This window comes from Bacillus cereus group sp. Bce019 (assembly GCF_051781745.1).
GTDB classification, from domain to species: domain Bacteria; phylum Bacillota; class Bacilli; order Bacillales; family Bacillaceae_G; genus Bacillus_A; species Bacillus_A cereus.
Genome location: NZ_JBPWJX010000011.1, coordinates 114,628 through 155,331, shown reverse-complemented (window position 1 = coordinate 155,331; position 40,704 = coordinate 114,628). Strand labels below are relative to the sequence as shown.

The window sequence follows — 40,704 nt, the reverse complement described above, 5'->3', positions numbered from 1 at the left end:
TATCATAGTCTTTTGACTTTAAGTATTCAGCAATCCCACTTGTATGATTCAATATCTGCCGAATCGTAATCTGGTTAGCATCATATCCGTTTCCTTGAATGACGCCAGGCAACCATTTTTCGATGGAGTCATCTAGATTCAAGCGGTTCTCTCCAGCCAATTGAAGTAGAACTGTTGCAATGAATGTCTTCGTCGTACTGCCAATGCGAAAACGAAAATCTGTTTTCATCGGCTTCTTGGTTCTCAGATCCGCTATCCCGGCGGCATAGCTCCAATTTTTGCCACCCTTAGAAATTTGAGCGAGTATTCCAGGGTATCCAAGTTGGAGTGAATCCCGTATTGCTTTCTTAACGGAAGTACGATCGCTTTGATTACTTGTTTGTAACGAACTAGATACATTTTGCGTGGGTTCTGCTTTTACAATTGAGGCTGGTGTTATGTATAACAGGGAACTTCCAGCTATTAAAAGTGATAGACTTGCACATGTAATTTTACTGCATGTTTTCATAAAGCATCCTCTCCTTTATTTAAATTGTAAAGTTAGTTGCTTGCTGTTTCGTATTAATCACACAGCTATCATCTCCAACAATGACAAAAAAGTCAGAATTAAATTCGTAATTATATTCATAATTATTATTTTTCCAAAGGCTATTCTGTCTTAACAAACGGTAAATCCCTTTTCTTCCACATGTATGTTAACCCCAGAAATTACTTCTTTTCTTTGAAATACTCTTATTACTGGTTTGTTTTTTCATATATAAGTCATATCTGTTCCGCCTTTCACACCGCCTTATATTTTTATCCTACACAATGAAAATCTCTTTTTTCTTACCTATTCCTTACAAATTACTTACGTTCAAAATAGCTTCTATAATAGGATAGAAGGAGCATCTGTACCCGAAAGTTCAAAGTATTTTCCAATAAATATATTTATCAAAAAGAAAAACAGATTTTTTTCGCTCCTATGTTTCTTTTTTTCGTTTTGGGGAACAATTAATTCTTAAGTTGATAGCGATGGGGCGGGACCCCAAACAGTACGATTTTATTCCAAAGACACAACGAATTTACTACACACTTTTTATTTATCCCACACTCTCATCTGCTAGTATTACTATTTTTTATTACTAATGTTGCCGTTTCACTCGGATGGCTAAGAGGAAAATGATGTCCATATGGAACAAAATCAACCTTACCAAGATGCGATGGAGCAGAATAGGCTCTGTCATAATCCCCCCAAATAATGTGAAGATTATACTTTGTTACTTCATTGAAATCACCTTGATCGTTTTTCAGGAGTAAACTGTTAAGCTGAACCGTAGTATTTAAAATTCTAGGAGAAGTAAAACTGTTACTTATTTTTTCAATATAATGCTCAGGGATGCTCTCCGTACTTTCAAACAAACCATTACTTAATAAATAACGCCCTATCAAATTAGTAGTTGCTAGTTTTAATGTCCATTTGTTCATAAATTGAGGAACATTTAGCGATTTAGCATTTTTTTTAGCAACAGGTGGCTGAAGTAAAGTGATTGAATACTTCTTATCTATGTACTCTTGTACCAATGCTTCCAGAAGAATAAACGCACCGAATGAATGGCCAATTAGATGTGCACCATTCGTAGCTTTCTCCAATAACTTTTTCACTACATTCAAATAGATATCTAGAAGATTTTTCTCTCGTTTAAAAGGAGAACGTCCCAAACCTGGAAGATCCAAAATCCATACAGGTTGACCAGTTTTTTCATGAAGCTCTTGTGCTAAAGGAAATAAATCTTCTCCATCACTCAATAAACCATGTAATAAAATAAACGGTTTACCCTCTCCTTGTAATTGGTAAAGGGTAGTGTTATCGCATAATGTTCGTTTAAATAAATGATTATGCTGGCCATTTTGATACATCATTCGATAATCCAGATCAGCTACTACGGCAGGCAAAAATTTCATTACACTCGTCTTCTTAAACCAATCTCCTCCCATAATTTTTTTCGCTGAAACATTTAGGAAATTTTGTTTTGTAATAAAATTCAATCCATCAGAAGGAATTTTTGTTATTTTACTTACTCCACTATTCATAATTGCTTTCATAAGTGGCATTGGAACAGAGATTTTTGGTGCCCTCATATTCATACTTTCCGACATAATACTTAATAATTCAGCAATGTTCTGATCGTACTGTTTGTCTTCAACAAGTGTATATGTTTGAATAGTCGGTTGCTCCAATCTGAAAACCTGCACAATAAACTTCGCAAGCTCATCGTTTGAAATAAGTGGTAACCTATATCCCTTACCTCCAGGAATCACTGGCATGAGCCCTCTTCGTATACTCATCACAAGCAAACCTAATCCTGCTATCTGCTCTGTACTCCCTGTTTTACTACTACCGACTACAGTTGGCGGATTAATTACAGAAAGCGGATAACCTACTGCTGATGCCTGCTGACGGATATAGAGATCTGCTAAAAATTTTGTTCTCTCATACGGATTTTTTATTTTTAAATAATTGTTTCCTTCTTTAAACACATCAATTGCAACCTTGCTATTTTTATCATCAAAGGGACTCATATAACCTACAACATGAATAAATTGTTGCAAGCCCTTCAATTGATGAATACTTTTAGCTAATTCACTAATATGTTTGGCGCCATTTAAAAATACGGAAGTTGCCTCTTTACTTGTCGCTTGAATATCCATGGGGCCTCCTGCGTGAATAATCACATCCGTTTTCAATACCCTCTCCTTATCTTCAGCACTTAGACCTAAATCTATTTTCGTCAAATCACCTTCAATAAAGTGCATAACTTCCTTTTTTAAGATGCCTCTTTCTTGAAAAAGGCGTATTGCTTTACTTTTCGACCTTACTAAAAGAAGCATTTTAACATCCTCTTTGACTAATTCTTTCACTAATTGCTTTCCAATAAAGCCTGTTCCACCAGTTAAAAATACTGTTCTCATATAAAATCCCCTTTGTAGTACTACTCAGTACTAATTTGATGTAAAAAAAATGCTTCTTTTATCGAAGCAATTTTAAAAAATGATCTGCTGTTTTCGTGATTACAGTTGCATCTTTCAATGTTTCTGAAATAAATAACGCTCCCTCAAGATTTGTAATAAAAAGTGATGCAACCTCATCAATATTAATCGTATTTCTGAATTCTCCATTCTCTATCCCTTGTTTAAGTAATAGAGAAACTTTCTCTTGTAATCCTGTAAAAAAAAGACCTATTTTTTCTTTTATTTGCGTGGCCTGTGTAGGACTTTGAATATAAAGAGTAATAAATGGACAGCTCCCCTTATACTCTCTCGACTGAACTCCTTGTGATAATTGCTTTAAAAACAGTTGGATACGATCTTCAACTAAAAATTGGTTCTGAGAAAGTACGTCATCAATTGCAGATTGATACATTTCAATCCAATAATCAACGACCCCTTCTAATAATTGTTCCTTATTAGAAAAGTGATAATACACATTAGACTTTGAAACTTTGCTTACACGTACTAATTCATCCATACTTGTATAAGCAAACCCTTTTTCTAAAAATAATGTTGCAGCTACTTCAATCACACGTTTTTGATTCATTAATTTTACCTTTGTCATAACTAGAACTATATAGTACTAATTTAAATATTGCAAGTATTTATGTTAATTTAGAAAAAAGTTGAACTGAACCCCGAAATTGTTCATTCACTATCGTCTAATAGGGGGCACCATACATGCCCATCAACTTAAGAAAAAGAAATGCCCCCTTATTCAAATTGCCTAGCTAAAAAATCACGTTTTAATAGACTTCTTTATCATCCCTACCTTTCTATAAATTACTAGTTATGAAGTAGTGCCCCTATAAACAAAACCCGCCAGAAACATCTAAAATCTGCCCCGTTACCCAGCGGCTATCAGAAGAAGCAAGGAATGCTACTGCATCTGCAATATCTTCAACTTGCCCTATTCGCCCGAACACAGATGAGTTTGTAGCAAAATTTCGTATTTCCGGATCATCTAGCAATTTTGCATTGATATCTGTCTTCGTATATCCAGGCATAATTGTATTCACTGTTATACCTCTTTCTCCAAGATGTTTAGCTAGAGGCAGTGTCATCGTATTGAGTGCACCTTTACTTAAACCGTATGCAATGGATCCTGTAAAACCAAGTCTTACTTCAGCTGATGAAATGTTAATAACGCGCCCCTCTGCTCGTAGTAACGGTAATGTTTGCTGAATTAAGAAGAACGGCGCCTTAATATTTACGGACATAATTTCATCAAAAACTTCTTCTGTTGTATTTTCAATCGTCCCTTGTATACCTATCCCTGCATTGTTTACTAAAATATCAATCTCTGATGTACCAACTCTTATTTGTAATTCATTCTTTAATTGTTCTACTAGCTTTTTAACACCATCGATTGAATTAAGATCAGCTTCAATTAAAAATGCCTTTCCTTCATTAGATTCAATCTCCCTAATTGTTTCATCTGCAGCTTGCTTATTTCGGCCGTAATGAATCGCAACTAATGCACCGTCGTTTGCCAATCTCATCGCAATCGCACGACCAATACCGCGACTCGCCCCTGTTACTAACGCTACTTTCCCATCAAGATTCTTCATTTTTTCCATCCTTCCTAAATTTCTGTTTGATAAAAACCTATACTTATATTTTCATATAAACACCAATCATTTTAAATATAGATTTATAGGTAATTGAGTTCGTTCACTTATGATATTATAGTTATAATTCGTAATTCACTTTAGAAAACACAATAAGGAGGCTACACAATGCAAAACGCAGTAAAATTAGATGAAATCGATCATAAAATTATGAACTTGTTGTATGAAAATGCGAGAATTTCTGTTTCAGAAATAGGACGGATTATATCCATGACGCAGCCTGCTGTAAAAGAGCGTATGAATAAACTTGAGGATCAAGGCGTTATAGCGGCTTACCGAACGAAATTTGAGCTTTCCAAAATTAATAAAAACATTCAAGCATTCATCATGTTTAAAACAAGCCAATGCTCTGATTTTATCCAATATTGTAATGCCGCTCCTGAAGTAACTGATTTATATCGAATTAGTGGGGAGTTTAATTATATGATGAAGGTCATGAGCGATTCGATGGATTCCCTCGCTGCATTTTTAGACTCTTTAATGCAATTCGGATTATCATCTCCTTTAATTGTTTTAAAGAGTGAGTTTGAGGAGAAATTGTCGTTCTAATAAAGTGATAGGCACCAGCTTTCCAAAAAAGAAAAAGGAGTGGATTATCCACTCCCTTTAACCACCTACCCCTGATTTCTCTGCGCCTCTCTAAACTCTTCCTTCACCTTCTCTAACAACCCTTCTTCCGTAATTAATCGATACGCGGTATTTGCTAGTGCTTTTGCTGATGTAATTAGAGCTTTGTCTCCTAATTCTGAACGTGCTGCTTCTCTAAATTCATTCGTATGTGCAATTAAATCATCTGGGCCGATTTTAATGTACGGGTGGATTGTCGGTACAACTTGGCTAACGTTTCCTGCATCGGTTGAACCAATACCAAATCTTTCTTTACGATTTACGTCTTCCCCGAGTAATTCTAGTTCTTCAGCTACGACGTCGTTATATGTTTTTGTTACGAGCAGTTCATCGATTTCATTTTGGAATTGATGGATTTTTACTTTTGCACCTGTTGCTAGCGCTGCTCCCTGTGCAATATTTTTTACTTTTTCTGTTACTTCCGCACATCTTTTTCGCGTTGCTGCGCGGATGAAGAATCTTGCTGCGGCGTAGTCAGGAATAATGTTAGGTGCTTTTCCGCCTTCTGTAATAACGCCATGAATTTTCACGTCTGACGGAAGTTGTTGGCGAAGTGCGTTAATGCTGTTGTACAGCTGAATCACCGCATCTAATGCATTAATTCCTTCTTCAGGTGACGCTGCCGCGTGAGCTGTTTTTCCGTAAAAATGAAAATCAAGTGGATCGACTGCTAGTGAAGGGCTCGTTGTCGCTGTTTTTCCGCTCGGATGAATCATAAGCGCCGCATCAATATTTTTAAATAAACCTGCTTTTACATAACTCGATTTTGCGCTACCATTTGGCCCGCCTTCTTCTGCTGGTGTACCAAATACGACAACTTCTCCGCCGATTTCTTCGAGCGCTTCTGATAAAGCGATTGCTGCTGCAACGCTAATGGTGCCAATTAAATTGTGACCACACGCATGACCGAGTCCTGGTAAAGCGTCATACTCAGCTAAAAATGCGATTGCTGGTCCTTGTTTTCCTGAACTTTTTCGCGCGATAAATCCTGTTTCGTGTCCAGCTATATTGTGCTGCAACTGAAATCCTGCACTACCTAGTAATAAACTTAACGTTCTAGATGCATAAAACTCTTGATTACCAATCTCCGGATTCGCATGAATATCATGACTTGTTTCTATGTACTTTTCCTTATTTCTTTCGATACTCTCTTCAATTGTTTTTCTTTGTGACGCTACTCCTGTCGCTCCCATTTTTCTTCCTCCTTTTATTTTCACGTAAAAAAGCCTCTTTCTAAAAGATAGAAAGAGGCTTCTGTATATACAGTCAAAATGAGCTTCTTTCTTATCTTTCAAGTTACCTTGCTGGAATTGGCACAGTATTCATAACGAATCCGCTGCCGAGGTATCATAGGGCCAGTCCCTCCACCTCTCGTGATAAGAATTTTCATAAAATTATATTAAATTACATTCATTCTAAGTTCATTCCAAATAAAAGTCAAGGAATTCCTATCCGAATTTACCGAATATCTAAAAATCCTTTTAATACACCAATTGTTTCTGGTGCTTGCAGTCTTGCACATACGTACGGAAATTCTGTACTACCTTCAAATATCATTTGAGACGTGAGCGGTGCGCCTGCCCAGAAGATTTCATCATCAATTACGATAAACGGGAAAGCTTTATTTTGTCTTTGTAACTTTACATTTTTTAACGGAACTGGTCCATCACTATACACCGTTATTTGCGCATTTGTACGCATTAACGCTTGCCATACTCGCTTATCCACTTGTTTTGTACTTGGAAGTGAAATAATAATTTTTCGTTTTGCGGCTAAAATATCTTTTAATAGCCCTTTCGTTTCCTCAAGATTCATTTCCATAAACCAGCGTAATCGTTTCGATATTTTTCGTTCCCACAATTGTCTTGATGTCGTGCGATCATACACATCTCCGTGGCGTTCTATATGAGCCGTTAATTGTGACAACGCTTGTTTTCTAGAAAGGTTTTTACGCATATAATGACAATCTGATAATTGAATGAACTTCCCTCTCGCCCTTGTCACAGCAACGTTGACGAGACGATGATTTTTATGGTCAAAAAATAAAACGCCAGGTCGTTCTTGTGGATAACTGTCAACCGTATCAAAGATCATCATATCTCTTTCAGATCCTTGGAATTTATGAACTGTCGCCGCTAAAACTGGTATGTTTTGATATTTCGTTCTCTGTAACATCTCTCTAATACACGTTGATAAAAAGCGAGACTGCGCTCTGTAAGGCGTCACAACACCAATTGATTGCACACCATCTAACAGTCCGATTAACATCATTTGCATTGCTACTAAACCAGACATAATGTTAAAACGAGATCCTGAAGCAGCATCTTTTAACGAAAAGGCCCCCATTTGGCTCGTATCAAATAAAACACTAGCTTCATTTGCGAATGGCTGCAATTGCGCAAGTTCTTTCCGTTCTGAAACTGATGGATGATCATATACCCTATTTTTATAAATAAATGAGTTTGTAAATTTCGATATATCCGCATGCATACGTCTTTGTTCCTGCAGCATAAATAGGTTCGGATGTGCTTCTGATTTATTGACCGACTCAACAATTCCGGCATGGTAAAACATATCTTCGCCGAGCCATTTTCGAACGAGTTCATGGTTGGCCATCGCAATTGGAGGTAACTGTAAAAAGTCACCACAAACGACGATACGTTTTCCAAGTGAAGCAGCTAATGCGATTTGCGGAACGAACGCCATACTCACTTCATCTACGACAACTAAATCAAATGTACGCTCATAAATAAGTGAATCAATGGCGCATTTTGATAAAGTTGCGCCGATTACTTTCGCATTTTCAATGTATTCTTTTTCTACTTCTTTAATTTTCGCTCTCTGTTTTCGAAGATCACTTTCAATCTCCTGCATACGCTTCTTATCAGCAGATGTTGCTTTATACGATAAGATTTTTTCACGAAGCTCTTGGCGTGTTTCTTCTAAATAGAGTCTTTCCTCGCCCCAAGATCCGTTCGTCGTTTCAACTAACTTCGACGCAAGTAACGTTTCATGATTTCGTATATGTTCATGTTGACTATAACCGTAACGAACAATTTCGCCAGGTGTCCATTTCTTTTTCTTTTCAATTTGCTTCGTTACTTCACTCATTAATACGTCCACTGCGGCGTTACTATGAGCTAACACAAGTACCGACTTTCCTTTTTGATAATGAGCCGAAATAATGCGTGATAAATTGTAAGACTTCCCTGTTCCAGGTGGTCCCCATACGTACGTTGTCGGATTATAAAACGCGCGATACGCCAATTCATTTTTCGGGTTTTTCATCTTCTCGATATGTTTCGGACTGCTCGTCCCATCAACAAGACGCTTTATACGATTACGTTTTAGCTTATCTTTACGCGCTTCCTTCAACCTCTCTTGTAGTTGCTCTAAAAGCTGCCACGGTTCACTGTATAAAACAGCTTCTCGTATTTCACCTTGTATATAATCATTTAATTTCAGTTCTATTTCTAATCCATGTACAGATAAGACTTCTCCTGTCGCTTCCTCACCATCGAACTCAATTCGAATCGGTGAACCTTCAGGTAAGCTTACTTCCGAAATAAGCTGAAATACATATACTGTGTTTTCATAATCTGTATATAAAAAACGACCGTTCATGATAGAAATTTTACTACCACCTATCGTTTTCCAATGTTTAATTTCATATGCTAATGCATAATGCCACTCTTTCATCGTTTCCGATAATGAAGGAGTTTGAGTAGGTGTATTCATCGTATAATCTCCTTCCTTCTCCCCAAACATACTTTCTCACTATACCATATAATACGCTAAAATTTGTAAGGTTTTTATCTTGCTTATTTTCTTAATTTTCAATATTATATTGTATATAATTTTCAGAAAGAAGGAATCTACATGCCTGTTAGAAGAATTGAACACGTTGGACTTATGGTTGCAAACTTAGAAACATCTATTACTTTTTATGAAAAAGTAGTTGGCTTACAGCTCATTAAACGTATGGGGCACCCGAATCCAAACTTAAAACTCGCTTTTTTAGGTGTGGAAGAATCGAAGGAAACGATACTGGAACTCATTGAAGGTTACAACTCCTCTCTTCCGGCAGAAGGAAAAGTACATCACATTTGCTTTAAAGTGGATTTATTAGAGGATGAAATCGAAAGACTAAAGAAACACGCAGTAACCTTTTTACTAGGAGAAGAAATCGAAACATTACCAGATGGAACACGTTACATATTCTTCGCTGGTCCTGATGGGGAGTGGATTGAGTTTTTTGAGACGGAGAGATAAAGCAAACCTTTATTTTGCGGATAGAAAAGGAGCCGGAATTCCGCCCCTTGTTTTTAACCAGTAACAATGAAACATACCTCCAACCTAAGAATTTACCAAGATTAAAAACACAATCATTTTGTTAGGAGGAGAGAATGGGAAATACAGTCTTTATTATTGTTTTTTGGATACTGATACTATTTCCAATCCTTTATGTAATCAAGATAAAGGATTGGAATATAAAAACAGCTGCCTTATTTGTTGGAAGGGTTCTATTAAGCATTGTCTATTTCATAAATGGAATGATGTTAGGACTGCAACGAAATTGGGTAGAACCTCCCTATGAAACAGAATGGGATTTCTTTGTAAAGTCTTTACTAAACGGAAGAACTGATGCACTTATACACTTGTTACTTCTAATTATTATCATTACTTTGGATCTATTCTTTACATTTTATTATATCAATAAAAAGAAATAGGATATTCTATCCTATTTCTTTTTTTATGAGTAGCGCCATATCGCTATCAAACTAATGTTTTACGCTGCCCCTAAACAATAATTTTTTACATTTTTACTCTGAGAATGTCAATTTTACTATTTTTGGGGTATTTATTTTTACTAGCTTGATGGACATGGGTTTGATTTATTTTCTTAGGTTAGTAGACATGTGGTGCTATCCCATTGCTATTAAACTAAAAATTTAAGTGTAATATCATTTAAGGAAATACTTAAGATACAAATAAAATATCTTTTCCATGTCGCATTGTTTTATTGAAGTCTATCCCGAGTTGTAGCTAGTTCAATGATACGGTAAATTCGGAGTTCGGTGCACCAGCAAATACAACCGTTCCGTTCTCTGGTAGTTTCACTTTGTTATTGTCACTAACGACGGTAAAATTGACGCATACTCCATTCTCATCATACACCGCGAATGAACTTCCTGATGGCAACTCCACATTCATTGTTTTCCCTGCTGCCTCTTGTGGGATCGTAAACCATTTCGCATGCCCATTTTTTTGCAGTGTAACTTTCGATAATTGACCTGTATCAAGGGATTTTACGTTAGATTCACTGACATATAAAAAGCTGGCCATCTCCATATATTCAGTACCATCCTCTGTATAGAAATGGGCTTCCTTTGTATCCCGCCCATTCATCACGGGAATCTGAATTTGATGCGTCGCCGTATTCGGACCTGTAATTTTTTTGCCGTCCCAATACCCATCCTTGATCGTAATTTGTGTGTTAAGAGGCATTAGTTGTCCTAGATAGTTCATAGAATTAAATTTTTCGTTAACGAGGTAGAATTTGCCACCCTCGCGCTTCGCCCATGCAGCAGCTGTTTTCTTCGGTAACACATTGTTTTCTAATTTCTGGGCTAAATAGTGAGTCAGCACATTTTGCCCCAATCCCGGTGATAATTCATATGTGCTCTCTCTCAAATAAACTTTTCCATTCTTCTCAGTGACGAAGTTAAGCTTGGAAGTACCCTTCTCATTTATAAAGCTTCCATCCGCCGTATATACATATTTTTCTTCTGGTTTAGTTGGTAAAAACAGTTCTCCCTTCTTCGTAATTTCTATTTTGAAATCGCTGTAGCTATTTCCATACAATCCTGCTTTTTTTACCACGTCTTGGGGCACTTTAGCCTTGACTGGCTTGCCGAAGGATTTATCTGGTTTTATATCCTTAATTGCCCCTTTCTCTTTAAGCCTAGCTAGCAGTAATTTATTTGCCAACAGTTGATTTGTCATGCTGCTCCCGCCGGAGGACAATACAGCTGCTGCCATCTTCTGTTCTGGAAGCACGACCAATGTAGCATGTTGCAGTATCGTATCCCCACCCTTAGTCAACGCTTTTATCCCATATTCACTGAATGGGTATAGTTTCACACTATCCCAGCCAAGTCCATAGTTGAACATATTTCCGCTATCTCCCGGCCACATTCCTTTTTTATATTCTTCTTGTTCCATCGCCTTGACTGCTTTATTAGAGAGAATTTCTTTTCCCTGTCCCATAAATATTTGTGAGAATCGCACCACATCTTCTGCAGTAGAAGAGATTCCTCCCGTACCAATTAGATTCACCATTTCACTTGGTAGCTGTCCCTGGTATGTCGGAGTATACAGTCCAGCCCGCTTTTCGTCTTCCCATTTGTCTTGCGATGTTATCGTATGATTCAGTTTTAATGGCTCTGTAAACTTTTGATGTAGAAATTCAGTAAAACTCATACCGCTGACTCTTTCTACCAAGATCTCAGCCAGTGTAAAACCGTCATTACAGTATACTGAGAACGCACCAGGGTCTGCCTTCAAGTTTTGGTTGGACAATTGTTGCAACAAGATATCATGGGCATAAGCATCATTATCTTTAAATAAAAATGCATTATTGAACGTCGAACCTTGCAAACCCGAGGAGTGATTCAACAGCATACGCGGTGTAATGCGCTTATATCGTTTATCTTTCATTTTGAAATCAGGAATATAGCGGGCAACAGGAGCATCCAAATCAACTTTTCCTTCGTCTACTAGTTTCATAACAGCCGCAGCCGTATATACTTTACTGGTTGAACCAATTCCGTATAGAGTATCTTTAGTTAGTGGTTCTTTCCCTTCTATGTCGTTCTTACCTGTCTGCCCCGACAAAATAAGTTTACCATTATCAATCAGCGCATACTGTACGCTAGCCGTCTCATAGGACTTCGTGAGTAGTTCAGCGTTCTCTGCAGCAATCTTCTCCAAATCTTTGCTAGCAACTTCTTGGCTAGATACAACCGGAGCCTTACTGCTAGAAGACGCTATCGCTCCTGTTGGTAGGCTCATCGTTAGAGCCAAAGTAGCGGCTAACACCCCAGATAATTTATTTTCCATAAAAAAATGCCTCCTTAGATAAATGATGAATTTCATCTTTTATTTGTTCAATTACAAACATCACATAAACTACTATTCTGGCTTTATCCCTACTGTCGTAACAAACGGTAAAACCTCTCTTTTTCGCATGTATATTAGTACCATAAATGATTTTTTTATTTAGAATGTGCTTATTACTAGTTTGGTTTTCCTATAAATAAATCCTGTTTATCCTCCCTCTTTTGTGCTTCTCTATATTTGTATCATACATAATAAAAATTTCTTTTTTCTTATGCATTTCTTACAATTTCCTTACGTTCAAATCAATTCTATAATTAGGTAGATTTTATTTTAAAATCTCCAGGATAATAAATGCTTATATAATCCGACAATTTCATAGAAGATGGATTCATAACCCTGCGCCAAATCATCATACACATCTCTGCTATTTCCTTGGATGCCCCCCTCAACCTTTACAATAGTTCCAACTGGCATCAACACTTCTTCACGTTCTTATAACCAGTAATAACTAATCAACTCCTTACCTGAAAATAAATGAATATAGAAAAAGAGAGATAAGGTTAAAATACCTTTATCTCTCCTTTTCTCTCACAAATTTTGCGAAGGATTTTTTTGTTTTTGGGTTCATCTGTTTTCTTAGCTTGATGGGCATGAGACGTTAAGAAAAAGCAAACTGAAAGAATTAAAGGAGAAGAATTTATTTCAATAAAATTTCTTTAAAGTACTTTTACGTCACTTTCACAAATGTAAGAACTCTCATATATTACACTTCATACATCCTTTTTCAAGGAACAATATACCGATACACAAATCCCCTCACCATCAATTTAAGAATTAAAAAAAGAAGGGGATTATCCCCCTCCTTTTTACGCTTGCTCCGACTGTCGGAATTATTTAATAAAACCACGATTCAACTTAGTTAACTTTTCATTGATGTTAAAAATTCTTACTCTAATATCTTTAACACCAGCTGTTTCAAGTCTGTTCTTGTGCATTTCCGCGTATTTTTCAGCATCTTGTTTTTCTTCAAATACATAAATGCCTCCAGCTTCTTTTGTTTCTTCATTCTCAGTCCATATTTTCCAGTGGAATCCTTCTTCTTCGTTAATACTATTTGCTAAATCCCAAAATCCTTTTTCCATTTCTTCACCAAAAGGACCTTCAAACGGAAAATCAACTTGTAATAAATATGCCATTTTCAATCACTCCTATTTTTAATATAAAATTCTTGCCATTCTTTTACTGATTATGATCCGAATGATCGTAATGTCTAAATTCGTATTGCTATTATTATTCAAGCACTAATTGGAGAATCCCCCTATTTGTAACATAATCACAAAACGATAGTAACTTGAACGCATAAAGTGAAAGTTTAATAGTTTTCAGTTATGTTTAAAAAATATGATACAAACTTACCCCTAAACTAAGGACAAACAAAACAAGCGCAGGTATTGCTTTCTTAAAAGGATCTCTCGCTAATACAATTAGAGTTAATGCGGCTGCAAGCATCGTACCGCCTAATAACAATCCTGCCCATAAAGCTACTGTTGGAATCCAAATTCCTATCAACATTCCAATCGCTCCTACAATCTCAAAAGCTCCAGTTAAGAAATTAAAAAACGAAGGTAAACCAAATCGTTTGAATTCATCTGCCATTTTCCCCGATATAATTTTCGTTCCTGTCATTAAAAAGAACAGAAACAACACTACTTCTACAATATTGATGAAAATTAAAATAGTAATCACACCTTTCTTATTATTTGATAAAAACTCAGTATTGTTCAGGTAGTAGTCACTACCTTTACCCTATTTCCTGAGATTCCCCGTATGGAAGTCACTTCCATTTACATTACCCTTCTCAATATTAAAGGGCCAAAAATTATATATGCTATAGCATATATAATTTGAAAATTTGACTGGCACTAAGCAAAAAAATGAACCTGAATCAGATATGATACAAAATAAAGTTATCTTCCCATTCGTCCAAACAAAATTACATGCTATAGCACATATAATATCTAAAACAAAGTTTGTTCCTTATGAATAGCATAGCATCAATAAGGAACAAATATTAATAGTGTGTATCATACAATTTGTTTAATAACGATTGTAATACTTTAATTTCTTCCTCGCTCAAATTACTCGTAACGAAATGGTGAGCGTCTTTCACTACAGGCAAGATTGTTTTCTTTAACTCGTCACCTTTTTCAGTTAAAAAAAGGTTATGTGAACGCCTATCTTGGTCATTCAAAGCCTTCCTTACAATCCCTTTTCTCTCCATTGACTGTATCATTCTAACAACAGTAGTTTGATCTTTATCAATAGCTTCCGCCAACTCTTTTTGAGTAGTGCTCCTTTGGCTACAAAGAACACTAATAATCCCCCACTGCTCTGGCGTCACTCCATACGGCTTTAATTTCTTCGTAAAATAATTGGTCATTTTCACATCAGTACGATGAACAAGATAGCCTATTAAATCATGTAAGTTCATATATCACCTCTATAAATTAAGATATAAAAGGATACAGCATACCAGTCAATCATTCACAATGAATGTATTTGTTTCACCACATATATGCTATGGCACATATATTAAAGTAGATTATTTTAATTGTCAAATGATTTACCTATTATTTTGCAAAAACAAAATCGCCTCCTTAGATTATAGAAGGAATGACTAATTTGACGTATTTCTCTGACGATTTCTCCCTTATCGTTTTATGATATTCTAATAACATTTGATAAAATATGGTATCGATAAATAGTCAAACACCTTTAAAGATACCTCGTCCAGTTCTTGCTGTTGCAAGATAAACAGCATATAATCCGTTAACCACCCACATTAGCAACGAAAACATAAAGAAAAGGCATTCCAAATATGAAACACCTTCTTTCGTTTTATAAAACCATCCACTTAAATCTATTTTACAAATATAACATTCAACACGCTGAAATCTTCTATTTAACGTAATCACTCATTTAACTAAAAAACTTAGTTAATTGCACAATGCTCTTCTCACTTTTCTTGCAAAATTTAGTGGATCATCAACGTCTTCGATATTAACGTAAATCAAATTTGGATCATCACATAACCACTCATTGTGTATAGACGAAACAATTATTCCTTGTTTAATAATTGTCGCCACAAATTCAGTGACTTCTTTTTGTAAGAGTGCTACTCGGCCTAGGCATAATGCTCGTCCAGTTTTATTGTCTCGTGATTCGAATGAAAAGGAAGTTGTTACTCTAAAACGTTTTCCCAAGATTGTTGCTCGTATTTCATCCCTGTTTATTGTTGCCACGCATTTCCCACCGGCGAATCCTTCTTGTCCACCTATGATTCTTGCAAACTGTTGACAAATTAATTCATCATTAAACGCCATACCTTTAATCATTCCCCCTTTTACTGTTAGGTTATGAATGAATACATAGGTCTGAAACGGTAATGAATCTAATGTATTATAAAAAAATGATGACAATCTACCGAGAGCTATTAGCTCAATTATTCTTGATCGTATGAATTGTTATCAGAGTTTAAATGGTGCAGAATTTTCATTTTATGTTTAATGGGCATCGGAGACTGAAAGCAAAACTCAGCTATTATATGATAAGACATTTTTAAAAAGCATAAAAAAGACACCCTAAGGCGCTATCCTCCGACTTGAGAATCGTATCTATGTATGGAGAAATTTAGAAAAGACAAATACAAAAGAGAAGATTCTAACTATAATTTATAGAGATCTTATGCCATGAATTACTTACTTATTTCCTTATTTACCAGGAGAAGAATCTCAGTTACATTATTTTCTGAACAGTCTCGTTAAAGCCATCCCAAGAAATCCAATGCCTATTCCTATTAGCCATCCAGTTTGGGCATTACCTAACATAGATCCCACTCCTCCACCAAGAAACATACAGCCAACGAATACTAATCCTCCAATTCCCAATTTGGCCGTTCCATAATTCAATCACATCCTTTCAATAAAACATATGCGATTAGCTCCCTCAACTTTCTTCCATAGGATAGTTCATTATTTTGCTTAGGTTTAGCACTATCAGGGAATTCGAAAATTTCTCTTTTTTATATAGACCATTCATTTGCCACATTTCTGTTTACTTATATTTTTTAAAAGAAGGTTTCCATTCTGTTAAATCCTGATAAACAAACGTTATATTGTTACATATTTCCTCTACAACTTCGTACATACGTTTCATATCACTAGTCGTAAATAATATAGATCCTTTGCGTTGAGTGCTATCTACAATAGGTGGTATGATGTCTCCCTCTTTTAGTAATAGATCAATTAATACGACCTCGGATATGTTACTTAACTCCTTATACTTGATTTCTTTTAAGCAACCTGGTTTTGGAATCAAGCTTAAAGACATAGCATGACATTTTGAAGATACACATCTAAATTCATCTATAGTCTCAGTAGCTAATGCATCATAATAGTATCCAAATTGGGATATGCCGGTTGTTAGTTCCACCATATCCCAGATATTACCACCACCTATTCTAACTTGAGATTCTATAATTATCGGCTTATTTTTTTTGTCTATCTTTACTTCTGTATGAGTAATGCCGTTTTCCATTTGCATGTCGTCCAAAAATAGCATTACTTTTTCCATAATTAATTGTTTTTGAGATTCATCTATAGGTGCTGGCATAATAGTATAGTTTATTATAAACGTACCTTCTTTAAATACTTCAGCTGATATCGCTAGTATAGAATGTTTTTTGTTATAAGAAACGGCTTCGACCGTATAAACTACATCACCTTCAATGTACTCTTCCACTAAAACAGGTAGTTGAATACCATTTTCTTCAAAAAATACCTCTACGTCATCTCCCGTGTCTAGCTTAGATACACCTTTACCACCTGCGCCAATCGGGGGCTTTATTATAATACTATCTTTTTTGTTCAAAAATTCATTAATATCTTTAATGTTATTGCAAACTGTCGAATCTATCGAAAAGTCTTTACCTGCTAGCATTTCACGCATCATGTCTTTATTGCGGGTTATCATATTAGCATTGTAAGAAGGCCCTTTAACATTAAAAATCTTTGCAATTATGCAAGCCGTATCTAATGCTGTTTCGTTGAAAGATACAACCACATCAAATGGTTTCTCTTTGAATAATTCTTCAGCATAGTATATAGACAAGGGTATATTTGTCGTGTCTAATTCTTTTTTATAGAAACATTTTTCTAAGATAGTCCCATCAAAATATATGTGTTTAGCGTACGATCCTATGTACGAAACAATATAGCCACTGTCTAATGCATCTTGTATAGGCTTTGTCCATCCCCCTATAAATAAAATGTGGGGTTTATTTTCTATGTCAGTTCCTTTTAATACCTTATGCATCACAATCATCTCCTCTAAAATGAACTCGTATATTCAATATCATTTCCTTTTGATACGCCACGTCTTAACAACGCCACTAAACACAATGTTGTTCCGAATCCCCCTATGAATAACGTAGTTTGAAGCCCAAATATAGAAACTAAAAATGCACTAGCAAAACTTCCTAATGCCCAAGCCCCCCAATTCAGCGTACGTTGTACAGCATTTACTCGGCCTAGCATGTGACTTGGTGAGGCAAGTTGTCGTATGGTTGCAGCGTAAGGGCCAAATACACCTTCTCCCATACCATGTATGATACTTGCAGCTACTATACCGATAATGGTTCCCATATATCCCATTATCGGTATAAAGGCCAAACCAGTAACTGATACAGTAGCGCTATAAATAAGCATTTTTGTATTATTAATTTGTTGACTTTTTTTCATGAGTATCGTGTTACCTATTAAAAATCCCACCGCTGCTGAGCCTACAACAAACCCTATTTCAAGTTCAGATAGACCCATTACCTTATACAGGAATATTACTAAAATACTATTTAGTATGTATTTAAAAAAACCGTAAACAGCGCCACAGGTTACAATTGGTTCTAATACAGGGTGTTTTTTAAAATATACCAAGCCTTCATATATGTTTTGGTATATGGATTTTATATTTACGTCTTTTAAAGAGCCCTCTGTATGCGGTTTAAACTTGGAAATAAATAATACAAATGCAAAACAAACAAAATACGTTACTGCGTCAATAGTAAAAGAGCCTGTTAATCCAAATAGAGTAATGATGATTCCTGCTAGCATAGGACCAATTACTACAGAAAGAGACTCCGAAAGTGCTAGTTGAGCATTTCCTTTTTTTAAATAGTCTTTATCTGTTACTATTTCAGGTAAGAAAGAAGGAATGGCAATGTTGTAAAACGTGGTGAATATCCCATTTAAAAACATGATAAATACCAGTAAAGGGAACGTTATAATATTTGTTACAGTCAGTATGAATACTGATAAAAACAATACTCCTTGACATAAACTACAAATTAGCAAGACATTTTTCCTATGAAAAATGTCTATTAAAGCACCGGCTACTAACCCGAAAATTAGGTAGGGTACAAATATAATCCCACGAAGCATGGCAGCATTTGCCTCGCTTGTTTGTAGCACCTCTAATGCAAAAAGAGGCAAAGCTACCATTGTAAGCTGGGTACCTAACAAACTTATAGACTGTCCTAGCCAAAGCTTGTGAAAATTAAAACGTTTGCTATCTTTCATAATATCCCCCCACTAAATTCATATTTATAAATTATCAAGTTAACGATATAAATAAGAACAGGAAAAGCCTATCTTTCAACTAATGTCTGTACCACATAAAAATTCGAAGCCTAATATAAAAGCGATTTTAGTTTCAAAATGAAGACTTGATCTTTAAAGCTCTCTTGGCTATTAAAAAGCTCATTTTCCGATTTTATGTCACTTTGAATCACCTCCAGCATCAGTATAACCTTGAAGGCACGCTGTTGTACGCATTTTGGAATGTAACAGCAAGATATCAAAGTTACGATGACAAGTTTTTATGTAATTATACGTAATCAAATCTGCACGATTTGAGAAAAAGAACAATCTGTGAATCTAAGGTATCAAGTTTGAATTCAACTCGTCACAAATATACACTTGGATTGGAACGATACTTTTATAGCGGTGATATATCAAGTTACCCTTTCCTAGGATTCTTCAGAAAGAACAGCGTATTTTTTCATATTAGGTGTTATTTTGTTTTGTTAGTTTAATAGCGATGTAGCACTCCCCTTTCAAAATAGTAAAGTATAAACATGAAAAAACTCCTAACAAATTTTGTTCGGAGTTTTTTCAAATACGCGATATTTATTTAATCTTCATTATTGAGTTCTATTATACCTGTTCTAGCACTAACTTTTAAAATATTTAACAGATTATCAGGTGTCTTGATTTCCACTTCATATTCAAATTTTGATTGTGCTAAGTTGTCATCTTCTAATTCGAATTCTTTTTTCACATTAATAATTTCTCCATTTGTATGAGCTAAAGAAATTTCACGAACTTGTTTCTCTGTGTAGTTTTCATTCTTCTTTGCATAATTGTAACCCATACCATAATATCCACCAACAATAGCAATACCACTTACTAAAATAGCAATTACACTTATCATTATTTTCTTTTTATGTTTTAACATTTTCATCCACTCCTTAATTATTAATCATCTATTCCAAATCTTGCTTCAAGTGCATTTTCTGCTTGCTCTAATTGATCTTCCAGTATATCGTGTTCTTTTTCTTGCGTTTGATATTGCTCAACAGTTATCGTTCCAGCGTGATAATCTGCTTCTAGCTGATTATCAGATAGATCTATCTTGTCATCCAATTGGTCAATTTCTTTTTTGGCTGCTAAGTACGTATTTAAGTTATCTTCTTTTGCTCCAACTGGTTTCGTGTTATTTGCCTTTTCTACAATAGATGAGACTTCGTTTTTGAAATCTTGTATTTGTTTCTTATCATTTGTAGCAGCTTGTGTTTTGTTTGGTTCTTGTTGTAGTTGAGCGACTTCTTTTTGTAATTTATCATTTTCCACTTTCAGTTGTTGTACTTCTGTATTGTTATCAACTTGAGTAGAACAAGCTGTTAAGAATAAACAGGACATTGCTCCAATCAGCATCCATTTTCCCATTCTGTTTTCCTCCCTTTACATATGCACCTTATCCTTGCCTTTATATTACTGAACAAACATTAAAGGAAGATTAATGTACAAAAAATAAAGTGAAGGCTTTTACAGGCAGTTAATCTCTACCTAACTCCCTCGCATTCGCCAAATTTTTAGTGTGAAGTCTTACTGCCCGTTAATGCGGGATAAAATGATATAATTAACTAGTTTCTAATCTTTCTTTAATATTTTTGAATTATAGTGATACATACTAATAAGAAGAAAAGGAGAATGTTAATGCGAGTTCTTATCGTCGAAGATGAACAAGACTTACAAAATATATTGGTGAAACGATTAAATGCAGAACATTATAGTGTCGATGCATGTGGGAATGGAGAAGATGCCCTGGATTATATAAACATGGCTACCTACGATTTGATTGTCCTTGACATTATGATTCCCGGAATAGATGGTTTACGCGTATTACAAAGATTACGCGCGGACAATAATGCAACTCCTGTCTTGCTTCTTACAGCTAAAGATACAATTGATGATCGTGTAACAGGACTCGACTTAGGTGCAGATGATTATTTAGTAAAGCCTTTTGCTTTTGATGAACTGTTAGCAAGAATTCGAGTGTTAATGCGAAGAAAAACAGGAAATACATCTAATGTGTTTGAAATCGCTGACCTAGTGGTAGATTGCAATATGCATAAAGTAACAAGAGGAGACCAAGTTATCACTCTTTCCAGTAAAGAATTTGCTATTTTAGAATATATGATTCGTAATAAAGAAGTTGTGTTGACACGAGATAAAATTGAGCAACATGTGTGGAATTACGATTATGAAGGTGGCTCGAATATTATTGATGTTTACGTCCGCTATCTTCGCAAAAAAATTGATAGCCAGTTTGAAACGAAGTTAATTCATACAGTACGAGGAACTGGTTACGTATTGCGAGTAGAATCATGAAAAGACTATCAATAAAAATGAGAGTAACTCTGTGGTATACGGGGCTAATTGTAATTATTATGGCACTCGTGTTAGCTTTTATTTTAACTTCTTCAGATAAAGTTTTGCTTTTTAATATGAAAGATCAATTGAAGAACACAGTAAAAGAAAGCATGGAAGATATCGAATATAAGCATGGACAATTAAAGATGGACGATGATTTTGAAGCCTTAGAAGATGGAGTAAATATTAGTATTTATAGTAAACAAGGTGAGCTGCTAGCAGGAAATAGTCCAACAAGCTTTAATAAACAGATATCGCTTAAATCTGATGAAATACAAACTATTAAAGACGGTAATAAAGAATGGATAGTATATGATTTTCTCCATAATACAGGCGGCGATCAGCAAGTCTGGGTTCGTGGAATAATGACTATGAACCAATTATCCTCAACGATGAATACGCTTATTGTGGTAACAATCATCTCATTCCCATTACTTATTCTCATTGCGGCAGTCGGGGGATATTTTATTACGCAAAGAGCGTTTCGACCTGTGCAACAAATGAGTGATTCAGCTAGTAAAATTGGTGATGGTAAAGACCTTTCGAAGAGAATTAATTTACAAGGTTCACCGAAAGACGAAATGTATCATTTAGCACAAACCTTTGACAAAATGTTTGAGCGATTGGAGACATCATTTGAAAGTGAAAAACAATTTACATCTGACGCATCTCATGAATTAAGAACACCAACATCTGTTATTATTTCACAATGCGAATACGCTTTATCGCAGAGGAATAACCCGAAAGAAATGGAAGAATCGTTAGAAGTAATTTTAAAACAATCACGTAAAATGTCCGCTCTAATCTCACAACTCTTATTATTAGCAAGAGCTGACCAAGGAAATCATAATACTTTCCAATTTGAATGTATCAATATGAGTGAATTAACGGAAATCGTTGTAGAAGAACTTTCATTAATGGTTCAAGAAAATTCGATTGAAATAACAACTAATATAGAGGAAGACCTGTTTATTAAAGCAGATCAAACATTGATGATGCGTTTATTAATGAATTTACTAACGAATGCGATTGCTTATAGTAAAGCGAGCGGAACTGTGAATATGCAACTATTCCGTGATGAAACCAACATAATAGGTAAAGTCTCCGATAATGGCATCGGCATCAGCGAGCAACATATTACTAAAATATGGGACCGCTTCTATCGAGTTGACGCAGCACGCACGTCTTCAAACAACGGAAACACAGGTTTAGGATTGTCTATGGTAAAATGGATTGTCGAACTACACGGAGGAGAAATTGCAGTTGAAAGTGAATTAGGAGAAGGCAGTACTTTTACATTTAAACTACCAATTGAAAAAAGAGCATAATTTATGCGCGTCTGTCGCTTCAAAATAAAGATTGATATTCAAAGGCTCTCTACAATCCTTATGTAAAAATAACTGACGCATTTTAAACATCATCGATTTTATCATTTTGGACAAACTATTCTGTTAAATTGATATACATGCGAAAAAACTATCAAAATAAAACCCCAGAAATCCAATGGTCTCTGGGGCTTCATTATATATTTAGCTCTTTTTGCTTTTTGTTTTGTTTATGTCTATAGAGCAATTTACGACTTATTAGAGAAATCACTAATAAGGTCAGAATTAATAAGATAAGTTGCATAAATGATAAATCAAAATATTTAGCACCTGTAACGATTAAAAGTGTAGAAATCGTGCCTTTTACAACGAAAAAAATAATAACCCATAACCCGCCTTTTTTCCAGTTCATTTTATATTACCCTTTCCTACGTTTAAATTCTTAAAATATTTAATGATAGTTCGTAAATATGACAACTTAATAGAAATCTATTATATTAACAAAAAATTCATGTCTAATTAAATGCGACGATTCTATATTAAGTGAAAATGATATTCATTGTCAATTTTATTGATTATTTGAATACTTATTCTTAATCTCTTTCTACTTTGTTTCTTATTAACAATACACTTTTGTATTCAAACAAAAACACCTCCATTACATTTGCACACTTAGTATGCGAATGCAAGAGGTGTTTTTTCATATACCATCAGGTAAGATTTCCAGTTTTGTTTATTTCTTGATACGTAGCTATTTTTTAGTACACGATAACTGGATCATACGTGTTCAAACTATCATAGACAGTTTTTGCAACATTAGGAAGAAGGTTCACACACCCACCTGATCCTCCTGTTAAATAAGCGTTATTTCCCCAGTCTTTTCGCCAGCCGGCATCGTGGAATCCTTGACCACTATTTGTGAATGGAACCCAGTAATCTACTTTAACCGCATAATCAGCTTTCCCTACTGCGCTACCTCTTAGCGTGTATGGTGTTCGTTTATATAGAACGTACCACACACCTGGTGATGTATCTTCACCAGTACTATGTTTACCAGTTACTACATTTGTTGTAACAACTAATTTTCCATCTTTGTAAATCCAAATTTGTTGCTCTGCAATTGAAACTTCCGCATACGTGTCTCCGATGCCATTATTCGCTGTTGTTTTATAACCGATACCTTCCTTCTCCCAACCATTTCCGTGAATATTAGAAGCAGAAAGCGATTTTTCGCCTTTCTCAAAGGCTTGTTGAACTTGTTTAGTTTCTTTTTCAACATCTAGTGCCCAGCCGTAGCCTTGCCCTTTTACTGATATGACTGAACCAGAATGCGTTTTAAATGAGAAATCTTTATTTAATGTTGATTTGGCATTATTAATTTCAGTAATTTTTTTCTTAATGTCGCTCGCGTCAATTGTAACTTTCATATCCTTTGACATAGAAGCATTTTGAATTAAATCTTTCGCTTTTAAAGTATAAACTTCATTCTGCACTTTATACTCAACAGACTGCCCAAGAAGATTCTGTAGTGCTTTCTCCTCTTTTTTGACAATCGGATCGTCTTCTTTAATAGGTTTTATGTATGCAGACTTCAGATGAATTTCGCTTTTATATTTTTGCTTATCGTAATCTTTCAGTAGACTAGTAACGTCATACTGTTTTCCTTCAACACTTTTCGAAATAACAATTTTTCCTTGTTCTAGCTTCGCCATAGCATCTTGAGGCGCTTTTAATTTTTCATTCATAGAGATGAGCGTTTCTTCTACAAGTTTTTTCATCGTTTCACTACGATACTGATCTGCCTTCTCTGGTAGTAATGAATAATTTTCTCCCTTTGAGGAAGGGAAAAATGTCCACTGACTTTTTAATAGTTTCTTAACTTGAGGCAAATCTTTTTCCGTAAGTTCCGTTTTTGTATCTTTTTCATCTAAAATTTGTTGTTGATCAACATAGACTTTGTTTGCTAGTCCAGATGTCTTTAATTTCTGTATTGCCTGATCAGCGCTCAGACCACCAACTTTTGTGTCATTAATTGTAACATTCGAATTGAAGTGAGTTGCCTGATAATAACTCATTCCCCCAATAAGAAGTGCAATTACACCAATACCCGCTGCGATAAACTTCCAATTTGTATAACGTTTTTTTGATCTTACTCGTTTTTGATCAATTTCTTCAACTGATTCATTTGTTGTATTGTTGTTCATCAATCTTTCCCCCGTATGCATTAACGTCAAACGATTTTCAACTAAAATCATAGACTAGTGTACCTTATTTTTCCTAAAATTTCATTATTTCCGACCACATTTTATCGCAATTTAATGATTTAATTTAGATTTTTTAATAGTACGATGCATTGAACAGTCACTTACAAGTAATAAATCATTCAAAAGTGTTGCTTCCTTATATCTATCAATCTAACAGAATAAGTTGCTCCCAAAACGCTGCAAACGAACTAAATTCTCATGAATAACAGTTTGTATTCATATTTGGATACTTCAACATATTTAATTGATAAACATGAAAATTCCTCTTTAAGAAAAATATAAAAAATCAGACAGTATACTTGAATTGCTCTCCGCAAGAGAATATACTAATAAAGCAGGCTATGACGTTCCTTCCTTCTAACTTCTTTGGCGAAATAGGGATGTTACTTTCCTGCTAAACACATAGGCTATGACAATTCTTCCTTCTTTGTAGAAATTTCAAATTGTTTTAGAGTTGTCAATTTCCTATGAAAATAATTAGACTATAAAACCTCTTTCTTCTTTGGGTTTGAATAAACTTTAGTTTATCAACCATTGATGTAGAGGTTTTCTTTTCTTAATTAACAAATTACCACTTAACAACTAAATGTTATACCCCTAATTTTTCACTAAAAAATAGCTTTATACCCTCAGTGCATTTCTCTACAATTAGTGTGTTTATGCATGTAAAAATAAAAATCTACCACTGAAAGGAGGACAGTCAGACTATTCCCCTCTTTTATAAGGAGTGAATAGCTGGCGTTCTCATGAAAAATTCTATTTACATAAGAAGAAGTTTAAAAGTAATTATAAAAAGAGAAGAAAATAAACTACCGAACATGTATTTAGCCACTGCTTTAAAAAACTTGGAAAGTTTAGGATTTACTTTTTCTGAGCCTTTAATAGAAGAGTTGCAAACACTTTCGGTTGATACATTCACATCGTTTTACAAAGAGTTGGTAAAACATTTAAAAGAAATGGTTGGTGCACATATTCAGTTTACTCCTATGTATCCAAACTTTCCGCAACAAATGATGGATTTAAGTGACGCTGATTTATACATCAATGCCGTTATTCATTATGTGACGTTGCGCCTACCTGTATCAAAAGTAGAAGAACGACTTCCTCTTTTAGATAGCGTTGATTTGAAAGTTATTGACTTAGGAAGTGAAGAAGATTTCAATCAAATGATTTCTCAATTGATTCGTGCAAACAGCTCTATTTCCTCAACTGATAAGACAGATGTAGAATGGGCTATTACACACACTGAAGATGTTTCCTGTTTTCTACCTAATGTAATTCCTCATAAGGAAAATATGTCTTTTATAATTGGGGTTTTATTAATAAACAGAAAAATATCAGCCGATGCTGCTGCAAAGTATTTTAAAACGGCAACTGATGTTCTTCGCCTTGCAGTTGCTTTATCTGAAGGCGATGTGAGTTTAGCATCCTCCGGTCGATTCAAGAAGTTTAACCGAGCAGAAAGACGCTTCCTTTTAGGATTGTTAGAGCAATGCGGAAACATTACAGAAGATATGCTTCGATACAAAAAACGTTGGATTCGTTTAGGTGAAATTCTTCATCCAGCAGAATATCATACTCGTTTCCCAAAAACCCACCGAGCGTTTGAGATTCTTCGCAACAACATTAAAGTTGAAACATTTAATGGAAAAATAGAAGCAGCTTTGTTGAATCGTGATATCATGACAGCAAAAAACCTTTTAAAAACTCGCCCTGGGGAATTTGCCAGACGCTTGGATCATTTAATCCGTTTATGTAGTAATAAGTCAACAGATATTTTCAATATTCTCGAAGAGTTTCTAAGTATAATCGGAAACGTTTCTACTCCTGTATTACTTCAACTCACGGCTCATTTTAAGCATCGAAATGATAAAAATGAATTTCGTACATTTTTTCCAAAGGGAAATGTAGCAAAAGCTATAGGTATTGAAAATACACTTCCATTTATCTCAGAGGATATTTGTTTAATGATTGTAAAAATGTGTGAAGATACTTTAAAAAATCGCTTCGCAGAACTTCCAAGTCTCGGAAAAGTATTTTTGGATGAACAGTTAAAAAATCACTTAGTTCCCTTCTCTCAACGTTCAGCCAGCAAAGCGCTTCGCACATTATCTCGAGGAAGTAAAGTAGATTTGCCAGAAGGAGATACGATTCGTTTTTTCCTATGGTGGAAAGAAGGCTATGTGAATGGACAACATACAGGACGTGTTGACATTGATTTGTCTGCTGCAATGTACGACGAAGATTGGCAATACAAAGAACATGTATCCTTCACGAACTTACGTTCAAAAAATTTCAAAGCCTACCATAGCGGAGATATTACTTCTGCACCAAAGGGAGCATCTGAATTCATTGATTTCGATATTCCGTCTGTGCTGAAATATGGTGGACGCTATGTAGTTATGACTTTGCTTTCTTACACAGACCAACCATATAAAGATTTACCAGAATGCTTTACTGGTTGGATGGTTCGTCAATATCCTGGTTCAGGTGAAATATTTGAACCTTCTACTGTTCAAGATAAAGTGGATATTACTGCCGACACCCAAATCTCTATTCCAGTTATTTTAGACTTAAAGGAACGAAAATTGATTTGGACAGATTTGTCTCTTACAAGAGATCTAACTTATGATAATACCATCGAAGCTAATCAAAAAGGTATGATACTAGTTGGAAAGGCTTTAACTAATTTAGTTAAACCGAATTTATATGACTTGTTCCGATTACATATTGAAGCTAGAGGTGAACTCGTTCAAGACATCGAAGAAGCAGAAACTATTTTCTCTTTGAATAAAGGGATTACTCCTTTCGATATCGAAAAAATAATATCTGATTTTATAGCTGACTCAAAAGGCTAACTACATTACAAACATTGATAATGTGTGGAAAATATCGATGTATAATGTCTATGTGAAACAGGACCTGATAGATGTATATCAGGTCCTGTTTTTTATTTAGTAGATACTAAATAATCTGGTTAATCACTATTCATCTAAATACACTATACTAATAAAGTGAAATTTATTCGAAAGAAGTTCATTAGTTAATATGTATCTAATTAAGAAACATTCATATACCAGCCCAAACATCTTTTCCATATCGCCCTTCATCTTGCACACGATCCAACCAATTTCTTGCTTCTTGTTCACTGACTTCATGAATTTCTTGATATGCTTGACAAAGGGTATCTTCTACATCCGGAGCCATTTTACTTCCATCACCACATATATAAAGATGAGCTCCAGTATCTAATAACGAAATTAAATTGATTCTATCTTGTTTTATTAAATGCTGTACATATGTTTTTGGATGTCCCTCTAGACGAGAAAAAGCTGTGTGTAAAGAGATTAATCCATCTCTTTCATCATTTTCTAGTTCTGTACGATAGAGATAATCTTTTTCAGGATGACGACAACCAAAATATAGATGCGCTTGTCCTAAGTTCATACCTTGTTGCTTTTGAACACGACGCGCTTGCAAGAATCCACGGAATGGTGCAATTCCAGTACCTGGCCCAACCATAATAATTGGTGTTTCTGGATCTTTAGGTAATTCAAAGTTTGATTGTGGCGTTCGAATGAAACAGATAATCTCATCTTTATTATGACGCTGAGCTAAGTAATTAGAAGCGACTCCTTCATATGTCCCTTCCCCACTCCATGCAGGCGCATTAACAACACCGACCGTAATGCTCAGACGATTGTGTGCAACGAGTGGAGAGCTTGAAATAGAATAGTAACGCGGTTTGAGCGCAGGAAGAAGTTCTAAAAAGCGTTCAAATCGGATTTCACAAGCCTCATACTTTTCAAGAAGGTCCAACATTGAAATCCGTTTCTTTAGTATTTGTTCATGGTAAACTCCTTCTTCTAATAATGCTTCCAATTCTTTTTTATGAGGAGGACATGCTGTGAATGTTACCATTTCTCGTATTTGTGCTCGAGTGGCAGCTTCTTGAACTTCAACACTATAACTAAGAAGGTCCAATAAACTAACAGGACTGTCTAAAGGTATGTGATTTATACTTCGTCCACTTGCACTCAGTATAACTTGATCCTTCCCATTTAACCCAAAACGTTTTAAAATTCGGTTGATATTTTTCTCGCTATTAACTGGCAACACTCCAAGGTGGTCTCCTTCTTTATATGTAGCGCCTTCTGGCAAAGATACCTCGATATGTCGTGTACTTCTATCACTGCTGGGTGATTGGAGTTCACGATTTTCTAGTATAGATGCATAAACTGCTTCATATGTTCGTGCAAGAGGAGATCCTCCAAGACGACTGACAAATTGTAGACTCAAAGTACTGCGCTCTTTTTCCATATTTTTGTTGAGTTCCAATCCAAATGCCTTCATCGCATCAGACCACATACTTTGTTTCCATTGCTCAAGCTGTTCCTCGAAATCACCACTTGCATCTGCTTCTCCGCGTTTAGAAAATCTTGTTGCTCCTTTTTGAGCCATCTGCTCATCAATGTATCTTGGAATCCGTTGATAGGTACTAGCCCAATTATGATCTCCACAACCAAAAACTGCGTATTGAACACCTTTTAGCTCATCTGGTTTTAGTTCCTCCAACCATTGCACAAACTGCCCTGCATTACTTGGCGGTTTTCCATTATAAGAAGAAGTCACAATAAGTACCGCTCCTTCTTTTGGCAAACTTCCAATTCGATCGTTAAGAGCTACCACTTCCGTTTGAACCCCTTCTAAACTAGCTGTATCTGCTAATTCTCTTGCAATACCTTCTGCCACACCTGTATCCGAGCCGTACAGAACAAGAAGTGAAAGATTATCGGCCCCAATAATAGAAGGTGTCTTCTGAACGTGCTGCTTAATTTCATCGTTTTTCAGCTTGTCCTCTGTAGGTGCAAGAACAGTAGGATGACTAATAGTTTGTTTTCGGGGTAGAATCCTAATCTTAAAATCACCGGGCTTTAGCGTTAATGTTTGTTTTACATCCAGCTGATAGTTTTGATAATCGATTAATTCAAAATGTTGAAGAAGCATTCCCATTACAAGAGTGGCTTCATGAAGTGCAAATTGCATACCGATACATGCTCTCTGGCCATTTCCAAATGGCTTATAAGCATGATGAGGAACCTTATCTAGCTCTTCAAATCGTTCAGGTTGGAATTCTTCCACATTGTCTCCCCATGCATCTTTATCCCTATGCAGCTGTGGAATAAGAACAGAAATACGATCTTCTCCTTTCTTAATTGGGTATTTCCCACCAATCACTGTATCTTCTTTTGCATAGAGACTGAATGCTGGAGCGGTAGGCCATAGACGTAGCGATTCATTTAAAATCATCCGTATATACTTCAGTTTCATAACTTGTTGATATGTTGGAGTAGGATCTGTCAAAACACGGTCTACTTCTTCATAGGCTTTTTTCAATTTATCCGGATTCTTTAATAAAAAGTAAATTGCAAAAGATAACAATCCACTTGTTGTCTCATGACCAGCTATTAAAAAGGTAATAATTTGGAAACGAATGTTTTCATCATCTAATTTTTCACCAGTTTCCGGATCCTGCACATTTAACATACGGGAAAGTAAATCATTTTCTTCCTGATCTCCACTACTTTTACGTTCAGCAATAATATTATCTACTAAAGAAAACATAGATTGGATATCATGCTGAAATTGACGTTTCGTTCTCCACATGAGTTTGTCTTCTATATCCAGCCGCTGCAATTGGTGCATTGCCTCATCTAGAGCACGGGTCATACTAGTGATAAAAGGATGAGGGGTCTCACGATAAAAGCTATTAAATCGGTAATTAAAACCACATAGACCAATTGTATCTAACGTAAGGCGAGTCATATCCTCCGGAACATCTACGTTTTCATTCGGATTAAGCCGTGCCCATTTTTGAACGAGTTGTACAGCAAGATCGACCATCATGGCATGGTAATCTTTCATTGCCCGTTGGCTAAATGTAGGCATCAAAATATTATGAGCTTTTTTCCAGTTAGGCTCGTGAGTCTCGCTAGTAAATAATCCGTCTCCAGCAAAGGCACGAACTTTTGCTAAAGCACCCTCTATACTTTTATCGAACCGTGTTTCGTCACAGACTTCTGCTACCAATTCATGTCCAGAAACGACAATGATGGTATCACTTAAAGTTTGAATTTGAAAAATGGGACCATACTCTTCCGCTATCTTGATAAAGGATAGGGTCGGTTTATCTTTATCGATTAATGGGAGATTACCCAGCGGTCCATATGTTTTCGGCTGAGGAATATCAGATACTTTTTTTTCCATTTAAAACACCCTTTCAAAAAAGCATGAAATAAAGATATGTAATTGATTACCTTATTTTATCTTTTCCCTAACTATTCATGATTATGATATTGCGTATAAGCTTGGCAATTAGATTTATAACTTGTAGAAAAATACTAAATTAAAATGAAGCGAATAAATATAGTTGGAGCCTTTTAATGTTGGTATTAAAAGATAATCTAAACTTGTAATGTTTATAAGAAATTGCAAACGGATCTCATCTCTTGTATTTGTTCATAAAAATGATTATTTTGATTCATTTTCTTCTAAAACACCCCAAAATAGAGAAGTTGACGAGCTTAAGATTGTAGTATTCGAAAAATCAGTAGTTTAGTTAAACCAATACGATAAGCAAGTATACCGTGCTACTAATGAAAGAGGACCTGATATGAACATCAGGTCCTCTTTCACTATATAATTATGTCACTGCTTCTTTCAGTTCTTTTCCAGCTTTAAATACCGGCGCCTTAGCAGTAAAAATTTGCATTTCTTTATAGTCTATCTAATCAGCAAACAACTTGTAGGAATCATTATCTAGCGTTTTATTCTTCTCTACCGATTTAACTTCTCGACGGCTTCCGCACTTGTATCTACACGTTTAACGAAAAAAACTAATAGTAGTGCAACAACATTCATGCCAAGCGCTACATAGAATGAATATTGAATTCCGGATAATAAAGCCTTCTGCGTTAACATTGCCTTCGTAGCTTCTGTGAAGTTTGCTGGATCTACATTAGCCATTAAACTTTCAGCTTTTGTTTTTGTTACAGAATTCATAATCGTAACAAGAATAGCAGTACCAATCGAACCGGACACTTGTTGAGCTGTATTATTAACAGCTGTACCGTGCGGATTTAAGCGAGTTGGCAATTGATTAAGACCATTTGTCATAAGTGGCATCATCACCATCGCCATCCCAAACATCCGCAGTGTATAAATAAGAATAATATGTGTATGACTAGAGTCAATTTGCAGACTTGCCAACATATAAGTTGAAACAGCTGTAATGGAAAGCCCTACTATGCCAAGAATCCGAGGACCATATTTATCAAATAGTTTACCTGTAATTGGTGACATAATCCCCATTATTACCGCACCTGGAAGCATCATCAACCCAGAGCTCAGCGGCGAAATACCACGGACGTTTTGTACATAAGCTGGTGTTAAAATCATACCCGAAAACATGGCCACCGCGTTGACAATTGCAATTACAGACGCAAGTGCAAACATTGGGTACTTGTAAACACGTAAATCCAATAACGGCTCATCCATTTTTAATTGACGGATAATGAAAGCAATTAAGGCAATAGCGCCTATGATTAAGGCTGTTAAGACAACTTTATTCGTCCAGCCATCGGAGCTTGCAGTACTGAATCCATATAACAAACCGCCAAAACCGACAGAAGATAATAGTAATGAGAGATAATCAAGTTTTGCATTTTTGTTTTGTTTCATGACATTCTCAGATTTCCAAATCCCTAACAGTAAGCTAATGATTGCTAAAGGTAAAATCATTTCAAAAAGCAAACGCCAGTCATAATACTCTACAATATAACCTGATAGTGTCGGCCCAATTGCTGGAGCTGTAATCATAACTAGTCCAAAAATCCCCATTGCTGTTCCCCTTTTTTCTCTCGGAAAGCTTACTAGCATAATATTCATTAACAAAGGTCCCATAACTGAAGAGCCTGCCGCTTGAACCATCCGACCAGTAAGTAATAAACCAAAATTCGGCGCTACAGCCGCTAAGGCAGTACCAAGAATAAAAATCACCATAGATGTAATAAATAGGCTCCTATTTGAAAAACGCGTTATTAAAAATGCTGATGCCGGAATTAATATACCACTTACAAGCATATACCCTGTAGAAAGCCACTGGATCGTTGAATAATCTTGAATGTTTAAATCTTTCATTATTGATGGCAAGGCTACATTTAAAAGGGAGTTATTTAGAAATGAAACAAATGCCCCAATAAAAAGGATTACAAGCATTACATATGGTGGTTTTCTTTTATGTAATGTTTCACTCATATATTTAATTGCCCCTTCATTATAAATTTCATTGATTCGTTTAAATCGTTTACATATTTGCACAAGAAAACATTACCCTTGCAGTATTTTGCCAAACTCTTCGAATGGATATTCTCTTTTTAGCAATTCCACTTGCCCAACATAACATTTTAAAATCTTTTTCTTGATGAAACCTTTATAAAAACGTTTGTTAACGGAATTTAAATTAGGCTGAAATACACAAAATAAGCAACTGAAAATCCCCTTCTAAAATAAAGTGAAACTTTAAATCAATGGGAATTTTACAGGCAGCGAGAAAAATCAAAAAGACCACGCACCCATTCCTTTAAATACAGGCTTGTAGATCTAGTTATGTAACCATCCATAAAAAGGAATATTACATAGGCTAAGTCTAACATTACATTTTTAAAGTGAGGAGAATAAGCGTATGGACCAATATTGGTATTTGAATTCAAAGGGAAACGGGGAACAATATACTAACCAAATTTCATTATATTCACAGCCCGAAATAACTAAATCTGAGGTAATGAATGATTTGAAGATTCCTGAGAATTGGAGTTATCGAGTCTATCCAGTTAGTTGGGATTCATCAGCCAATTATACGGGATTCAATCCCCAACCCCCTCCCTTCTCTTGGGGGCAGCAGCCAATCAATTATGCAGGGATAATACCACAAGGTCACCCTACTAATTGGACTCCATTACCAAGTCATGCAGGTTTTAATTTTCAAAAACCTCCCTTCCCCTGGGCCCAACCATTCAATCATACAGGGATGTTCGCACAAGGTCATCTTGCCGCTTTACTATCGCCGCCAGCCAAGCCTTTTCATTTCAATACCAATAACTCGGGTGTTTTTGGAAACCCTCCAGGATGGGGTAGTCCGTGGGCCCCAATGGGATGGGGAAATAACGGAGGTAACGGTCAGCTAGGAATGCTTGGAAACTTACTTACAGCAGGAAAAGGCACCATGAGTGGAATAGGAATGATCAGTAGTTTAATCGGGATGGGGAAGTTCTTCTTTTAGTTAATTAGAACAGGAGAATGTGGCTGTAGCTTTAATCAGCCACATTTAAGGACAGTAATCTCCCACCTAACTTCCTAGCATAGCATTCGCGGAAATTTTAGGTGGATATGTATTGTTACAAGTTACTGTTTTACTTTGAGTGCTCCTTTACTTTCTTATCAAGTGCCTTACTATAAGCATCTTTGTTTTCCTGTGATAACTCATAAACTGCTTTTTTCCAATGCTCTCCGTCTACACCTGATAAAAATTCAGTACCTTTCATTGCAGCTTCTTGAATCTTCTGTTTATCTTCTTTACCAGCATCCTTAATTAACTTCGTTGCTTTTCTTGCCTCTGTTACCCCTTCTTGTATGGATTTGTGAATGTCTTTGTATGTATCAGGTACTTTTATGTGTTCCATATTATCTAAAATTTTATCTATCTCGTTTGATGTTTTTAAAACAGCTTTTGCTTTTGCTTTTTCTTTATCCTTTAAGGATTCTCCTAAGTTTAGTAATAGTTCATCCTTCTTAAATTGGAACTCTACCACTTGCTCACATATGTAGTACGGATACTGTTGTTCGGAAAGTATTGTTATTGCTTTACTAGTTTGCTCAGTCTTATGAGTAGAATCTTTATCTCCTACCTCGCATCCGACTAACAGCATAAATGGAACTGCTAACGTTACTAGTTTCTTTGCTCTCATTATGTATTCTCCTTGTGGAAAGTATTGTAAGTAATTAACATATCAAACTATAACATACATTACATTATGGTTCACTTCCATTACGCTTTTAAAATGTAAAATAAGAATACACCCCATAAGCCACAAATAAGATTAATAGAATAGAAATGCCGAGTACCGTATATATAATCCATTTTAAATTTGAATTCATATCATCCTCCTACCTCTCAATAATTCCAGTATATAACAAAAAAGCATTGGTTACCCAATGCTTTTTACACTTACGCAAATAGAGACGTATTCGCATATAAAGCTGGTGAACCACCTGAATGTACGAATAAAATATTGTCTTCCTTATTAAATTTACCTTTTCTAATTAAGTCGATTAATCCCGCTACCGCCTTACCTGTATACACTGGATCAAGTAAAATACCTTCTGTTTTCGCAAGTAACTGAACTGCCTCTACCATTTCTGGCGTTGGTAACGCATAGCCTGGCCCTACATATTCATCAAAGCACGTAACAGCGTCGCCCGGGATAAAGTTTGGAATACCAACGTGTGCTGAAGTTTCATCTACAAGTTTTGCTACTTTCTCTTCTTGCTCAGCTTTTCCTCTACTTACATTAATTCCAATTACAGGAATATGACTTTGCGTTCCAGAAAAACCAGTAATTAAACCAGCATGCATACCGCCGCTACCACTTACACAAACAACTGAACTGAAATCAATTCCTTGCTCAAATGATTGCGCCATAATTTCTTGGGCACAAGCAACGTATCCCATTGCGCCCGTAGGGTTTGATCCACCAACTGGAATTACATATGGTGTACTACCTTTTTCACTTACTTCTTTTGCTACTTTATGCATTTCTTCCATCAGGTCTGCTCCGTTCGGTACAACAATGACATTCTCAGCACCTAATAAGTGATATAAGAAATAGTTTCCGTTAAAGTCTCTCTTCTCTTCTGGCTCAAGCCCTTCCTCTAATACAAGAATACATTTCATTTTTTCTTTTACCGCAGCTGCCAGTGTCAGGCGGCAATGATTTGACTGAATACCACCAGCTGTAATTAACGTATCTGCACCCTTTTCCTGTGCATCTGCAACTAGAAATTCTAATTTTCTCGTCTTATTGCCACCGGCTGTTAAACCAAGTAAATCATCTCGTTTAAAATAAATAGTCGGACCACCAAGTGCTTCAGAAAAATTGTTTAACTTTTCAATTGGTGTATATGATTCTGTATATTTTTTTCTCGGGAATTTAGCTAAATTCATTGTAACGCTCCTTTTGTACTTCTTTCACAATATATGTAACGTTACTATTATTACACGTAAAAATGGTGAAGTCATCTTTCTGGGTTAAAAATGTATTAGAATTTCATTTTGATAAGTAAAACCGTATTAATGATTTTAACTCAATTACGGTACATGAAATTTATATCAACGATTTTTTAAATATATCGTTCATTACTTACAATATATCAACGATTTTTCAAATATATCGATCGTAACTTGCAGTATATCAACGATTTTCTTAATATATCGATCTATCGACAAAAAACGACAGACAGGCAACCCCTTTCTCATCAACAAAAAAAAGAGCCCACACATTCAAATGCAGACTCCCTCCAATCACTTATTTACCGAAAAACGAAGTAACTGCGTTAATCCCGGCTCTAAATTCATTTCACCTTTATGGCGTACGTATACGACTTTATCTCCATCAAATTTCGGAGGATTTGCTTTACTATACGTATGCCACTCATTCGTTCCTTCTATAGTGTACTCCATATATTCAGTTGCACCGACAATTATATTTTTACTATCATCTGCCGTTACATTTGGTGCCATCTGCGCAATTTTTGAATCACTAATTAATAACTTCTTTATATCCTTATCACGTTTGTAATCGTAAGCTGTCACAATTACATCGTTACCATATGCTTTCACTTGTAACCCTTGTTTAAATGAATAGCCATCTGGAGCAGTTTTCTCTCCTCCATTTGGTCCTGCTGACATCCAGCCTGTTTCAATCCCGCCCGTATTTACAACAGTGAAACCTTTTTCATCTCCGCCTTTAATTTTCTTTTTACCAGCCCAGTCCGGTAAGTTTAAATCCCAATGCGTATGACTCGTAAAGAAAACAACTTGCGGATAGTCTTTTAATATATCGTACAATTTATCCACGTTTAAATAATCTTGTAAATATGGTGATTGTCTTGATCCAGATACTGTATCAGGTAAAACGTGATGAGAGAAAATAAAGATTGGCTTATTTTTATCTTTTTGACTGTACTCTTCTAAATTTTGTTTTAACCAACCTAATTGCTCATCACTCATATATACTTCGTCCCACATTTTTGAATCGTGGTATTTCATATATTTTTCCGTTCCTAAAAATAAAAGTGGATACCCATCTAATTCTTTTTTATGATATACCTTTTCTTGTCCACTAAATTTCAGATAGCGGTTAAATAAAGTTTCCTCATTTACACCATTTGGCCATGTACTTTGAGAGAGTTTTCCATCTGCTGTCCATTTACCAGCATAAAACTCATGATTCCCAACAGTAGACCATACATTTTCTGGATGCTTATTTTTATTTAACACACGCTTTACATCATCATATTGTGACTGTTGTCCAGTCGGCGTTATATCCCCATTCATAATAAGCGCTCTAGAAAGTGGCGTCACTTTGTTCATATCTTTTAGCACATGATCAAAATCCCCTAAATCACCTTGAATATCACTAATAACATTAAAAGTTGTAGCTGATTTTCGGGCTTGCTCTTTCCCTTCCGCATGCACTGAAAACGTCGGTAATAATGCCGCCATAACTGCTAACGAAGCAACTGTCTTTTTCATACAAATTCTCCCCCTAATAATAGAATGTACAAACTGACATGTTCTGCTTTCTCTTAGGTGCTTGTCCAATTCACATTATAAGGAGGGATTGTAAAGATAGATGGAGTTAAAAGTTAAGTGTTTTTTAAGAGATTTTGTCGTTTTTTGCACTCCACAATTCGCGATTCACGCCAATCTAACTTTCTAGTCTTTTACATTACATACATGTAAATTTTGATGTTAAATCTTTTCGTTTCATACGTTGTTTTTATTACTTTTAATTTTCGGGAAAAATCCACTAATTAATAATGTTATAATCCATACCATTATTAGAATGAAATTTATTTTATTACCGGAATTCAAGCTAAACACTCTCCACAAATCGGCAGCACAAAAAACGAGAACAGCAGTAATAATAAGTAAAAATGTCCTAACTACTAATCCGATGTAAGATTTCTTCTCTTGCTTAAAAATGAACGTTCTTCTACCTTTGTACAAACTAATCACAAACAGTAGCAAATATATACTAAATGTGGCGCCAATAACAATTGATGTAATGAAGTTAGTTTTTCTCTGCTCAGCTAGAGCGAAGTAACTTTCAGGTAATTTTCCAGTTTCATATTCAATCCATGCGTGGTAAATATCCTGTCGTAAGTCTATACCACCTTCACCATTTGTAAGGATTACCAATCCATCCTTTGTATTAGGAATGAAACCATAAAAAGAATGCCAGCCACGATTGTCACCAGAATGATAAAGTAATTTCCATTGATTAGATAGTTTTTTTTCAAATATACCTAAACCATTCTCCCCTAATATCGGCTTTTGCATTTCCTCAACACGTTCACTTTTGATGACACCATTCCCTTTATTATTTGCATCCATGCTTGCAAGTATCAATGCCATCATATCGGTAACATTTGTCTTAAGACCTGCAGCAGCCTGTTCGGTAAATTGGTAACTAGGGAGCTCCTCTCCAAAATAACCATAAGCTTTTGAAAGGTTATGGTTTTCAGGACGTTGTAAAAATGAACTAGATTTCATTCCTAAAGGTTTCATAATTTGTTCTTCCATATAACGATCAAACGGTATTCCGGTAACTTCTTCAATTACAAGTTGTAAAATTGTATATCCGCCACCAGAGTAAATTGTTTCTGAACCTGGTTTATTGGTAACTTCCACTGGTTCATTAAGCCATCCTTTTCCAGACAGAGACTCCTCAATAGAGTCAAGATGTTTCCCTGGTGCAACCCCGAGATATCCTTTATGTGGAGACAGCCCTGCTGTATGACTTAACAATCTTCTTATCGTAACTTCATTATTATTAAACTCTGAATTAGATAATTTCCATTTGGTCAGATATTTTCCAACGGGATCATCTAGTAATAAACGCCCTTCATCTACAAGGTGCAAGATTCCCCACGCTGTAAGACTTTTAGATATGGAACCAGCCTGAAACAAAGTATCATCACTCACCGCTTTTTTTGTCTTTTTATCTACATAACCGTAGTTAAGTGTATAAGCAATACGTCCCTCATGCACAATTCCTATTGCAACCCCGGGTACCTCATAATCCTCCTGCCATTTTGGTACCTGTTCATCCAGCTTTTTTTTGAAATCCTCTATACTCCTATCAGTCAGCGTGCCCGATTCTGCCCTCACCACATTTGTAAACCATGCTTCATTCGTAATAAATATGCAAATAATTAAACATAAAATACTTTTGCATATTATCGATGCTTTTTGTCTATTCTTCATTTGCTCCGCCCCTTTTTTCGGAATATTCTATCCGTTAATCAGAGTATCCTATTCACATATCTAGTTCTATCGATTTTCATTACTTAACCTTACAAAATTGTAATAAAAATCAAAGATCTACATGCTTAGGGGTTTTACTGTTCTTTATTCGAGGGCAGGAAATTTAATACAAAAAAGACACAGAGATTCCTCCCCATGCCTACTAATTCCTTACTTCTTCACCGCATGCACATAATGCACCGTCTCAAAAGCTTCTAAATAATCGTTTCGTCCTTCAAAATATAATGCATTAATATCCTCTGGTGATAAATGCTCATAAATGAGTAAGCCCGCCTTCTCTAACAGTGCTTCCATTTCAGCATAAGAATAACATGATTTCATCGGTTCTCCGCCTACCGCAGCCATTTTCACCATATTTTCAACTCGATTGGACAGTCCCTTTTCCGTAAACAAATTTTCATCGGGATAATCAAAAACGATAGAACTACCTGCCGGAACCATCTCGAATAAACATTCTAATAAACTAGCAAGTTCCTCTTTCGTTAAATAGTACGTAACACCTAAAAGGCTAAAGAAAGTCTTTTTATGTTCAAATCCTTCATTGCGTAACTGTTCATAGGAAAATCCTTTCGTAAAATCCATTGAAACAAAATGAAGGTTATTTGGAACTTCAAGTTCTACTTCTTTTATTCTTTCCTTCTTAAACGCCTGTGTAGAAGGATGATCCACTTCAAATATTTCTATTTTATTTTCTAATTCTCGGTGTCTAAAACTGAACGTATCTAAGCCTGCACCGAGTATGACGTATTGTTTCGCTCCTAATGTAATTTCATGTAGTAATACTCTTTCACAATATGCAGCACGTGCTAAAGGTGTTGGTGATAACTGAACTTGCGTAATCCAATTTAATATTTCTTTTGGATTGTCTTGAAACTGCTCTGCAATGTCTGTATTGAAAAAGTGAATCCCTTGAACCATGTTCGTTTCAATATTGTTACGTTCTTTTTGTGAAATGAAATCTTTAGCTACATAATCATCAAAGATTTTAGG

At 35.5% G+C, this 40,704-nt stretch carries 31 protein-coding genes, 1 pseudogene and 1 riboswitch (1 of these 33 only partly in view); of the genes and pseudogenes, 7 read left to right on the top strand and 25 right to left on the bottom strand.

Going from position 1 to position 40,704, the window contains the following annotated elements; all coding sequences use genetic code 11:
* From ACS2QP_RS16695 to ACS2QP_RS16680, 4 genes are all read right to left on the bottom strand, one after another.
* Positions 1 to 508, bottom strand: a 508-nt coding sequence (locus ACS2QP_RS16695) for a serine hydrolase domain-containing protein (RefSeq protein WP_438882639.1), incomplete at its 3' end; no start/stop codon positions are given.
* Positions 509 to 1,095: 587 nt separating this feature from the next.
* Positions 1,096 to 2,952 carry an alpha/beta fold hydrolase gene (locus ACS2QP_RS16690; protein ID WP_438882638.1) on the bottom strand — a complete coding sequence of 619 codons (1,857 nt, stop codon included), beginning with the start codon at positions 2,950 to 2,952 and terminating at the stop codon, positions 1,096 to 1,098.
* Between the two features lie 58 nt (positions 2,953 to 3,010).
* Positions 3,011 to 3,577 carry a TetR/AcrR family transcriptional regulator gene (locus tag ACS2QP_RS16685; RefSeq protein ID WP_438882645.1) on the bottom strand — a complete coding sequence of 189 codons (567 nt, stop codon included), beginning with the start codon at positions 3,575 to 3,577 and terminating at the stop codon, positions 3,011 to 3,013.
* A 259-nt stretch (positions 3,578 to 3,836) separates the two neighbouring features.
* Positions 3,837 to 4,601: an SDR family oxidoreductase gene (locus ACS2QP_RS16680; RefSeq protein ID WP_438882637.1), complete on the bottom strand. Its 765-nt coding sequence runs from the start codon at positions 4,599 to 4,601 to the stop codon at positions 3,837 to 3,839.
* Between the two features lie 168 nt (positions 4,602 to 4,769).
* Between ACS2QP_RS16680 and ACS2QP_RS16675 the strand changes: the two genes are divergently transcribed.
* A complete protein-coding gene (locus ACS2QP_RS16675) occupies positions 4,770 to 5,210 on the top strand; it encodes an Lrp/AsnC family transcriptional regulator (protein WP_438882636.1) in 441 nt (146 codons plus the stop codon).
* A 65-nt stretch (positions 5,211 to 5,275) separates the two neighbouring features.
* On the opposite strand, the gene ACS2QP_RS16670 is transcribed toward ACS2QP_RS16675, so the two are convergent.
* Together ACS2QP_RS16670 and ACS2QP_RS16665 are read right to left on the bottom strand one after the other, a co-directional pair.
* Positions 5,276 to 6,481, bottom strand: a complete 1,206-nt coding sequence (locus ACS2QP_RS16670; protein ID WP_438882635.1) for a M20 family metallopeptidase — start codon at positions 6,479 to 6,481, stop codon at positions 5,276 to 5,278.
* Positions 6,482 to 6,569: 88 nt separating this feature from the next.
* A riboswitch (SAM riboswitch) is annotated at positions 6,570 to 6,671 on the bottom strand.
* Positions 6,672 to 6,746: 75 nt separating this feature from the next.
* On the bottom strand, positions 6,747 to 9,056 hold the full coding sequence (locus ACS2QP_RS16665; protein ID WP_038356552.1) for an AAA domain-containing protein: 2,310 nt from the start codon (positions 9,054 to 9,056) through the stop codon (positions 6,747 to 6,749).
* A gap of 111 nt (positions 9,057 to 9,167) precedes the next feature.
* Here ACS2QP_RS16665 and ACS2QP_RS16660 point away from each other — a divergent pair, with 111 nt between their 5' ends.
* Positions 9,168 to 9,560: a VOC family protein gene (locus ACS2QP_RS16660; RefSeq protein WP_438882634.1), complete on the top strand. Its 393-nt coding sequence runs from the start codon at positions 9,168 to 9,170 to the stop codon at positions 9,558 to 9,560.
* A gap of 134 nt (positions 9,561 to 9,694) precedes the next feature.
* Positions 9,695 to 10,018: a hypothetical protein gene (locus ACS2QP_RS16655; RefSeq protein WP_438882633.1), complete on the top strand. Its 324-nt coding sequence runs from the start codon at positions 9,695 to 9,697 to the stop codon at positions 10,016 to 10,018.
* 316 nt (positions 10,019 to 10,334) lie between these two features.
* Here ACS2QP_RS16655 and ACS2QP_RS16650 read toward each other — a convergent pair whose 3' ends face one another.
* The 10 genes from ACS2QP_RS16650 to ACS2QP_RS16605 all read right to left on the bottom strand — a co-directional run bounded on the left by ACS2QP_RS16650 (position 10,335) and on the right by ACS2QP_RS16605 (position 20,470).
* Positions 10,335 to 12,410, bottom strand: a complete 2,076-nt coding sequence (locus ACS2QP_RS16650; protein ID WP_438882632.1) for a serine hydrolase domain-containing protein — start codon at positions 12,408 to 12,410, stop codon at positions 10,335 to 10,337.
* 890 nt (positions 12,411 to 13,300) lie between these two features.
* The gene (locus ACS2QP_RS16645) at positions 13,301 to 13,606 is read right to left on the bottom strand and encodes a monooxygenase (RefSeq protein WP_098772155.1); all 306 of its coding nucleotides are present in this window, start codon (positions 13,604 to 13,606) and stop codon (positions 13,301 to 13,303) included.
* A 196-nt stretch (positions 13,607 to 13,802) separates the two neighbouring features.
* Positions 13,803 to 14,153, bottom strand: coding sequence for a DoxX family protein (locus tag ACS2QP_RS16640; RefSeq protein WP_438882644.1), 351 nt, complete (start codon positions 14,151 to 14,153; stop codon positions 13,803 to 13,805).
* Positions 14,154 to 14,481: 328 nt separating this feature from the next.
* Positions 14,482 to 14,901, bottom strand: a complete 420-nt coding sequence (locus ACS2QP_RS16635) for a MarR family winged helix-turn-helix transcriptional regulator (RefSeq protein WP_001048566.1) — start codon at positions 14,899 to 14,901, stop codon at positions 14,482 to 14,484.
* A gap of 505 nt (positions 14,902 to 15,406) precedes the next feature.
* Positions 15,407 to 15,805 carry a DUF1259 domain-containing protein gene (locus tag ACS2QP_RS16630; protein WP_000589729.1) on the bottom strand — a complete coding sequence of 133 codons (399 nt, stop codon included), beginning with the start codon at positions 15,803 to 15,805 and terminating at the stop codon, positions 15,407 to 15,409.
* A 405-nt stretch (positions 15,806 to 16,210) separates the two neighbouring features.
* Positions 16,211 to 16,378, bottom strand: coding sequence for a hypothetical protein (locus ACS2QP_RS16625; RefSeq protein WP_326263837.1), 168 nt, complete (start codon positions 16,376 to 16,378; stop codon positions 16,211 to 16,213).
* A 145-nt stretch (positions 16,379 to 16,523) separates the two neighbouring features.
* Positions 16,524 to 17,783, bottom strand: coding sequence for an ATP-grasp domain-containing protein (locus ACS2QP_RS16620; protein ID WP_326263832.1), 1,260 nt, complete (start codon positions 17,781 to 17,783; stop codon positions 16,524 to 16,526).
* A 14-nt stretch (positions 17,784 to 17,797) separates the two neighbouring features.
* Positions 17,798 to 19,042 (bottom strand): MFS transporter, encoded by a 1,245-nt coding sequence (locus tag ACS2QP_RS16615; protein ID WP_069358105.1) that lies wholly within the window; start codon positions 19,040 to 19,042, stop codon positions 17,798 to 17,800.
* A 613-nt stretch (positions 19,043 to 19,655) separates the two neighbouring features.
* Positions 19,656 to 19,979, bottom strand: a complete 324-nt coding sequence (locus ACS2QP_RS16610) for a PepSY domain-containing protein (RefSeq protein WP_438882631.1) — start codon at positions 19,977 to 19,979, stop codon at positions 19,656 to 19,658.
* A 20-nt stretch (positions 19,980 to 19,999) separates the two neighbouring features.
* Positions 20,000 to 20,470, bottom strand: a complete 471-nt coding sequence (locus ACS2QP_RS16605; RefSeq protein ID WP_000521301.1) for a hypothetical protein — start codon at positions 20,468 to 20,470, stop codon at positions 20,000 to 20,002.
* Between the two features lie 270 nt (positions 20,471 to 20,740).
* Between ACS2QP_RS16605 and ACS2QP_RS16600 the strand changes: the two genes are divergently transcribed.
* Both ACS2QP_RS16600 and ACS2QP_RS16595 read left to right on the top strand, forming a co-directional pair.
* Positions 20,741 to 21,415, top strand: coding sequence for a response regulator transcription factor (locus ACS2QP_RS16600; RefSeq protein ID WP_001264528.1), 675 nt, complete (start codon positions 20,741 to 20,743; stop codon positions 21,413 to 21,415).
* The gene (locus ACS2QP_RS16595; protein ID WP_438882630.1) at positions 21,412 to 22,785 is read left to right on the top strand and encodes an ATP-binding protein; all 1,374 of its coding nucleotides are present in this window, start codon (positions 21,412 to 21,414) and stop codon (positions 22,783 to 22,785) included. Before ACS2QP_RS16600 ends, ACS2QP_RS16595 begins: the two co-directional genes overlap by 4 nt.
* 193 nt (positions 22,786 to 22,978) lie before the next feature.
* Here the strand turns inward: ACS2QP_RS16595 and ACS2QP_RS16590 are convergent, their stop codons facing one another.
* Both ACS2QP_RS16590 and ACS2QP_RS16585 read right to left on the bottom strand, forming a co-directional pair.
* Positions 22,979 to 23,194, bottom strand: coding sequence for a hypothetical protein (locus ACS2QP_RS16590; protein WP_001104104.1), 216 nt, complete (start codon positions 23,192 to 23,194; stop codon positions 22,979 to 22,981).
* 346 nt (positions 23,195 to 23,540) lie between these two features.
* Complete coding sequence (locus ACS2QP_RS16585) at positions 23,541 to 24,986, bottom strand: L,D-transpeptidase family protein (RefSeq protein ID WP_061457443.1); 1,446 nt, start codon at positions 24,984 to 24,986, stop codon at positions 23,541 to 23,543.
* A gap of 806 nt (positions 24,987 to 25,792) precedes the next feature.
* Here ACS2QP_RS16585 and ACS2QP_RS16580 point away from each other — a divergent pair.
* On the top strand, positions 25,793 to 27,904 hold the full coding sequence (locus tag ACS2QP_RS16580; RefSeq protein WP_438882629.1) for a TerD family protein: 2,112 nt from the start codon (positions 25,793 to 25,795) through the stop codon (positions 27,902 to 27,904).
* A gap of 211 nt (positions 27,905 to 28,115) precedes the next feature.
* On the opposite strand, the gene cypD is transcribed toward ACS2QP_RS16580, so the two are convergent.
* Both cypD and ACS2QP_RS16570 read right to left on the bottom strand, forming a co-directional pair.
* Positions 28,116 to 31,313: a bifunctional P-450/NADPH--P450 reductase gene (cypD, locus tag ACS2QP_RS16575; RefSeq protein WP_438882628.1), complete on the bottom strand. Its 3,198-nt coding sequence runs from the start codon at positions 31,311 to 31,313 to the stop codon at positions 28,116 to 28,118.
* A gap of 570 nt (positions 31,314 to 31,883) precedes the next feature.
* Positions 31,884 to 33,362, bottom strand: coding sequence for a DHA2 family efflux MFS transporter permease subunit (locus ACS2QP_RS16570; protein ID WP_438882627.1), 1,479 nt, complete (start codon positions 33,360 to 33,362; stop codon positions 31,884 to 31,886).
* Positions 33,363 to 33,789: 427 nt separating this feature from the next.
* Here ACS2QP_RS16570 and ACS2QP_RS16565 point away from each other — a divergent pair, with 427 nt between their 5' ends.
* A complete protein-coding gene (locus tag ACS2QP_RS16565) occupies positions 33,790 to 34,386 on the top strand; it encodes a hypothetical protein (RefSeq protein WP_153581410.1) in 597 nt (198 codons plus the stop codon).
* A gap of 130 nt (positions 34,387 to 34,516) precedes the next feature.
* On the opposite strand, the gene ACS2QP_RS16560 is transcribed toward ACS2QP_RS16565, so the two are convergent.
* From ACS2QP_RS16560 to ACS2QP_RS16540, 5 genes and pseudogenes are all read right to left on the bottom strand, one after another.
* Positions 34,517 to 35,071, bottom strand: a complete 555-nt coding sequence (locus tag ACS2QP_RS16560) for a hypothetical protein (RefSeq protein WP_438882626.1) — start codon at positions 35,069 to 35,071, stop codon at positions 34,517 to 34,519.
* A gap of 260 nt (positions 35,072 to 35,331) precedes the next feature.
* Positions 35,332 to 36,327: a D-cysteine desulfhydrase gene (locus ACS2QP_RS16555; RefSeq protein ID WP_438882625.1), complete on the bottom strand. Its 996-nt coding sequence runs from the start codon at positions 36,325 to 36,327 to the stop codon at positions 35,332 to 35,334.
* 357 nt (positions 36,328 to 36,684) lie between these two features.
* Positions 36,685 to 37,917, bottom strand: a complete 1,233-nt coding sequence (locus ACS2QP_RS16550) for a DUF4073 domain-containing protein (RefSeq protein ID WP_438882624.1) — start codon at positions 37,915 to 37,917, stop codon at positions 36,685 to 36,687.
* 196 nt (positions 37,918 to 38,113) lie between these two features.
* Positions 38,114 to 39,654 (bottom strand): annotated as a pseudogene (locus ACS2QP_RS16545) (serine hydrolase domain-containing protein).
* Positions 39,655 to 39,864: 210 nt separating this feature from the next.
* Positions 39,865 to 40,704: the 3' portion of a class I SAM-dependent methyltransferase gene (locus ACS2QP_RS16540; protein WP_438882623.1), read on the bottom strand. 81 nt of this gene lie beyond the right edge of the window; the window shows 840 of its 921 coding nt (coding positions 82-921); its start codon lies off the right edge, out of view; its stop codon occupies positions 39,865 to 39,867.

What these genes read in the sequence shown, in the direction of transcription:
- ACS2QP_RS16690 (WP_438882638.1), bottom strand. Translation starts at nt 2,952, where the DNA reads ATGAGAACAGTATTTTTAACTGGTGGAACAGGCTTTATTGGAAAGCAA.
- ACS2QP_RS16685 (WP_438882645.1), bottom strand. Translation starts at nt 3,577, where the DNA reads ATGAATCAAAAACGTGTGATTGAAGTAGCTGCAACATTATTTTTAGAA.
- ACS2QP_RS16680 (WP_438882637.1), bottom strand. Translation starts at nt 4,601, where the DNA reads ATGAAGAATCTTGATGGGAAAGTAGCGTTAGTAACAGGGGCGAGTCGC.
- ACS2QP_RS16675 (WP_438882636.1), top strand. Translation starts at nt 4,770, where the DNA reads ATGCAAAACGCAGTAAAATTAGATGAAATCGATCATAAAATTATGAAC.
- ACS2QP_RS16670 (WP_438882635.1), bottom strand. Translation starts at nt 6,481, where the DNA reads ATGGGAGCGACAGGAGTAGCGTCACAAAGAAAAACAATTGAAGAGAGT.
- ACS2QP_RS16665 (WP_038356552.1), bottom strand. Translation starts at nt 9,056, where the DNA reads ATGTTTGGGGAGAAGGAAGGAGATTATACGATGAATACACCTACTCAA.
- ACS2QP_RS16660 (WP_438882634.1), top strand. Translation starts at nt 9,168, where the DNA reads ATGCCTGTTAGAAGAATTGAACACGTTGGACTTATGGTTGCAAACTTA.
- ACS2QP_RS16655 (WP_438882633.1), top strand. Translation starts at nt 9,695, where the DNA reads ATGGGAAATACAGTCTTTATTATTGTTTTTTGGATACTGATACTATTT.
- ACS2QP_RS16650 (WP_438882632.1), bottom strand. Translation starts at nt 12,410, where the DNA reads ATGGAAAATAAATTATCTGGGGTGTTAGCCGCTACTTTGGCTCTAACG.
- ACS2QP_RS16645 (WP_098772155.1), bottom strand. Translation starts at nt 13,606, where the DNA reads ATGGCATATTTATTACAAGTTGATTTTCCGTTTGAAGGTCCTTTTGGT.
- ACS2QP_RS16635 (WP_001048566.1), bottom strand. Translation starts at nt 14,901, where the DNA reads ATGAACTTACATGATTTAATAGGCTATCTTGTTCATCGTACTGATGTG.
- ACS2QP_RS16630 (WP_000589729.1), bottom strand. Translation starts at nt 15,805, where the DNA reads ATGATTAAAGGTATGGCGTTTAATGATGAATTAATTTGTCAACAGTTT.
- ACS2QP_RS16620 (WP_326263832.1), bottom strand. Translation starts at nt 17,783, where the DNA reads ATGCATAAGGTATTAAAAGGAACTGACATAGAAAATAAACCCCACATT.
- ACS2QP_RS16615 (WP_069358105.1), bottom strand. Translation starts at nt 19,042, where the DNA reads ATGAAAGATAGCAAACGTTTTAATTTTCACAAGCTTTGGCTAGGACAG.
- ACS2QP_RS16610 (WP_438882631.1), bottom strand. Translation starts at nt 19,979, where the DNA reads ATGTTAAAACATAAAAAGAAAATAATGATAAGTGTAATTGCTATTTTA.
- ACS2QP_RS16605 (WP_000521301.1), bottom strand. Translation starts at nt 20,470, where the DNA reads ATGGGAAAATGGATGCTGATTGGAGCAATGTCCTGTTTATTCTTAACA.
- ACS2QP_RS16600 (WP_001264528.1), top strand. Translation starts at nt 20,741, where the DNA reads ATGCGAGTTCTTATCGTCGAAGATGAACAAGACTTACAAAATATATTG.
- ACS2QP_RS16595 (WP_438882630.1), top strand. Translation starts at nt 21,412, where the DNA reads ATGAAAAGACTATCAATAAAAATGAGAGTAACTCTGTGGTATACGGGG.
- ACS2QP_RS16590 (WP_001104104.1), bottom strand. Translation starts at nt 23,194, where the DNA reads ATGAACTGGAAAAAAGGCGGGTTATGGGTTATTATTTTTTTCGTTGTA.
- ACS2QP_RS16585 (WP_061457443.1), bottom strand. Translation starts at nt 24,986, where the DNA reads ATGAACAACAATACAACAAATGAATCAGTTGAAGAAATTGATCAAAAA.
- ACS2QP_RS16580 (WP_438882629.1), top strand. Translation starts at nt 25,793, where the DNA reads ATGAAAAATTCTATTTACATAAGAAGAAGTTTAAAAGTAATTATAAAA.
- cypD (WP_438882628.1), bottom strand. Translation starts at nt 31,313, where the DNA reads ATGGAAAAAAAAGTATCTGATATTCCTCAGCCGAAAACATATGGACCG.
- ACS2QP_RS16570 (WP_438882627.1), bottom strand. Translation starts at nt 33,362, where the DNA reads ATGAGTGAAACATTACATAAAAGAAAACCACCATATGTAATGCTTGTA.
- ACS2QP_RS16565 (WP_153581410.1), top strand. Translation starts at nt 33,790, where the DNA reads ATGGACCAATATTGGTATTTGAATTCAAAGGGAAACGGGGAACAATAT.
- ACS2QP_RS16560 (WP_438882626.1), bottom strand. Translation starts at nt 35,071, where the DNA reads ATGAGAGCAAAGAAACTAGTAACGTTAGCAGTTCCATTTATGCTGTTA.
- ACS2QP_RS16555 (WP_438882625.1), bottom strand. Translation starts at nt 36,327, where the DNA reads ATGAATTTAGCTAAATTCCCGAGAAAAAAATATACAGAATCATATACA.
- ACS2QP_RS16550 (WP_438882624.1), bottom strand. Translation starts at nt 37,917, where the DNA reads ATGAAAAAGACAGTTGCTTCGTTAGCAGTTATGGCGGCATTATTACCG.